The sequence below is a fragment of the Kitasatospora sp. NPDC015120 genome, from assembly GCF_043080305.1.
Classification (GTDB): domain Bacteria; phylum Actinomycetota; class Actinomycetes; order Streptomycetales; family Streptomycetaceae; genus Kitasatospora.
In genome coordinates this window covers 481,032-538,176 of the sequence record NZ_JBIBVJ010000004.1, presented here as the reverse complement: position 1 = coordinate 538,176, position 57,145 = coordinate 481,032, and the positions used below count along the sequence as shown (strand labels likewise).

50 protein-coding genes (2 of these 50 only partly in view) are annotated in these 57,145 nt (G+C 73.7%); 14 read left to right on the top strand and 36 right to left on the bottom strand.

From position 1 onward, the window contains the following. Together ACF1AK_RS14070 and ACF1AK_RS14065 are read left to right on the top strand one after the other, a co-directional pair. Positions 1-69: the final stretch of a transglycosylase family protein gene (locus ACF1AK_RS14070; RefSeq protein WP_391499037.1), read on the top strand. The gene continues 1,209 nt to the left of window position 1, outside the view; the window shows 69 of its 1,278 coding nt (coding positions 1,210-1,278); the start codon falls outside the window, past its left edge; the stop codon is at positions 67-69. 148 nt (positions 70-217) lie between these two features. Next, positions 218-418, top strand: a complete 201-nt coding sequence (locus ACF1AK_RS14065; RefSeq protein WP_380298127.1) for a hypothetical protein — start codon at positions 218-220, stop codon at positions 416-418. Between the two features lie 57 nt (positions 419-475). Here the strand turns inward: ACF1AK_RS14065 and ACF1AK_RS14060 are convergent, their stop codons facing one another. The 7 genes from ACF1AK_RS14060 to ACF1AK_RS14030 form a co-directional block, all read right to left on the bottom strand. Continuing rightward, positions 476-1,495: a LacI family DNA-binding transcriptional regulator gene (locus ACF1AK_RS14060; RefSeq protein ID WP_391499036.1), complete on the bottom strand. Its 1,020-nt coding sequence runs from the start codon at positions 1,493-1,495 to the stop codon at positions 476-478. Positions 1,496-1,520: 25 nt separating this feature from the next. Then, positions 1,521-3,227 carry a glycoside hydrolase family 13 protein gene (locus tag ACF1AK_RS14055; RefSeq protein WP_391499035.1) on the bottom strand — a complete coding sequence of 569 codons (1,707 nt, stop codon included), beginning with the start codon at positions 3,225-3,227 and terminating at the stop codon, positions 1,521-1,523. 61 nt (positions 3,228-3,288) lie between these two features. After that, entirely contained in the window at positions 3,289-4,200 is a 912-nt protein-coding gene (locus ACF1AK_RS14050) for a sugar ABC transporter permease (RefSeq protein ID WP_391499034.1), read from the bottom strand. A gap of 37 nt (positions 4,201-4,237) precedes the next feature. After that, positions 4,238-5,239: a carbohydrate ABC transporter permease gene (locus tag ACF1AK_RS14045; protein WP_391499033.1), complete on the bottom strand. Its 1,002-nt coding sequence runs from the start codon at positions 5,237-5,239 to the stop codon at positions 4,238-4,240. Between the two features lie 110 nt (positions 5,240-5,349). Then, complete coding sequence (locus ACF1AK_RS14040; RefSeq protein WP_391499032.1) at positions 5,350-6,627, bottom strand: extracellular solute-binding protein; 1,278 nt, start codon at positions 6,625-6,627, stop codon at positions 5,350-5,352. A gap of 308 nt (positions 6,628-6,935) precedes the next feature. Further along, a complete protein-coding gene (locus ACF1AK_RS14035) occupies positions 6,936-8,021 on the bottom strand; it encodes an aldose epimerase family protein (protein ID WP_391499031.1) in 1,086 nt (361 codons plus the stop codon). A gap of 213 nt (positions 8,022-8,234) precedes the next feature. Further along, positions 8,235-11,279, bottom strand: coding sequence for an ATP-binding protein (locus ACF1AK_RS14030; RefSeq protein WP_391499030.1), 3,045 nt, complete (start codon positions 11,277-11,279; stop codon positions 8,235-8,237). 294 nt (positions 11,280-11,573) lie between these two features. Between ACF1AK_RS14030 and ACF1AK_RS14025 the strand changes: the two genes are divergently transcribed. The 3 genes from ACF1AK_RS14025 (at position 11,574) to ACF1AK_RS14015 (ending at position 14,839) form a co-directional block, all read left to right on the top strand. Then, positions 11,574-12,521 (top strand): terpene cyclase, encoded by a 948-nt coding sequence (locus ACF1AK_RS14025; RefSeq protein WP_391499029.1) that lies wholly within the window; start codon positions 11,574-11,576, stop codon positions 12,519-12,521. A gap of 238 nt (positions 12,522-12,759) precedes the next feature. Further along, on the top strand, positions 12,760-14,283 hold the full coding sequence (locus ACF1AK_RS14020) for an aldehyde dehydrogenase family protein (protein WP_391499028.1): 1,524 nt from the start codon (positions 12,760-12,762) through the stop codon (positions 14,281-14,283). Positions 14,284-14,515: 232 nt separating this feature from the next. Further along, positions 14,516-14,839, top strand: a complete 324-nt coding sequence (locus ACF1AK_RS14015) for a nuclear transport factor 2 family protein (RefSeq protein ID WP_391499027.1) — start codon at positions 14,516-14,518, stop codon at positions 14,837-14,839. A 44-nt stretch (positions 14,840-14,883) separates the two neighbouring features. Here ACF1AK_RS14015 and ACF1AK_RS14010 read toward each other — a convergent pair whose 3' ends face one another. Continuing rightward, positions 14,884-16,104, bottom strand: coding sequence for a serine hydrolase domain-containing protein (locus tag ACF1AK_RS14010; protein WP_391499026.1), 1,221 nt, complete (start codon positions 16,102-16,104; stop codon positions 14,884-14,886). Positions 16,105-16,165: 61 nt separating this feature from the next. Between ACF1AK_RS14010 and ACF1AK_RS14005 the strand changes: the two genes are divergently transcribed. The 4 genes from ACF1AK_RS14005 to ACF1AK_RS13990 all read left to right on the top strand — a co-directional run bounded on the left by ACF1AK_RS14005 (position 16,166) and on the right by ACF1AK_RS13990 (position 22,245). Next, on the top strand, positions 16,166-16,702 hold the full coding sequence (locus tag ACF1AK_RS14005) for an NUDIX hydrolase (protein ID WP_391499025.1): 537 nt from the start codon (positions 16,166-16,168) through the stop codon (positions 16,700-16,702). A gap of 106 nt (positions 16,703-16,808) precedes the next feature. Then, positions 16,809-17,585, top strand: coding sequence for a TetR/AcrR family transcriptional regulator (locus ACF1AK_RS14000; protein WP_391499069.1), 777 nt, complete (start codon positions 16,809-16,811; stop codon positions 17,583-17,585). Positions 17,586-17,719: 134 nt separating this feature from the next. Continuing rightward, positions 17,720-19,657 carry a hypothetical protein gene (locus tag ACF1AK_RS13995; protein WP_391499024.1) on the top strand — a complete coding sequence of 646 codons (1,938 nt, stop codon included), beginning with the start codon at positions 17,720-17,722 and terminating at the stop codon, positions 19,655-19,657. A 296-nt stretch (positions 19,658-19,953) separates the two neighbouring features. Further along, positions 19,954-22,245 (top strand): glycosyl hydrolase family 18 protein, encoded by a 2,292-nt coding sequence (locus ACF1AK_RS13990; RefSeq protein ID WP_391499023.1) that lies wholly within the window; start codon positions 19,954-19,956, stop codon positions 22,243-22,245. An 87-nt stretch (positions 22,246-22,332) separates the two neighbouring features. On the opposite strand, the gene ACF1AK_RS13985 is transcribed toward ACF1AK_RS13990, so the two are convergent. From ACF1AK_RS13985 to ACF1AK_RS13935, 11 genes are all read right to left on the bottom strand, one after another. Further along, positions 22,333-23,040 carry a spermidine synthase gene (locus ACF1AK_RS13985; protein ID WP_391499022.1) on the bottom strand — a complete coding sequence of 236 codons (708 nt, stop codon included), beginning with the start codon at positions 23,038-23,040 and terminating at the stop codon, positions 22,333-22,335. Between the two features lie 105 nt (positions 23,041-23,145). Next, on the bottom strand, positions 23,146-24,204 hold the full coding sequence (locus tag ACF1AK_RS13980) for a YeiH family protein (RefSeq protein WP_391499021.1): 1,059 nt from the start codon (positions 24,202-24,204) through the stop codon (positions 23,146-23,148). Positions 24,205-24,211: 7 nt separating this feature from the next. Then, entirely contained in the window at positions 24,212-24,778 is a 567-nt protein-coding gene (locus ACF1AK_RS13975; protein WP_391499020.1) for a cysteine dioxygenase, read from the bottom strand. A gap of 86 nt (positions 24,779-24,864) precedes the next feature. Further along, positions 24,865-25,770, bottom strand: a complete 906-nt coding sequence (locus ACF1AK_RS13970) for a LysR family transcriptional regulator (protein WP_391499019.1) — start codon at positions 25,768-25,770, stop codon at positions 24,865-24,867. A gap of 209 nt (positions 25,771-25,979) precedes the next feature. Next, positions 25,980-26,849: an amino acid ABC transporter permease gene (locus tag ACF1AK_RS13965; protein ID WP_391499018.1), complete on the bottom strand. Its 870-nt coding sequence runs from the start codon at positions 26,847-26,849 to the stop codon at positions 25,980-25,982. Next, the gene (locus ACF1AK_RS13960) at positions 26,846-27,490 is read right to left on the bottom strand and encodes an amino acid ABC transporter permease (RefSeq protein ID WP_391499017.1); all 645 of its coding nucleotides are present in this window, start codon (positions 27,488-27,490) and stop codon (positions 26,846-26,848) included. The genes ACF1AK_RS13965 and ACF1AK_RS13960 overlap by 4 nt, the downstream gene beginning before the upstream one ends. Positions 27,491-27,504: 14 nt before the next feature. Continuing rightward, a complete protein-coding gene (locus tag ACF1AK_RS13955; RefSeq protein WP_391499016.1) occupies positions 27,505-28,404 on the bottom strand; it encodes a glutamate ABC transporter substrate-binding protein in 900 nt (299 codons plus the stop codon). A gap of 10 nt (positions 28,405-28,414) precedes the next feature. After that, positions 28,415-29,143, bottom strand: a complete 729-nt coding sequence (locus tag ACF1AK_RS13950) for an amino acid ABC transporter ATP-binding protein (protein ID WP_380297217.1) — start codon at positions 29,141-29,143, stop codon at positions 28,415-28,417. Positions 29,144-29,193: 50 nt separating this feature from the next. Next, on the bottom strand, positions 29,194-29,436 hold the full coding sequence (locus tag ACF1AK_RS13945; protein WP_380297205.1) for a lipopolysaccharide assembly protein LapA domain-containing protein: 243 nt from the start codon (positions 29,434-29,436) through the stop codon (positions 29,194-29,196). 176 nt (positions 29,437-29,612) lie between these two features. Beyond that, positions 29,613-31,385 carry an ABC transporter ATP-binding protein gene (locus ACF1AK_RS13940; RefSeq protein WP_391499015.1) on the bottom strand — a complete coding sequence of 591 codons (1,773 nt, stop codon included), beginning with the start codon at positions 31,383-31,385 and terminating at the stop codon, positions 29,613-29,615. Next, entirely contained in the window at positions 31,382-33,241 is a 1,860-nt protein-coding gene (locus ACF1AK_RS13935) for an ABC transporter transmembrane domain-containing protein (protein ID WP_391499014.1), read from the bottom strand. The genes ACF1AK_RS13940 and ACF1AK_RS13935 overlap by 4 nt, the downstream gene beginning before the upstream one ends. A 267-nt stretch (positions 33,242-33,508) precedes the next feature. Between ACF1AK_RS13935 and ACF1AK_RS13930 the strand changes: the two genes are divergently transcribed. Then, positions 33,509-34,372, top strand: a complete 864-nt coding sequence (locus tag ACF1AK_RS13930) for an aldo/keto reductase (RefSeq protein ID WP_391499013.1) — start codon at positions 33,509-33,511, stop codon at positions 34,370-34,372. Between the two features lie 187 nt (positions 34,373-34,559). On the opposite strand, the gene ACF1AK_RS13925 is transcribed toward ACF1AK_RS13930, so the two are convergent. Then, the gene (locus ACF1AK_RS13925; RefSeq protein WP_350756300.1) at positions 34,560-35,426 is read right to left on the bottom strand and encodes a MarR family transcriptional regulator; all 867 of its coding nucleotides are present in this window, start codon (positions 35,424-35,426) and stop codon (positions 34,560-34,562) included. Between the two features lie 572 nt (positions 35,427-35,998). Between ACF1AK_RS13925 and fabG the strand changes: the two genes are divergently transcribed. Then, the gene (fabG, locus tag ACF1AK_RS13920) at positions 35,999-36,766 is read left to right on the top strand and encodes a 3-oxoacyl-ACP reductase FabG (protein ID WP_391499012.1); all 768 of its coding nucleotides are present in this window, start codon (positions 35,999-36,001) and stop codon (positions 36,764-36,766) included. A gap of 232 nt (positions 36,767-36,998) precedes the next feature. Continuing rightward, positions 36,999-37,883 (top strand): phosphatase PAP2 family protein, encoded by an 885-nt coding sequence (locus ACF1AK_RS13915; protein WP_391499011.1) that lies wholly within the window; start codon positions 36,999-37,001, stop codon positions 37,881-37,883. On the opposite strand, the gene ACF1AK_RS13910 is transcribed toward ACF1AK_RS13915, so the two are convergent. Then, positions 37,834-38,022 carry an I78 family peptidase inhibitor gene (locus ACF1AK_RS13910; protein WP_093859462.1) on the bottom strand — a complete coding sequence of 63 codons (189 nt, stop codon included), beginning with the start codon at positions 38,020-38,022 and terminating at the stop codon, positions 37,834-37,836. The genes ACF1AK_RS13915 and ACF1AK_RS13910 overlap by 50 nt on opposite strands. A gap of 102 nt (positions 38,023-38,124) precedes the next feature. Here ACF1AK_RS13910 and ACF1AK_RS13905 point away from each other — a divergent pair, with 102 nt between their 5' ends. Further along, on the top strand, positions 38,125-38,397 hold the full coding sequence (locus tag ACF1AK_RS13905; RefSeq protein ID WP_391499010.1) for a DUF6343 family protein: 273 nt from the start codon (positions 38,125-38,127) through the stop codon (positions 38,395-38,397). A 72-nt stretch (positions 38,398-38,469) separates the two neighbouring features. Here the strand turns inward: ACF1AK_RS13905 and ACF1AK_RS13900 are convergent, their stop codons facing one another. The 15 genes from ACF1AK_RS13900 to ACF1AK_RS13830 all read right to left on the bottom strand — a co-directional run bounded on the left by ACF1AK_RS13900 (position 38,470) and on the right by ACF1AK_RS13830 (position 56,483). Further along, the gene (locus ACF1AK_RS13900) at positions 38,470-39,975 is read right to left on the bottom strand and encodes an aspartate aminotransferase family protein (protein ID WP_391499009.1); all 1,506 of its coding nucleotides are present in this window, start codon (positions 39,973-39,975) and stop codon (positions 38,470-38,472) included. Next, complete coding sequence (dxs, locus tag ACF1AK_RS13895) at positions 39,965-41,902, bottom strand: 1-deoxy-D-xylulose-5-phosphate synthase (RefSeq protein ID WP_391499008.1); 1,938 nt, start codon at positions 41,900-41,902, stop codon at positions 39,965-39,967. Before dxs ends, ACF1AK_RS13900 begins: the two co-directional genes overlap by 11 nt. A 133-nt stretch (positions 41,903-42,035) precedes the next feature. After that, a complete protein-coding gene (gene hpnH / locus ACF1AK_RS13890; RefSeq protein ID WP_391499007.1) occupies positions 42,036-43,061 on the bottom strand; it encodes an adenosyl-hopene transferase HpnH in 1,026 nt (341 codons plus the stop codon). A gap of 2 nt (positions 43,062-43,063) precedes the next feature. Then, positions 43,064-43,756 (bottom strand): 1-hydroxy-2-methyl-2-butenyl 4-diphosphate reductase, encoded by a 693-nt coding sequence (locus ACF1AK_RS13885; protein ID WP_391499006.1) that lies wholly within the window; start codon positions 43,754-43,756, stop codon positions 43,064-43,066. Next, entirely contained in the window at positions 43,753-45,843 is a 2,091-nt protein-coding gene (shc, locus tag ACF1AK_RS13880) for a squalene--hopene cyclase (RefSeq protein ID WP_391499005.1), read from the bottom strand. The genes ACF1AK_RS13885 and shc overlap by 4 nt, the downstream gene beginning before the upstream one ends. A gap of 7 nt (positions 45,844-45,850) precedes the next feature. Beyond that, entirely contained in the window at positions 45,851-46,939 is a 1,089-nt protein-coding gene (locus ACF1AK_RS13875) for a polyprenyl synthetase family protein (protein WP_391499004.1), read from the bottom strand. Positions 46,940-47,109: 170 nt separating this feature from the next. Then, positions 47,110-48,546 (bottom strand): hydroxysqualene dehydroxylase HpnE, encoded by a 1,437-nt coding sequence (gene hpnE, locus ACF1AK_RS13870; RefSeq protein ID WP_391499003.1) that lies wholly within the window; start codon positions 48,544-48,546, stop codon positions 47,110-47,112. A gap of 166 nt (positions 48,547-48,712) precedes the next feature. After that, positions 48,713-49,570 carry a presqualene diphosphate synthase HpnD gene (gene hpnD / locus ACF1AK_RS13865; RefSeq protein WP_391499068.1) on the bottom strand — a complete coding sequence of 286 codons (858 nt, stop codon included), beginning with the start codon at positions 49,568-49,570 and terminating at the stop codon, positions 48,713-48,715. Positions 49,571-49,611: 41 nt separating this feature from the next. After that, a complete protein-coding gene (hpnC, locus tag ACF1AK_RS13860) occupies positions 49,612-50,586 on the bottom strand; it encodes a squalene synthase HpnC (RefSeq protein WP_391499002.1) in 975 nt (324 codons plus the stop codon). 343 nt (positions 50,587-50,929) lie between these two features. Then, positions 50,930-51,733 (bottom strand): ABC transporter ATP-binding protein, encoded by an 804-nt coding sequence (locus ACF1AK_RS13855; RefSeq protein ID WP_391499067.1) that lies wholly within the window; start codon positions 51,731-51,733, stop codon positions 50,930-50,932. Between the two features lie 34 nt (positions 51,734-51,767). Next, positions 51,768-52,694: an ABC transporter permease gene (locus ACF1AK_RS13850; RefSeq protein ID WP_391499001.1), complete on the bottom strand. Its 927-nt coding sequence runs from the start codon at positions 52,692-52,694 to the stop codon at positions 51,768-51,770. 160 nt (positions 52,695-52,854) lie between these two features. Next, on the bottom strand, positions 52,855-53,700 hold the full coding sequence (locus ACF1AK_RS13845; protein ID WP_391499066.1) for a glycosyltransferase family 2 protein: 846 nt from the start codon (positions 53,698-53,700) through the stop codon (positions 52,855-52,857). Between the two features lie 137 nt (positions 53,701-53,837). Continuing rightward, positions 53,838-54,575, bottom strand: a complete 738-nt coding sequence (locus ACF1AK_RS13840) for a CDP-alcohol phosphatidyltransferase family protein (RefSeq protein WP_391499065.1) — start codon at positions 54,573-54,575, stop codon at positions 53,838-53,840. A gap of 91 nt (positions 54,576-54,666) precedes the next feature. Beyond that, the gene (locus tag ACF1AK_RS13835) at positions 54,667-55,740 is read right to left on the bottom strand and encodes an iron-containing alcohol dehydrogenase family protein (RefSeq protein WP_391499000.1); all 1,074 of its coding nucleotides are present in this window, start codon (positions 55,738-55,740) and stop codon (positions 54,667-54,669) included. Next, positions 55,728-56,483, bottom strand: a complete 756-nt coding sequence (locus tag ACF1AK_RS13830) for a sugar phosphate nucleotidyltransferase (RefSeq protein WP_380293205.1) — start codon at positions 56,481-56,483, stop codon at positions 55,728-55,730. The genes ACF1AK_RS13835 and ACF1AK_RS13830 overlap by 13 nt, the downstream gene beginning before the upstream one ends. 363 nt (positions 56,484-56,846) lie before the next feature. Between ACF1AK_RS13830 and idi the strand changes: the two genes are divergently transcribed. After that, positions 56,847-57,145 carry the 5' end (the start) of an isopentenyl-diphosphate Delta-isomerase gene (gene idi, locus ACF1AK_RS13825; protein WP_391498999.1) on the top strand. 421 nt of this gene lie beyond the right edge of the window, so only the first 299 of its 720 coding nucleotides appear in the window; its start codon is at positions 56,847-56,849; its stop codon lies off the right edge, out of view.

Sequence of the window (57,145 nt, the reverse complement as noted above, 5' to 3'; positions counted from 1 at the left end):
AACCCGAGCTCGGGCGTGCGCGTCCAGACGGTCGCCAACTGGGCCCCGGACTTCGCCGGCCGGGTCTGATCCCCTCGCGCCGCCGCCCCCGGGGAGAGTCCGGTCGCTCCTCCCCGGGGGCGGCGGCGTGCCCGCACGGGGCCGGACGCCGGACGGCCATGGTCAAACCGGGGTCGCGACGGGCATGCTGCTGCCCTGCACCCGAGAAGGAGTCACCATGGCCCAGGTCACCGTCTCGCTCGACGCCAACCTCGCGATCGACGTGATGATGCTCTCCGGCACCAAGAGCCCGCAGGACGCCGTCGAACTGATCCTCCGCGACTACCTGGAGCGGGGCCGGCGCACCGAGACCCGCACCGGTGACGCCGCCGACGGCCACCGGGTCACCCAGGACCGCCCGACCGTCCAGGAGGGCTGAGCGGGAACGCCGCGGGGCCCGGGAGCAGTGCGCTCCCGGGCCCCGCGGCGTCGGGCCTCAGCGCGCCCGGGCGCCGGTCGAGCCGCGCATCACCAGCTCCGGCCGGAACATGAACTCCCCGCGCTGCGCGGCGTTCCCGCCGACCTCCTCCAGCAGCGCGTCCACCGCCGCGGTGGCCATCGCCTCCACCGGCTGGCGGACGGTGGTCAGCGGCGGCTCGGTGAAGGCGATCAGCGGCGAGTCGTCGAAGCCGACCACCGAGACGTCCTGCGGCACCGCCAGGCCCCGCTGGCGGACCGCACGGATCGCGCCGAGCGCCATCATGTCGCTGCCGCAGACGATCGCCGTGCAGCCCTTGTCGAGCAGCGCCCCGGCCGCCGCGTGCCCGCCCTCGACGCTGAACAGCGTGTGGTGGACCAGCTCCCCGGCCTCCTGCGCGCCGAGCCCCAGCACCTCCCGCACGGCCGCGGTGAAACCCTCGATCTTGCGCAGCACCGGCACGTAGCGCCGCTGGCCGACGGCCAGGCCGATCCGCTCGTGGCCGAGTCCGGCCAGGTGCTGGACGGCCATCCACATCGCGGCCCGGTCGTCCGGCGAGATGAACGGCGCGTCGATGCGCTCGCTGTAGCCGTTGATCAGCACGAACGGCACCCCGCGCCCGGCCAGCCGGGTGTACCGGTCGTGGTCGGCGGTGGAGTCGGCGTGCAGGCCGGAGACGAAGACGATGCCCGCCACGCCCCGGTCGACCAGCATCTCGACGAGTTCGTCCTCGGTGGAGCCGCCCGGGGTCTGGGTGCAGAGCACCGGGGTGAAGCCGTGCCGGCTCAGCACCTGCTCGATCACCTGGGCCAGTGCCGGGAAGATCGGGTTGCTCAGCTCCGGGGTGACCAGTCCGATCAGCCCGGCGCTGCGCCGGCGCAGCCGGGTCGGCCGCTCGTAGCCGAGCACGTCCAGGGCCGCCAGCACGGTCTGCCGGGTGGTGGCCGAGACGTTGGCCTTGCCGTTGAGCACGCGGGAGACGGTGGCTTCGCTGACCCCCGCCTGCGCCGCGATGTCTGAGAGTCGCGCCGTAGTCACGGTCCCAGAGCCTATTGCAACCACGTCAGACCGCCCACCAGTCGGTGCTGTCGGCGGCGAGCACCGCCTCGCCGTCCGTCACGTCCGGGCCGGCGCCGGCGGAGGTGAGCAGCAGCCGGCCGGGGGCCGGTATCCGGACCGGGGCGCCGGTGGTGTTGACGGTGCAGACGAAGGAGCCGCGGCGGAACGCCAGGGTGCCCTCGGGGGCGGGGAGCCACTGGACGTCGGTGCCGGCGCCGAGGTCGGGGTGCGCCTTGCGGACGGCCAGTGCCGAGCGGTAGAGCTCCAGGGTGGAGGTCGGGTCGCCGGTCTGCGCCTCGACGCTGAGGGCGGCCCATTCGGCGGGCTGCGGCAGCCAGGACGGTCCGCCGGCGGTGGGGCCGAAGCCGTAGGGGGCCTCGGTGCCGGACCACGGGATCGGGACGCGGCAGCCGTCGCGGTAGCCGTCCTGGCCGGCCTTGCGGAAGTACGACGGGTCCTGGCGGACCTCGTCGGGCAGGTCGGTGACGTCCGGCAGGCCGAGCTCCTCGCCCTGGTAGACGTAGGCGGAGCCGGGCAGGGCGAGCATCAGCAGGGTGGCAGCGCGGGCGCGGCGCAGGCCGAGTCCGCGGTCGCCGGGGGTGCGGATCTGGGTGCCCAGGCCCGGCGGGTTGGCGAACCGGGTGGCGTGCCGGGTGACGTCGTGGTTGGAGAGCACCCAGGTGGTGGGGGCGTCGACGGGGCGCATCGAGTCGAGCGAGAGGTCGATCACGGCGCGCAGGTCGGCGGCGTCCCAGGAGGTGCCGAGGTACTGGAAGTTGAAGGCCTGGTGCAGTTCGTCGGGGCGCACGTAGTTGGCGGTGCGCTGGACGGTCGGGGTCCAGGCCTCGGCGACGCCGATCCGCTGTCCCGGGTACTCGTCGAGGATCCTGCGCCAGGAGCGGTAGATGGCGTGCACGCCGTCCTGGTCGAAGAAGGGCATGACGTCGTTGCCGAGCAGCCTGAGCTGGTCGGCGCCGCCGAGGTCGGGCAGGCCGGGGGCCTTGACCAGGCCGTGGGCGACATCGATGCGGAAGCCGTCGACGCCCATGTCCAGCCAGAAGCGCAGGATGGAGCGGAACTCGTCGGCGACGGCCGGGCTGTCCCAGTTGAAGTCGGGCTGCTCGGGGGCGAACAGGTGCAGGTACCAGTCGCCGGGGGTGCCGTCCGGGTTCCTGGTGCGGGTCCAGGCCGGGCCGCCGAAGATGGACTCCCAGTCGTTGGGCGGCAGTTCGCCGTGGGCGCCCTTGCCGGGGCGGAAGTGGTAGCGCTCGCGCAGCGGGGAGCCGGGGCCCTCGCGCAGGGCGCGCTTGAACCACTCGTGCTGGTCGGAGGAGTGGTTGGGGACGAGGTCCACGATGATCCGCAGGCCCAGCCGGTGGGCGTCGCGGATCAGCGTGTCGGCGTCCAGCAGGGTGCCGAACACCGGGTCCACGGCCCGGTAGTCGGCGACGTCGTAGCCGGCGTCGGCCTGCGGGGAGGCGTAGAACGGCGAGAGCCAGACGGCGTCCACGCCGAGGTCGCGCAGGTAGGGCAGGCGGCTGCGGATGCCGGGCAGGTCGCCCATGCCGTCGCCGTTGGAGTCGGCGAAGCTGCGCGGGTACACCTGGTAGATGACCGCGTCCCGCCACCAGCCTCTGTCCGCGGCGGCACTGCCCTCGTGAGCGGTGGCGTCGTCGGCGGGCCGGGGGGTGTCGGCCAGGTTCTGGGTCATGGACGGTATCCCTTGGGGAGTGTGGCGGGCGGAGCGGTCGGGCCTCGGCGCGGGAGGCCGGTCAGGACTTCGAGGCGCCGGCGGTCAGGCCGGTCACCAGGTGGCGCTGCACCAGGTAGAAGAGGGCCGAGGAGGGGATCGCGATCAGCACGGCGGTCGCGGCCATCAGGTTCCACTGGGCGTCGTGCTCGCTGACGAAGGTCTGGAGTCCGACGGCGAGGGTGTACTTGTCGGAGCTGAGCATGAAGGTGGAGGCGAAGGCGACCTCGGCCCAGGCGGTGAGGAAGGAGTAGAACGCGGCGACCGCCAGGCCCGGGCGGGCGAGCGGCAGCACCAGCCGCCAGAAGGTGCCGAACGGGGTGAGCCCGTCGACCCGGCCGGCCTCGTCGATCTCCACCGGGACGGTGTCGAAGTAGCCCTTCATCAGCCAGGCGCAGTAGGGCACGGTGGTGGTCGAGTAGACCAGGACCAGGCCGAGGTAGCTGTCCAGCAGGCCGAGCTGGGACAGGATCGTGTACATCGGCACGATCAGCACCGCGATCGGGAACATCTGGGTGACCAGCAGCGACCACATGAGCGGCCGGTGGCCGGGGAAGCGCATCCGGGAGACGGCGTAGCCGGTGGAGGCGGCGATCAGCACGCCGAAGACGGTGGTGACGCCGGAGACCAGGAAGGCGTTGCCGAACCAGGTGAAGAAGTCGGTGTCGAACAGCACCGTCGCGTAGTTCGAGAGGGTCAGCTTGCCGAGGATCTCGCCGGGGTGCAGGTAGTCGGTCTTGTCCGGGCCGAACGAGACGTAGAGGATCCACGTCACCGGGAACAGCGCGATCAGGCTGGCCAGGATCAGCGCGCCGTGCATCAGGGTCGTGGCGAGCGGGCCGGTCCCGCCGCGGGGGCGGACCTTGGCCGGCCGGGCGGCGGGGGCCGCGGACCGGGCGGCGAGGGGGGTGGGCCGGTCGGTGGTGGTGCTCATCGGGGTGCCTCCTTCGTGGTCGCGTGGTGGGCCGGGGTCAGCCGTTCGCCCGCTCGTTGCGGGCGAGCCAGCGGCGGTAGAAGGCGGTGAAGACGATCAGGATGGAGAGCAGGATGACGCCGTAGGCGGCGGACTGCGCGTAGTCCCGGGGCTGCTGGCCGAAGCCGAGCCGGTAGGCCCAGGTGACCAGCAGCTGGGCGTCGGGGGCGCCGTTGCCGAACAGCAGGAAGATGACGGCGAACTGGTTGAACGTCCAGATGATGCCGAGCAGGACGACGGTCGAGGAGACGGTGCGCAGGCCGGGCAGGGTGACGTGGCGGAACCGTTGCCAGGCGGTGGCGCCGTCCATCTCGGCGGCCTCGTACAGCTCGGCGGGGATCGACTGGAGGCCGCCGAGCAGCGAGATCATCATGAACGGCACGCCGACCCAGGTGTTGACCATGACGGCGGCGGCCTTCTGCGCGGTCGGGTCGTCCAGCCAGCCGGGTTCGGGCAGGTGCAGCGCGGCGAGCAGGCCGTTGACGGCGCCGCCGTCGGCGAGCATCAGCCGCCAGGAGAAGACGGTGACGAAGGTGGGCACGGCCCAGGGCAGGATGAGCAGCATCCGGTAGACGGCGCGCCCGCGCAGCTTCTGGTTGAGCAGCAGGGCCAGGCCGAGGCCGATGGTGTAGTGGAGGCCGACGCAGAGCGCGGTCCAGGCGATGGTCCAGACGAAGTGCGACCAGAAGCGGTCGTAGGAGCCGGGGCCCCACAGGATGTCGGCGTAGTTGTCGAAGCCGACGAAGTGGTGGCTCGCCGGGATCTCGTTGGCGCCGATCCTGCGGGCGACGTTGAGGCTGTTGGCGTCGGTGAGGGTGAGCCAGAAGCCCTCGGCGAGCGGGTAGAGCACCAGGACGCCGAGCACGAGCACGACCGGCGCGATCATCGCGTAGGCGTACCAGTGCCTGGCGTACGAGCGCTTGACGCGTTCCATCAGGCCCGGACGCGGCTCGCGCTGCCGGCTGCCCTTGCCGGTGACGCCCTGCACGGCGACTGACATTGTTCGACACCTTCTCGGGGGAGGTCCGCCGCCTCGCTTCGGCGACTGCTGTGACGGGTCCGGCCGTCCGGTCCGCCGGGGGAACGGCGGACCGGACGGCTGGGGAGGGACTACTTGGCGAAGCCCGGGAGGAGCTTGGCGTAGTCCGTGGCGACGGTGTTCAGGCCGTCCTGGGTCGCGGTGCCCTGGACGATCTTGCCGAGGTTGGTGCCCAGCGAGGCGAACAGCGAGCTGTACTCGGGCAGTTCGGGGCGCGGCTCGGCGCTCGACAGGACCGCCTGGAAGCCGGCGATGCCGGGGTCGGCCTTGACCTCGGGGGTGAAGGCGTCCTCGCGGGTCGGCAGGGTGGAGTTCTTCTGCGCGATGAAGGCCTGGCTCTCGGCCGAGGTCATGAAGGCGGCGAACTTCTCGGCGGCGGCCTTGTGGGCCTTGTCGGCACCGGCGTAGACGGAGATGTTGTGGCCGCCGGTCGGGGCGCCGCCCTTGCCGGCGGAGCCGCCCGGGACCGGGGCGATGCCGAGGTTGGCCTTGTCGGCGAAGGCGGAGCCCTTGTAGATGTTGGTGATCTCCCAGGGGCCCTGGACGATCGCCGCGACCTTGCCGCTGGTGAAGGCGTCCATCATGTGCGCGTAGGCGTCGGTGGTGACGTCGGCCTTGGCGGTGCCGGGCGCGGTGAACAGGGACTTGTAGGTCTCGATCGCCTTGACGGCCTGCGGCCCGGCGACGGTGATCCTCCTGCCCTTGGGGTCGACGGTGTCGGTGCCCTCGCCGAACAGGAACGGCATGGCGTAGTAGCCGTCGGCGGCCTTCAGCCAGAAGCCGTCGACGCCGGCCTTCTCCTTGACCGCGGCGGCGGCGGTCTTGAGCTCGTCCCAGGTGGTGGGGGCGGCGGTGATGCCGGCCTTGGCGAAGAGCTCCTTGTTGTAGAGCAGGCCGAGGGTGTCGGTGACCAGCGGCACGCCGTAGAGCTTGCCCTCGTAGCCGGCCTGCTGGATCAGGCTGGGCCGGAACTTGGCGGTGTCGGCGGCGGCCGGGGTGCCGTCCAGCGGCTCCAGGTAGCCGGCCTTGGCGAACGCGGCGGTCCAGCCGACCTCGGAGCGGAACACGTCCGGAGCGCCCTTGGCGCCCATCGCGGTCTGGAGCTTGTTCTGCGCCTGGTCGAAGGGCACGTTGACGAAGTCGACCTTGATGTCCGGGTTGGCGGCCTCGAACTTCTTGACGAGCTCCTGGTAGTTCGGCGCCTCGTTGGTGGCGTTCGAGGTGTCCCAGTAGGTGAGGGTGACCGGCCCGTCGGCCTTGCCGTCGGAGCTGGAGCCGCTGCTGCCACAGGCAGCCATCGAGACCGCGAGGGCCACAACGAGGGCAGAGGCCGCGATGCCACGCCGCATGAGAACTCCTTGGAGGGTGGGGGTGCCCGGAATGACCGGAGACAGGCGCATAATGGCTGCCTTGCCTCGCGCCGACCGCACCGTTGCTGCCGCCGGGCCCGGGAGGAAGTTAACAGCGGGGCAACAGTCGCGGAAAGCCCTTGCAGAAAGTTTCTGCAAGAAACGGCGATCGTTACATCCACGTGTCCTCGGCGTGGCCGAACGGTCGTCAATGACCGGCACTTCGCCATATTTTGTCCGGTTCGCCCCGGTCGGCCGTCGCCGCCGGGGCCCACCCTCCGTGGTGAAAGGCTCTTGCAGCGCCCCCGTCAGCCGGTGGTTCCGAGCCGCAGCACGGTGGTCGAACGGAACTCCTCGCCCGGGCGCAGCTCGGTGCTCGGGAAGGCCGGGTGGTGCGGGGAGTCCGGGAAGTGCTGGGTCTCCAGCGCGATCCCCGCGAACGGCCCGTACGGCACCCCGCGCGCGCCGGTGACCCGGCCCTGGAAGGTGTTGGCGGTGTAGACCTGGATGCCGGGCTCGGTGGTCAGCACCTCCAGGGTGCGGCCGCTGGACGGGTCCTCCAGCAGTGCCGCCCGGGCCGGGGTGCCGTCCGCCGGACGCGGCCGCAGCACCCAGTTGTGGTCGTACCCGCCGGGTCCGGTCAGCTGCGGGTGGGCGTCGTGCAGCGCCTTGCCGACCGGCCGGGCGGTGGTGAAGTCGAACGGCGTCCCGGTCACCGGCTCGATCCGGCCGTAGGGGATCTGCCGCTCGTCGGCGGGGGTGTAGCCGTCGGCGTCCAGGGTGAGAAGGTGGCCGAGGACGTCCCCGGAGCCCTCGCCCGCCAGGTTGACGTACGCGTGGTTGGTGAGGTTGACCACGGTCGGCGCGGTGGTCACCGCCCGGTAGCGGATCGCCAGCTCGCCGCCCGGGTCGAGGGTGTAGTCGACGGTGACGTCCAGGGCGCCCGGGAAGCCCTGGTCGCCGTCGGGGCTGTGCAGCGCGAGCCGGACGCCGCCGGGCACCTCCTCGGCCGTCCAGATCCGGTGCGCGAAGCCGTCGGGGCCGCCGTGCAGGGTGACCCCGCCGCCGGTCGGGGCGAGCTGGTGCTCCTCGCCGTCGACGGTGATGCTGCTGCCGGCGATCCGGTTGGCGTACCGGCCGACCACGGTGCCGTAGTGGCGGGCCGGGCCGAGGATGTCGGCGAGCCGGTCGGTGGAGAGCAGCACCTGGGCGGGGCGGCCGTCGCGGTCGGGGGCGACCAGGGTGTGCAGGGTGGCGCCGAGGGTGAGCACGCTCGCCTCGTACGCTCCGGCGCGCAACGTCCACCGCTCGATCGCGGCGCCCGCGCCCGAGGGTTCGAAGGGCTCGCGCCGCACGCTGGTGGTCTGCGGCCCGTTCGCCGGGGGCGTCGCCATGGCCTGCTCCTCACTGGCGGGCCACGGGAGCGCGCCCGCCCTTTCGCCGGGGTGCCGGGCCCCGTATGGGCCCGGGTCGGCGTCAGCCTAGTCAGCGGGGACGGCGCGGGGGCGCTCATCGCCTGCCCGCGCGCCGTCCGGTGCGCCGTGCGCTGCGGCCGGGACGACGGCCGGGCGTGTCGGCCGTGGGGCCCGCCCGGCCGCCGGGGCCGGTCAGCGGCCGGCGCCGAACCCGCCCTCGTCCCCGTGCGCTCCGCCCCGCCGGTCCACCGGGTCGGAGCCGTCGCGCTGGGCGGGCGGCAGGCCGAGCGCCGCGGCCAGGCCGTCGGGGCCGCTGCCCGCCTTGCGGTAGACGGCGGCCAGCCGGCGGTTGACCAGGTTGAGCGGGAGGGCCAGGTGGTCGGCGATGCGCTGCGGCGGGATGCCCCGCACGGCCAGCTCGGCGACGTCCCACTCCGGCTGGCTGAGCGTCTCGCGCACGTCGCCGAGCCGGTTGGGCCGCAGGCCGTAGTTGGCCAGCTCGCGCCGGGCCCGGTCGACCAGACCGTCGGCCGCGCAGTGCTGGGCGAGCTCGATGCCCTGGTAGAGGTGCTCCTGGGCGTCCTCCAGCCGGCCGACCCGGCGCAGCGCGGCTCCGAGGTCGACCAGGGCGACGGCGTGCTCGTAGCCCGCCGGCGACTGGCCGAGGTGGGTGACCGCCCGCTCCAGCAGCTCGACCGCCTGCTGGCCGTCCTCGATCTGGGCATGGAGCCGCAGCGCGGTGCCGATCGCCGAGGCGGTGCCGAACCGCTCCGCGTCGACGACCGAGCGGCGGGCGTACGCGCGGGCCCGCTCCGGCTCGTCCGCGGCGAGCGCGATGGCCAGGTGTCCGGCCCAGGGCGCCCAGACCGTGTTGTGCCAGCCCCGGACGTCCAGCTGGGTGCCGGCCTCGGTGAGCGCGGCGGCCGCGCCGGCGGGCCGTCCGACGGCGAGCAGCAGCTTGCCGTACAGCGAGGCGGCGTCGGGCAGCACCATCGCGGTGGCGTGGTACGGCGGGTGGAAGCCGAACTCCAGGGCGAGTTCCCAGGCCTCCTGGCTGCGGCCGCGGGCGATCAGGGTGTCGATCAGCACGCCGACCGCGTCCCAGGCGAGCGGCAGCTTGGCGCTGATCCGCTCGGACAGCCGCAGCGCCCGGCGCAGGAAGTCCTCGGCCTCGGCGAGCAGGCCGCGCCGGAACCGGGCCAGTCCCATCAGGAAGTAGGCGAAGCCCCGGTGGGCGCCGCTCCAGCCCGCCACCTCGAACTGGACGATGGCGTCCGAGAAGAGCCGCTCGGCCTGGGCGATGCGGTCGTTGTAGGTGTAGGACAGGCCGAGCGTGGCGGGCAGTTCGAAGCCCCAGGTGTTGTCGGTCCAGCCGAGGCCCTTGGGCAGCCGGCCGTTGTCCAGCACGTCGTCGGCGTGCCGCAGCACCTCGGCCGAGGGTTCGCCGCGCAGGGTGAGGTCCCAGGCCCGCAGCGCCAGGACCGCCCGGTCGGCCGCCTCGCGCCCGGTGAGGCTGTCGCACAGCGCGCCGAGCCGGGCGGAGCGGGCCGGCCCGTCCTCCTCGGACTTGCGGTAGGCGTGCCACATGAAGGACGCGGCCTCCAGCCGCAGCCGGCCCGCCGGATCCCCGACGGTGCGCTCCGCCTCGTCCTGGCAGACCAGCGCGGCCTGGCGCAGCTCGCCGCTGTGCGCGAGCACTTCGGAGAGCCGGAAGGTGGCGTCGACCCGCAGCGAGGGGCGCAGCGGTCCCTCGTCCGGGTCGAGCGCGAGCTTCAGCTGGTTGACGGTGGCGACGGGGTCGGTGAGCAGGGCGGAACAGCCCAGCTCGTACAGCACCTCGGCGCGGTCCTGGTCGTCCGGCGGTTCGGCGAGCGCGCGGTGCAGACAGCGCTGGGCGGCCTCGGGCGCGCCGATCAGCAGGTGTTCGGAGGCGGCCCGGCGCAGTTTGCGCACGGTGCGGTCGTCGCCCTCGCCCGCGAAGGTCTCCACCAGGTGGCGGGAGGCGGCGAGCAGGCCGAGCCCGGCGTTCTCGATCTCGGCGGCGGCCACGCCGTGCATGCCGGTGCGGGTGGCTTCGGGCATGGTGTTGTAGATCGAGCTGGCGATCAGCGGGTGGACGAATTCGAGGTTGCCGTTGGGGGTCTTGGTGAGGACGCGCTGCTTGCGCAGTTCCTTGATGGACTCGCGGGCGCCCTCGGCGCTCTGGGCGGAGATCCGGGTGGCGAGTTCGGGCTGGATGTCGGTGCCGAGCATCGCGGCGGCCCAGGCGAAGCGCAGGGTGGCGGCGCCGAGCCGGTCCAGCCAGGACTTGAGGGTCATCCCGGTGGCGTCGACGGCGAGTTCGCGCAGTTGCTGGGAGTTCTCCTCGACCGGCTCCAGCTCCTGGTCGCGGACCTGGTCGAGGAGGGCGACGACCTCGAAGGGGTTGCCGTTGACGACGTTCCAGAACTCGTAGCAGAAGGCGTCCTCGGCCTGGTCGCCGAGTTCGGCGCGGATCATGTCGGTGACCGCGACCAGGGAGAGCCGGCTCAGCTCGTGCCGGCGGGTGGCCAGCGCGGTGACCGCGCGCTGGTGCTCCTGGGACTCCTGCTGCCAGTCGGCGGTGTCGTCGCGGTAGGCGAAGACCAGCAGGACGGGCAGCTCGCGCGCCCGGACGGCGAACTGCGCCAGCCAGCCGAGCGATTCGGGGTCGGACCAGTGCAGGTCGTCGACGATCATCACCAGCGGGGCGCGCCGCGGGGCGAGCTGGGTGAGGACGAAGTCGAGGCCGTCGCGCACGCCCTGCGGGTCGAGGCGGCGGGCGCCCTTCCTGGGCTGCTTGAGGCCCATCGCGGGGCCGACGACCTCTTCCCAGGTACCCATCACCTGGCTGAACTCGCCCGGTTCCAGGCTGCCGAGCACCGGCTGGAGGAGCTGGCGCAGGACGTGGTAGGGCTCCTTGAACTGGCGTTCGCCGCCGCGGGCGAACAGCACGGTCGCGCCGGGGCGCAGTTTGGCGATCCGGCGGACCTCGTGCAGCAGGCTGGTCTTGCCGATGCCGGGCCGGCCGGAGAAGGTGAGCAGCTCGCCGATCTCGGTGCCGCCGGCCGCGAAGTCGCGGCAGAGCTTGTCCACCGCGGCCTCGGCGGAGCGGAGTTCGGAGTCGCGGTCGCGCAGCCTGATGCGATGGGGGGCGCCTTCGGCCTCCCGCGCGCCGGGCTTCGCCTCCGCCCGGAATTCCCTGTCCCGCTCGGTCACCGTCGTGCCTCCGCCTCGCCGATCCCTGCTCGTGGAGCCGAGGTTAGCGCCGCAGGGGGCCTGGTGGAGTGTATTCACGCAGGCGAGGGGCGAGTTGAAGGGTTTGGAAGACCTGCCGAGGGCAATTGCCGTATATCCCTAACGTCGGATCATTGCATCAGATACTCTACGCCCCGCATGCCAAGTTGATCATGCCATGACCATACTTACCTTGCCGGCAGCGCCACCCCAACTCCCCCGCCGACGCCCGCATTACCCCTCAGCACCCCCACCCTTCGCAGCTCCGGGAGTCCGATGTCTGACGACACCTCACTTCAGATTCCGTTCCCGCACCGTCGCAGCGACCACGGGCCGTACGCCACCGAACTGCACCGCGCCTGGCTGACCCGCCATCCGCTGCTGCCCGACCCGGCCCACCCGTCCTACGCCCACTGGGACGTGGTGGACCTCGCCGCGCTCGGCTACCCCGACGCCGGACCCGACGAACTGGCGCTCGCCGCCGACCTCATGGGCTTCTACTTCCTCTTCGACGACCAGTTCGACGGCCCGCTCGGCCGCCGCCCCGCCGAGGTGGCGCCGATCTGCGACCGGCTGGTGGCCGTCCTGCACGGAGCGTCGCCCGACCGCGGCTCGCCCGTGGAGACCGCTTTCGCCGACCTGTGGGAGCGCAGCGTCCAGGGCATGCCGGCGCGCTGGCAGGCGCGGGCCGCCTACAACTGGGAGTACTACCTCGCCTCCCACCCCGCCGAGGCGGCCGGGCGGATCAGCCCCAACCCGCCGGACCGGGCCGGGTACCAGGTGCTGCGGCGCGGCACCGCCGCGATGGAGACCATCTTCGACATGATCGAGCGGCTCGGCCACTTCGAGGTGCCACCGGCCGTGCTGCACCATCCGGTGCTGCGTCAGCTGCGCCAGCTCGCCGCCGACATCCCCTCGCTGACCAACGACGTGCGCTCGTTCCCGCTGGAGGCGCCGCGCGGCGACGTCAACAACCTGGTGATGATCGTGCGCCGGGAGCGGGACTGCTCGGCCGAGGAGGCGTGCGCCGTGGTGATGGCCGAGGCGCAGCTGATGGTCGAGCGCTCCCGGGAGCTGTACGAGGGACTGCCCGAGGTCCACCGGGAGCTCGGCCTGGCCCGGGTCGAGCGGATCGTCGCCCAGCGCTACGCCGACGGGCTGGTCACCTGGCTGGCCGGCTACCTGAGCTGGGAACGCCGCACCGGCCGCTACCAGCGGGCCTGACCCGGCCCGCCCGGGGCCGGGGGGAGCGCGCCACCCTGCGTCGACCGGGGCCGCACGGACCGTAGCCGAACCGGCCGCTCGCCGGTTAGGGTGCAACCCGGCGGACGCCCCGGCACGGGGCGCCCGACCCGCGTGTGTGTCCGTACCCTCCGCCGGGCCGCCCCCTGCGCGGCCCGGCGCACCGCTCCGGCCCGCGTGGCCGGAGCGGTGCCCCGACAGCGCGAGGAGGCACCAGAGCATGCCGGTCTACCAGCCCCCCGGGCAGCCCGGATCCATCGTCGGCTACCGCCCCCGTTACGAGCACTGGATCGGCGGCCGGTGGACGCCGCCGGTCCTCGGCCGCTACTTCGAGAACCCCAGCCCGGTCACCGGCGAGGTCTTCACCGAGGTCGCCCGCGGCACCGCCGAGGACATCGAGGCCGCGCTGGACGCCGCCCACGCCGCCGCCCCGGCCTGGGGCCGCACCCCGCCCGCCGAGCGCGCCCAGGTGCTGCTGCGGATCGCCGACCGGATCGAGCAGAACCTCGAAGCCCTCGCCGTCGCGGAGAGCTGGGAGAACGGCAAGCCGGTGCGCGAGACGCTGGGCGCCGACCTGCCGCTGGCCGTCGACCAGCTGCGCTACTTCGCCGGCGCGCTGCGCGCCCAGGAGGGCGGCGTCTCGCAGCTGGACGAGGACACCGTGGCCTACCACTTCCACGAGCCGCTGGGCGTGGTCGGCCAGATCATCCCGTGGAACTTCCCGATCCTGATGGCGGTCTGGAAGCTCGCCCCGGCGCTGGCGGCCGGCAACGCGGTCGTGCTCAAGCCCGCCGAGCAGACCCCGGCCTCCGTGCTGCTGCTGGCCGAACTGACCGCCGACCTGCTGCCGCCGGGCGTGCTCAACGTCGTCAACGGCTTCGGCCTGGAGGCCGGGCGCCCGCTCGCCTCCAGCGACCGGATCCGCAAGATCGCCTTCACCGGCGAGACCACCACCGGCCGGCTGATCGCGCAGTACGCGAGCGGCAACCTCATCCCGGTCTCGCTGGAGCTCGGCGGCAAGAGCCCCAACCTGTTCTTCGCCGACGTCGCGGCCGAACAGGACGCCTTCTACGACAAGACCGTCGAGGGCTTCGCGATGTTCGCCCTCAACCAGGGCGAGGTCTGCACCTGCCCCAGCCGGGCCCTGATCGAGTCCTCGGTGTACGACCGGCTGCTCGCCGACGGCCTGGACCGGGTGCGCGCGATGCGCCAGGGCAACCCGCTGGACACCGAGACCCAGATCGGCGCCCAGGCCAGCGAGGAGCAGCTGCGCAAGGTCCTCTCCTACGTCGAGATCGGCCAGGCCGAGGGCGCCAAGGTGCTCGCCGGCGGCGAGCGGGCCGACCTGGGCGGCGCGCTGTCCGGCGGCTACTACGTCACGCCGACGGTCTTCGAGGGCGTCAACGGGATGCGGATCTTCCAGGAGGAGATCTTCGGCCCCGTCGTCGCGGTGACCCGCTTCGAGGACTTCGACGACGCGGTCACGCTCGCCAACGACACCCTCTACGGACTCGGCGCCGGCGTCTGGACCCGCAACGGCACCACCGCCTACCGGGCGGGCCGCGCCATCCAGGCCGGCCGGGTCTGGACCAACTGCTACCACGCCTACCCGGCGCACGCCGCGTTCGGCGGGTACAAGAACTCCGGCATCGGCCGGGAGGGCCACAAGGCCGTCCTGGAGCACTACCAGCAGACCAAGAACCTGCTCGTCAGCTACTCCCCGCAGGCCACCGGCCTGTTCTAGGCACCGCCGCACGACCCCGGAACGCGGGGCGGGAAGCCGGGCCGGCCGGCTTCCCGCCCCGTACGCCACTCCCCGTGGCCCGGTCGGGGACCCCAGGGGGGTGAATCGCCCGTAGCGGGATCCAAGCACAGTCGGCCCCCGGAAATCCCCGACTCGCCGCCGACATGCGCGGCGCGTGCCCGCCGAGGTCCTAAACAGGAGTCCCGACCCGCTTCGACTCCTGGGAGACCGGATGACCATCGCCCCCGCCAGACTCTCCGACCCGACCGTGCGCGCCGCCGTCACCGCGATCAACGCCGGCGACCGGCAGGCCTTCGTCGACCTGCTCGCCCCGGACGCGACCATGTCCGACGACGGCTCCGAGCGCGACCTCCAGGACTGGATCGACCGGGAGATCTTCACCGTCCACGGCCACATGGAGGTCCGCTCCGAGTCCGACGGCGGCCGGGCCCTGGTCGCCGACTACCGCAACGAGACCTGGGGCGAGATGCGCACCGCCTGGCGGTTCACCGTCGAGGACGGCCGGATCAGCCACTTCGCGACCGGCCAGGCCTGACCCGGCCGCGCCCGGGCCCGCGCCCGGCCCGGCCCGGCCCCCGCTCAGGCCGCCCCCAGGCACTCCCGCACCGCCCGGATCAGCGCGCGGGAGCGGATGTCCCCGGTGACGCCGGGCTGCATGCCGTTGGTGACATAGCCGAAGCCGATCCCGAGCTCCGGGTCGGCGAAGCCCAGCGAGCCGCCCCGGCCCGGGTGGCCGAAGCTCGCCGGCGAGGCCATCGGCGACGTCGGGCCGTGCCGGAAGAAGCCCAGCCCGAAGGTGGAACCGACGATCAGCACCCGGTCCGGGCCGCTGACCACCGGCCCGACCGCGCGGGCCAGCATCCCGGGCCCGAGCAGCGGCGGCAGCTCCCCGCCGCCGCTGCCGTGCCGGTCGGCCGCGCCGATCAGCGCCGCGTAGAACCGGGCCACCGAGCGCGCCGTGCCGATCCCGCCCGCGCCGGGGATCTCCGCCGCCTGCACCGCCGGGTCGTTGAGGTCCACCCCGGGCCGCACCGAGGCGAACGCCCGGGCGGTCAGCGAGGACGGGTCCTGGTAGGCGTCCCGCACGGACTGCTTGGGGCGCAGCCGCAGCCCGCTCGGGCCGGTCCGGGCGGCCGCCGGCGCGGGCAGGTCGACCAGCCGGCCCACCCGGGGCGCGGCACCGGCCGGCAGGCCGATCCACAGGTCGAGGCCGAGCGGACGGGCGATCTCCTCGGCGAAGTACTGGCCGACGGTGCGCCCGCTCACCCGGCGCACCACCTCGCCGACCAGCCAGCCGAAGGTGTACGGGTGGTAGCCGTGCGCCGTGCCGGGCTCCCAGGCGGGCGCCTGGGCGGCCACCGCGGCCGCCGCCCGCTCCCAGGTGAGCACGTCCTCCAGGCGCAGCGGCACGTCCAGCGCCGGCACCCCGGCCTGGTGCGACAGAAGCCAGCTCACCGGCACCCCGCCCTTGCCGGCCGCCCCGAACTCCGGCCAGTAGGAGACCACCGGGGCGTCCAGGTCGAGCTGCCCGCGCTCGGCGAGCAGCAGCGCGGTGGTCGCGGTCAGGCCCTTGGTGACCGAGCGCAGCACCTGCGCGGTGTCCGCCGTCCAGGGCACGGCCGGCTCGGGCCGCCCGCCGACCTCCGGCCGGGCGTCGCCGCCCCAGAGGTCCACCACCTTGCGGCCGCGCACGTACAGCGCGAAGGCCGCGCCGAGCTCCCCGTACTCGCGGAAGTTGCGTGCGAAGGCCTCCCGCACCGGTTCGAAGCCCCCGGCCGTCTCGCCCCAGATCTCCACCACCGCGCGTGCCGTCCCTCGTCCGTCCGTCCGTGAATCGCCCGGAAACCCTAACCTGTCGGTCATGAGCGAGCCTGCGCAGAGCGATCCCGCCGATGAGCTGCTGGACGTCGTCGACGAGCACGACCGGGTCACCGGGACCGCACCGCGCGGGGAGGTGTACCGGCTCGGGCTGACCCACCGGTGCGTCTTCGTCCTGGTCCGCGACCCGGCCGGGCGGATCTTCGTGCACCGGCGCACCGACACCAAACTGTTCGCCCCGGGCGCGCACGACATGTTCGTCGGCGGCGTGGTGGGCGCCGGGGAGACCTACGAGCGGGCCGCCGTCCGGGAGGCGGAGGAGGAACTGGGCGTCACCGGGATCGCCCCGCGCCCGCTGTTCCGCTTCCTGTACCGCGGCGACGGCCTCGCCTGGTGGTCCGACGTGCACGAGGCCGAGTGGGACGGCCCGGTCCGCCCGCAGGAGTCCGAGGTGGCCTGGCACGCCTGGCTCACCCCGGCCGAGCTGGCCGCCCGGCTGGAGCGCGACGTCTTCGTCCCCGACGGGCGGGAGGCCTACCGCCGCTACGTGGAGCACCGGCGGAGCCGAGCGGGCGGATAGGGTGACGCGCATGGCATCCCGCACGCCGTCGGCCCCCTCCCCCGCGTCCGCGCCCGCCCCCGGGCGCGGCGGACGCCCGGAGCCCGCCGGCCGTCCGCGCCGGCGGCTGAGCGTGGACGAGCGGCGCGAGCAGCTGATCGCGGTGGCGCTGGAGCTGTTCAGCCACCGCCCGCCGGAGGAGGTGTCGATCGACGACATCGCCGCCGCCGCGGGTGCCTCCCGGCCGCTGGTCTACCACTACTTCCCGGGCAAGCAGGCGATCTACGAGGAGTCGCTGCGCCGGGCCGGCCGGGAGCTGGCGGCCCGGTTCGAGGAGCCGGCCGAGGGCCCGCTCTCCGAACGGCTGTACCGGGTGATGGGCCGTTACCTGGACTTCGTGCAGAGCCACGGCCCCGGCTTCGCGGCGCTGCTGCGCGGCGGTTCGGTGACGGCCAGCACCAACACCTCGGCGGTGATCGACGAGGTCCGCCAGGCGGCACACGACCAGATCCTCGGCCACCTGGCGCTGCCCTCCCCCAGCCCGGGGCTGCGGCTGACCGTCCGGGCCTGGATCGCCAACGCCGAGATCACCTCGCTGGAGTGGCTGGCCGACCGCTCGGTGCCGCTGGAGGACCTCCAGCTGCACCTGGTGCAGGAGTTCGTGGCGGCGCTCACCCTGACCGCCGCCCGGGAGCCCGCGCTGGCCGCCGAGCTGGCCGGCTTCTTCGCCGACGAACGCCCGGACGGCCCGACCGGGCGGCTGGTGCGCGACCTGGCGGGCCTGCTGGCCGTCCCCGGCCTGGCCGGCGCCCTCACCGCCCTCACCGCCCCGGCCGCCGCCCCCGGCCCCGCCGCGGGAGGGGCCGGGCAGGCCGGGCGGGCCGGGGCTCCGGACGCGGGCTGACGCCGGGCGGCCGGTTCTGCCCCGTCGGCGCCCTCTGATAGGAATGTGCACGGACCTGACGGCCCGCCGGTCATCCCCGGGCCGCGGTCCAGGGACCAGCGAACGCACAGCGAACGGAGCGGGGGGCTCAACAGGTGACCCAGGACGGCCAGTTCAGCGCGGAGGCCAGCCCCTTCGCAGCCGCGGAGCGGGTCTCCGCGACCCTCGGCAGCCTCACCGACGCGCTCCTCGGCGCCCGGACCTCGCGCCACCCCGCGGCCGCGCTGACCGTGCTGCGGGCGGGCGCCCACCCGGCGGCCGACGCCCTGTTCCACCTGCCGCTGGCGCCCAACGGCCCGGTGCACACCGCCGTCGACCGGCTCGGCACCGTGGTCACGGCCGGCACCGCCCGCCCGGGCACCGGCGCCGCGCTGGCCCCGCTGGTGGGCGGCGCGCTGCTGGCCCGCTACGGCACCGCCGGCCCGGTCCGCGGCGCGGCGGCCGGCTCCACCGGGGCGCCCACCGCCGAGCACCTCGGCCTGCCGGTGACCGGCGAGCCCGCCGACCCCAAGCTCCGCCCCGCCTTCGCCGCGCCGCTGGCCGCGCTGGCCGACGGCCGGCAGACCCGTCAACCGGTCGAACTGCCCACCGGCGCGGGCGCCGAGGTGCGCCTGGTCGTCCCGCCGGGCTTCCATGCGCTCACCTCGCCGGACGGCCCGCCCGGGGTCTCCGCCCGGACGGTCCGCACCGGCCCGGTGGACGGCATCCCGGCCGGAGCCGGGGTCGCCCCGGCCACCGCCGCGGCCGCCGCCGGGCTGACCGCGCACCTGGCCGAGACCGCCGAGGAGCTGTTCAGCGGCGCCGGCCCGGCCGAGCGCCGCGACTTCGCGCTGATCGCCGCCGCCCTGACGGACACCGTCACCGCGTCCGGCACCGTGTACGCGGGCCTCGGCGCCTTCCACCTGGACGGCCGGCCGACCGACGCCACCCTGGTCGTCTCGCTGGCCCGCCACCCGCTGCCGATCACCGGGCTCGCCACCGAGCTGGCCACCGTGCGCCGGCACGCCGAGGTCTGGACGGTGCTGCTGCCCGCCGGACCGGCCGCCGTCCTGGTCGAGGCCCGCAGCGTCCCGGTGCCGGGCCCGCTGGCCGCCGACGGGACGCGCCGCTGGGCGGTCACCTCGGTGGTGGAGGCGTTCGTCCCGCTGCCGGACGGCGTCTCGGTGCTCTGCGTGCAGCTGACCACCGCCCAGCCGCAGGACTGGGAGCTGTACACGGACGTCTTCGCCGAGCTGCTGAAGAGCGTGCAGTTCGGCTGGGACGGCGTGCCCGCCACCCCGCCCGCCGCCGCGCCGGCCACCACCGCGCCCGCGCCCGTGCCCGTGCCCTCCACCATCGCGCCCGCCCCGGCCGCCGTGCCCGTGCCCGTCCCGGCCGAGCCCGTCGCGCCCCCGGCGCCGCCCGCGCCACCGGCACCCCCCGGGCCGCCGGTGGCCGAGGAGCACGCCACGCCGGTGCGCGTCCCGCCGGCCGGCTTCAACCCCTTCGCGCCCGTCGCCGACCCGACCCCGGCCCAGCCGATCCTGGTGCCCGACGACGCCGCCGGGCCGCCCGCCCCGCCCAAGGGCACTCCGGTGACGGTCCCGCCGCCGGACTTCGACCCCTTCGGCATCCTCGGCACCCCCGCCGCCGAACCGGCGGCCCCGCAGGCCCCCGAACCGCCCAAGGGGACCCCCGTGGCGGTGCCCCCGCCGGACTTCGACCCCTTCGGCATCCTCGGCACCCCGGCCGCCGAACCGCTGCCGGCCCCCGCCGCCCAGCCCGCCGCCGCCCCGGCCACCGACCCGTTCGGCACGGTGACCGCCGCCGACCTGCCCGGCGACCCGTTCGGCACCACCCTCCCGGCGCCCCGGCCCGCGGCCGTCCCGCCGCCGCCCAGCACCCCGCCGGCCGTCCCCGCCACCGCCGGCCCCGCCAAGGGCACTCCGGTGATGGTCCCGCCGCCGGACTTCGACCCCTTCGCCCCGCAGCCCGAGGACACCCCGGCCCCGCCGCCGCCCGCCGCCGCCCCGGAGCACGACCCCTTCGGTTGAGGGCCGCCGTCCGCGGCCCCGCCACCCCCCGACCGCCCCGGCGACGCCCGTCGCCGGGGCGGTCGCCGTCTGCCGCCCGGTCATGTCCACGATCCACAAGTGGTACAGACCTATTGCCAGTTCTCCATCGGCTCCCTACCCTCGGCACAGGATCCTCCGTGGCACCCCGACGGCCCGAGGACCGGTTCCGCGCCGCCCCCATGGCCCGGAGCGCGCCGCTCCACGCACCTGACACCTCCCCACGGGTTACGGGGGGTCCGGGCCTGCCCCGGGACCCCAGGACAGGAGCCACATCCATGCACAAACGTCGGATCAGCCTGCCGCTGCTCGCGGCCGGCACCCTGCTCGTCCCCCTGCTCGGTGCCGCCCTGCCCGCCACCCTGGCCCACGCCGCCGCCGGGCCGGCCGCGCAGGCGGCCGCCGGGTCCCTGACCGCGAGCCTGACCAAGGGCAGCGACTGGGGCAGCGGCTACGAGGGCAGCTACACCATCACCAACGGCACCAGTGCCGCGGTCAACGGCTGGACCCTGGAGTTCGACCTGCCCAGCGGCAACACCGTCGCGGGCCTGTGGAACGCCTCCTACACCACCTCGGCCTCCCACGTCACGGTGAAGAACCCCGGCTGGGCCTCGACCCTGCCGGCCGGCGGCACCTACAACGTCGGCTTCAACATCGCCTACTCGGGCAGCTACCAGCCGCTGGCGAACTGCAAGCTGAACGGCAAGCCGTGCGACGGCAGCGGTGACGACCTGACCCCGCCGACCGTTCCGGGCGCCCTGAAGTCCGGCACCGTCACCCAGACCACCGCGGCGCTCTCCTGGACGGCGAGCACCGACAACGTCGGCGTCACCGGGTACGACGTGTACCGGGACGGCACGAAGGTGGCCACCACCGACGGCGCCACCACCGCCGTCACCGTGCAGGGCCTGACCGGCGGCACCACCTACCAGTTCACCGTCCAGGCCTTCGACGCGGCGGGCAACCGCTCCGCGGCGGCCGGCCCGGTGAGCGTCACCACCCCGCCGCCGATCGAGGACAAGGAGGCGCCGACCACGCCGGGCACCCCGGCCGTCACCGGCTCGGACTCCAGCTCGGTCTCGCTGAGCTGGACGGCCAGCACCGACAACGTCGGCGTCACCGCCTACGACATCACCGCGAGCAACGGCGTGGTGACCACCGTCACCAGCCCCTCCGGCACCGTCGGCGGCCTCGCCCCGGACACCGAGTACACCTTCACCGTGAAGGCCCGCGACGCGGCCGGCAACGTCTCCCCGGCCTCCGGCGCGGTGACCGCCCGCACCAAGAAGGGCGGCACCGGCGGCGCGCTGAAGATCGGCTACTTCACCCAGTGGAGCATCTACGCCCGCGGCTACAGCGTGAAGCAGCTCGACACCTCGGGCTCGGCCGGCCGGCTCTCGGTGATCAACTACGCCTTCGCCAACATCCACCCGAGCACCAAGCAGTGCTTCATCACCAACAAGGCGGCCGGGCCGGACAACGACCCGAACGCGGGCGACGGCGCCGGTGACGCCTGGGCCGACTTCGGCAAGGGCTGGGACGCCGGCAACTCGGTGGCCGGCACCACCGACACCTGGGACCAGAAGCTGGCCGGCAACTTCAACCAGCTGAAGCAACTCAAGGCCAAGTACCCCAACCTCAAGATCCAGATCTCCCTGGGCGGCTGGTCCTACAGCAAGTGGTTCTCCGACGCGGCGGCCACCGACGCCTCCCGCAAGGCGCTGGTCAGCTCCTGCATCGACATGTACATCAAGGGCAACCTGCCGGTGATCGACGGCCGCGGCGGCGCGGGCAGCGCGGCCGGCATCTTCGACGGCATCGACCTCGACTGGGAGTGGCCGAACTCCGACGGGCACACCGGGAACATCTTCCGGCCCGCCGACAAGGCCAACTACACCCTGCTGGCCCAGGAGTTCCGCCGCCAGCTGGACGCCCTCGGCGCCACCACCAACAAGCACTACACGCTGAGCGCCTTCCTCCCGGCCGACCCGGCGAAGGTCACCGCGGGCATCGACATCCCGGGCCTGTTCGGCGCCTTCGACTTCGCCACCATCCAGGGCTACGACTACCACGGCGGCTGGGAGATGGTCACCAACCAGCAGTCCGGCATCAAGGTCGCCGCCGGTGACCCGAACCCGCCGGCCCGCCAGTTCAGCTCCGAGGTCGCGATCGCCGCGTACGTCGACGGCGGCGCCCCCAAGAGCAAGCTCACCCTCGGCATCCCGTTCTACGGGCGCGGCTGGACGGGCGTGCCGCGCGGCACCACCAACGGCCTCTTCCAGACCGCGACGGGCCCCGGCCCGGGCACCTACGAGGCGGGCTTCGAGGACTACAAGAAGCTCAAGGAGATGGCCACCAGCGGCGGTTACACCGTCTACCGGGACCCGGTGGCCGGCCACGCCTACATCTACAACGGGACCGTCTTCTACACCTACGACGACCCGACCGAGATCGCCCGCAAGACCGCCTGGATCAAGTCCCAGGGGCTGGCCGGCGCGATGGTCTGGGCCTTCGACGGCGACACCCCGAACGGCGAGCTGATGGCCGCGGTGGACAACGGCCTGAAGTAACGGCCTGAGGCGACGCCCCGGAGCAACCGCCCCGGGGCAACCGCCCGGAAACGGCCCCGCTGCTCCGCCACCTGGCCCGTCACGCGCTCACCGCGCGCGGCGGGCCAGGTGCACGACGTCCGGCACCCCGCGGGCCACCGCGACCTCCCGCGTCGTCACGTCCGTGAAGCCGGCCGCCCGCAGCGCCTCCTCGAAGGCCCCGGACGGCCGGGCGCTCCACACCGCCAGCACCCCGCCCGGCTCAAGACGACGCCGCAGCCGCTCCAGCCCGTCCGGGCCGTACAGCCCGGCGTTGGCGTCGGTGACCGTCCAGTCCGGCCCGTTGTCGATGTCCAGGCAGAGCGCGTGGTAGCGGGCGCCGTCGGCGCCGGCCAGGTACTCCAGCAGATCGGTGTGCAGCACCTCCACCCGCGGATCGTCCAGCGCGCCGCCCGAGAAGGCCGCCAGCGGGCCGTCGCGGTGCCACTCGATGATCGCGCCCTCGCGCTCCACCACGGCGATCCGCCCCCAGCGCGGCTCGGCCGCCGCGTGGGCGAGCGAGAAGCCGACGCCGAGCCCGCCGATCAGCACGGAGGGCCCCGCGGGCGCGGCGGTCCGCTCCAGTGCGTCCAGCGCCGCCCCGACCAGCAGCCGCTCCGAGCGGCCGTCGGCGGTGTCCATCAGGAAGCAGCCGTTGGCGATGATCTCGTAGGTGGCACCCCGCCGCCGCAGCGCCACCTCCCCGTAGGGGCCCTCGCGGCGGTCGAGCATGACGACGGCCGCGGAGCCGTCCCGGGCGGGCAGTGCGGTCGACATGCGGTGGCTTCCTCCGCGGTGCTCGGGAACACGGGTGCAGGGGTGGTCCGGCCGGCCGGACCACCCGCCCGACAATAGTCCAGCCCCTGCCCGGCCGCCCGCCGTTTACCGGGTGGCCAGCACCCCGGCGTAGGAGACCCCGGCGACCATCACCCAGGAGCCGAGCCCGAGCAGCGCGATCCGGCCGCCGGTGCGCACCAGGGTCGGCAGGTGGACGGCGCTGCCGAGCCCGAACAGCGCGGCCGCGAGCAGCAGTTCCTGGGCGTCCCCGGCGAGCACGAGGGCCCGCTCGGGCAGGACCCCGGTGGTGCGCAGCACGATCATGGCCAGGAAGCCGGCGACGAACAGCGGCACCAGCGGCGGCCGGCGGCCGGCCGTCGGCGTGGTGCCGGCGCGCCGGTGCGAGCGCCGTGCGGCCACCGCGACCCCGGCGACCAGCGGTGCGAGCAGGACCACCCGCATCAGCTTGACCAGCACCGCTTCGCGCAGTGCGCCCGCCCCGCCGCTCTGCGCGGTGGCGACCACCTGGCCGACGTCGTGCACACTGGCGCCGACCCACCGGCCGAAGCCGTCCGGGTCCAGGCCGAGCGGGTGCTGGAGCAGCGGCAGCACGCCGATGGCCAGGGTGCCGCAGAGGGTGACCAGGGCGACCGAGGCGGCGACGTCCTCCTCCTCGCTGCCGGCGGCCTGGCTGACCGCGCCGATCGCGGAGGCGCCGCAGATCGAGTAGCCGGTGGCGACCAGCAGCGGCTGGTCGCCGGGCAGGCCGAGCCGGCGCCCGAGCCAGAGGGTGCCGGTGAAGGTGGCGGCGACCACGGCGAGCACCATCGCGACGGTCGCCCAGCCGAGGCCGAGCACGTCGTCGAGGCTGAGTTTGAGGCCGAGCAGCACGATGCCCAGGCGCATCAGCCGTTTGCCGGCGGTGGAGAGCCCGGGCCGGGCGGCGCCGCGCACCAGCGGCCGCAGGCCGGGCAGGTGGGCGGCGGCGACGCCGAGCACCACGGCGGCGGTGAGCCCGGGCACGGCCGGGACGGCGCGGTGGACGGCGAGCGCGGCGGCGACGCCGAGCGCGGCGAGCAGCAGGCCGGGGGCGTTACCGCCGAGCGGGGGCAGGGTGCGGGTGCGCGCCGGCCGGACCGCGCGCTCCCGGAGGGTCAGTGCCATCGGGGGTTCACCGCTGTTCGGCGGCGGGCAGCCGGTAGACCCGCCGGATGCTGGTGCCGAGCCGGGCGACGTCGGCGCCGTACACGTGGATGGAGATGGCGGTGGTGGCGCAGGCGTTGCGCACCAGGTGGATGTCGCCGGGCGGGGCGAAGGCGGAGACGGTGCCGGCCGGGCCGACCACGTGCTCGGTCTCGACGAGGTGGGCGGTGCGGCCGTCGGAGACCAGCCGGTAGCGGGTCTCGCTCTCCTGTCCCTGGTGGACGCCGGCCACGCACCAGGAGACGTGGTCGTGGACCGGGGTCCGCTGGCCGGGCAGCCAGACCAGGGCGACGACGGAGAAGGAGCCGTCGCTCTCGGCGTGCAGGACGTGCTGGCGGTAGCGCTCGGGGTCGCCCTCGCGCTGGTCGGCGGTGAGCAGTTCGCCGTCGCCGAGGTGCGGGGCGAGCCGTTCGCCGACCAGGTAGGCGGTGAGTTCGGGGGGCAGGCCGCGGTCCACGACCGCGCGGATCTCGCCGACGAGGGCGGTCATGCACTCGGTGAGCCGGCCGCCGCCGACCGTGGCAGACGTCGTCATGGGAGCAGGTTCGCCGCCGCCGACCCATCACGTCCAAGGAGGGTTCTTTCGCTCTTCCCCCATCACCGCTTATCGATGAGCGGCGCTCAGCAGCCCACCCGCGCCGCGGCGGCCTGCCGCAGGTGGTCCAGGACGAGCGCGGTCGCCGGAATCCGCCGGTGCTCGCGGAGCACGTACGCGCTGACCTCGCGCCGCAGGTGCGGTTCGACGGCCCGGCCGGTGACCTTGCGGTGGCACATGAAGGAGAGCACCAGGGCGGGCATCAGCGCGATCCCGACCCCGGCGGCCACCAGGCTCTGCACGGCGAGGTTGTCGTCGGTGGAGAACACGATGTCCGGGGCGAAGCCCTCTTCGGCGCAGACCTGCAGCAGGTTGGCCCGGCAGCGCGGGCAGCCGGCGATCCAGCGCTCGCCGTCGAGGTCGGCCAGCCGGACGGCGTGCCGGCGCCCGAGGGGGTGGCCGACCGGCAGCAGCACGGTCAGCAGGTCCTCCATCAGCGGGATCTCGTCCAGCCCCTCCGGCACCGCGGCGGGCGCTCCCGGGTAGCGGAAGGCGAGCGCGATGTCGCACTCCCCGCGCAGCAGCCGCTGCACCGAGTCCGGCGGTTCGGCCTCCAGGAGTTCGACCCGCACCCCGGGGTGCTCGGCGAGCAGCCTGGCCATGGTCTCCGGTATCAGGGTGGCGTTGGCGCTGGGGAAGGCGCAGACCCGGACGCGTCCGGCGCGCAGCCGGCCGAGCGCGGCCAGGTGCTGCTGGGCGGCGGAGAGGCTGCCGAGGATCTGCTCGGCGTGCCGGGCGAGGGCCTCGCCGGCCTCGGTGAGCCGCAGCCCGCGCCCGGCCCGGGTGAACAGCGGCAGGCCGACGGTGCGTTCCAGGGCCTTCATCTGCTGGGTGATGGCGGGCTGGGTGTAGCCGAGTTCGCGGGCGGCCGCCGAGTAGGAGCCGGCCCGCACGACCTCGTGGAAGGTCCTGATGTGCCGTGAGTCGAACACCGGCTCCACTGTCCCTCCGCCCGGCCGTCGTGTCGCTGTCCGTCGTGCCCCATGGGTGGTGCCCCGCGGGTCGTGCACGCCGTTCCCCGTGCACGCCGGTTCGTCGTGCACGCCCGGAAATCATAAGCAGAGTTTGGAGGTACCGAGCCAGACCCCGGCTGCACCTATGGTTCACCGCTGAACCGGCCGTCCCCGTGGGCCCCGTGCGGTCACGTCCGGGCGGACGGCGGGACGCCCATCGACACCTCGGCCGGCGCCACCGGGGCGCCGCCGCGCGTGCTCGGGCTGCGCCGGCTGCGCCGCTCGACCCAGTGGGCGAACCAGGAGAGCAGCAGGCACATGCCGATGTAGACCGGCGCGATCACCATGACCACCGGGATGAACGGCAGGTCGTAGTCGAGGTTGGTGGCGATCAGCTTGCCGGCGTGCAGGAACTCCTCGTAGGTGATCAGGAAGCCCAGCGAGGTGTCCTTGAGCGCCACCACCAGCTGGCTGATGATCGCCGGCAGCATCGCCCGCGCGGCCTGCGGCACCAGCACGCACGCCATCACCTGGGACTTGCGCATGCCGAGCGCGCAGGCGGCCTCCCACTGGCCCTTGGGCACCGCCAGCACCCCGGCCCGGAAGACCTCGGCGAGCACCGAGCCGTTGTAGAGCACCAGCCCGGCCACCAGTGCCCAGAGCGGGGCGGCCTTGAGGGCGACGAAGATGAAGAAGATCATCACCAGCACGGGCATGGCCCGGAAGAACTCCACCACGAGGGTGGACGCCCAGCGCACCACCCGGTGGTCGGACAGCCGCCCCACCGCGAGCAGCGCGCCGAACGGCAGGGCGAGGAGCACCGTCCAGCCGAAGGCCTTGAGGGTGTTGGCGAGCCCGCTCAGCAGCAGGTCCTGGACGCCCTGGTACTGGAAGGCGGTCCACTTGGCCGCGGTGAACTGGTGGGTGTGGAAGAGCATGTAGACGATCCAGCCGAGCAGCGCGGCGATCGCCAGCAGCGCGATCCCGCCGTACAGCCGGTGCCGGGCGAGCGCCTTCGGGCCGGGGACGTCGTAGAGCGCCGAGGATTCCGCCGTCATCGTGACACCGCCAGTCGTCGTTCCAGGAGGTTGAACACGGCGCTGACGGCCAGGGTGATGATCAGGTAGCCCACGGCGATCCAGACGAAGGTCCACACGATGCTGTAGCCCAGCTCGTTGATGGTCCGGTAGGTGCCGAGCAGTTCGGTGACGCTGAACGAGCCGGCGATCGCCGTGTTCTTCGCCAGGGCGATCATCACACTGCCGAGCGGGGCCACCACCGAGCGGTACGCCTGCGGCAGCACCACCAGCCCCATCGTCTGGCCGAAGGTCATGCCCAGGCTGCGCGCCGCCTCGCCCTGCCCGACCGGCACGGTGTTGACGCCCGAGCGCATGGCCTCGCAGACGAACGCGGAGGTGTAGCAGCCGAGCGCGAGCACCGCGAAGGTGAAGAACGGCAGGGTGATGTCGAACCGCGGCAGGCCCAGCACCACGATGAAGAACAGCAGGGTCAGCGGGGTGTTGCGCAACAGGGTCACCCAGGTGGTGCCGAACGCGCGCAGCGGGCGCACCGGCGAGACCCGGAAGCTCGCCATCAGCACCCCGAGCGCCAGCGCCAGCACGGCGCTCACCGCGAACAGCGAGAGGGTGCCGAGGAAGCCGTCCCAGTAGGTCGACCAGTTGTCGGTCAGCGTCTTCACAGCCCGGCCCTTCCTCAGTACCGGTCGATCGGCGGCGGGGCGGGCGCGGGCACCCCGGACAGGCCGAGGGTCGCGTCGTAGGCCTTCTTCCAGTCGCCGTTCTGCTCGTGGTGCGCCAGCGCGTCGTTGAGCGCGCCGCGCAGCACGGTGTCGTTCTTCGGCGTGCCGATCCCGTACGGCTCCTGGGAGAACGGCTGTCCGACCACCTTGAGCTCGTCCGGCACCTTGGCCGCGTAGCCCATGAGGATGGTGTTGTCCGTGGTGACGGTGTCCACCTGGGAGGTGATCAGGTTGTCCACGCAGGCCGAGTAGGTGTCGTAGCCGATCAGGTGCGCCTTCGGGTACTGCTTCTGGATCCGCTGGTACGGGGTGGAGCCGGCCGCCGAGCAGACCTTCCTGCCGTCCAGGTCCTGCGGCCCGGTGATGTCCTTGTTGTTCCGGCGCACCAGCAGCGACTGCCCGGCCAGGAAGTACGGCCCGGCGAAGCCGACCAGCTTCTTGCGGTTGTCGTTGATGGTGTAGGTGCCGACGTAGTAGTCGACCTGGCCGTTCTGCAGCGCGGTCTCGCGGTTGGCGGAGGCGATGGTCCTGAACTCGATCCGGTCCGGGCCGAAGCCGAGGTCGGCGGCGAGCATCTTGGCGATCTCGATGTCGAAGCCGGAGTACTCCCCGGTGGCCGGGTTCTTCTGGCCCAGGTAGGGCTGGTCCTCCTTGGCACCGACCACCAGGTGCCCGCGGCCGCGGGCGGCGTCCAGGGTCGGCGAGCCGCTCACCGGCGCGCCGGCGGCCACCTGGTAGGTGGGCAGGGCGCTGGGCTGCGGCCCCTTGGGGGGCGGGGTGCCGGGCTTGCCGCAGCCGGAGAGCAGGAGGGCCGGCAGCAGGGCCGCGGCCGCGAGGGGCACGATCTTCTTCACGGGCCGGGCCTCAGTGCTTCAGGATCTTGGAGAGGAAGTCCCGGGCCCGTTCGCTCTCCGGGGCGCCGAAGAACTCCTCCGGGGCGCGGTCCTCGACGATCCGTCCGTCGGCCATGAAGACCACCCGGTTGGCGGAGGCCCGGGCGAAGCCCATCTCATGGGTGACGACGACCATCGTCATGCCCTCGTGCGCCAGCCGGCGCATCACGTCCAGCACCTCGTTGATCATCTCGGGGTCGAGCGCCGAGGTCGGCTCGTCGAAGAGCAGCGCCTTGGGGTCCATCGCCAGCGCCCGGGCGATCGCGACGCGCTGCTGCTGGCCGCCGGAGAGCTGGGCCGGGTACTTGTCCGCCTGCGCGGCCAGCCCGACCCGCTCCAGCAGCGCCCGGGACTTGGCGTCCGCCTCCGCCCTGGAGCGTCCGCGCACCTTCACCTGCGCCAGCGAGACGTTCTGCAGCACCGTCTTGTGGGCGAACAGGTTGAAGGACTGGAACACCATCCCGACCTCGGCGCGCAGCCGGGCCAGCCCCTTGCCCTCCTCGGGCAGGGGCCGGCCGTCGATCAGGATGGAGCCCGACTCCACCGGTTCCAGCCGGTTGATGGCCCGGCAGAGCGTGGACTTCCCGGAGCCGGAGGGGCCGATCACCACCACGACCTCGCCCCGGCCGACGGTCAGCTCGATGTCCTGCAGCACGTGCAGGGCGCCGAAGTGCTTGTTGACGCCGCGTAACTCGATCAGCGGCGTGAAGCCGCCGGTCCCGGGTGCGGCGGGTGGCTCGGCCGCGGCGGTCACTTCCCGCGCCGCCCCTTCAGCAGCCAGCCGAGCGCCACGCCGGCGATCAGCGTGGCGAGCAGGGCGATCCAGAGCGGAGCGGTCACGGTGAACACCCAGAACTGGATCTTCACCTTGTCGAGGTTGGCGAACAGGAACCAGACCGCGAGGACGACGATGACGCCGATCCCGATGTAGCGGGTGGGAATCCCACCGATCTCACTGCGCCTGGTACCCGAGGAGTCCGAAATCTTGGTCACCCGAACATTCTGAGGCCGAATGAGGGCATTTGCCCGGATACGCGGCCGGGGGTGTCCCACACGGGGCGATTTCGCCCCGCGCGGGTTCACCCTTCGTCACCGTCCGTCGGCCCCTGCCAGGTCTCGTCGGCGTTCGTCAGTGATCACCGGTGTTCCTCGGTGTGCGTCGGTGTTCCTCAGGGTTCGTCCCGCCAGGAGCGCCAGAGCGCCGCGTACGGGCCGCCCGCCGCCACCAGCTCGGGATGGCTGCCGTACTCGCTGATCCGCCCGCCCTCGACCACCGCGATCACGTCCGCGTCGTGGGCGGTGTGCAGCCGGTGCGCGATGGCGATCACCGTCCGGCCCTCCAGCACCCGGGCGAGCGAACGCTCCAGGTGCCGGGCGGCCCTCGGGTCCAGCAACGAGGTGGCCTCGTCCAGCACGAGGGTGTGCGGATCGGCCAGCACCAGCCGGGCCAGCGCCAGCTGCTGGGCCTGCGGCGGGGTCAGGGCGGTGCCGCCGGAGCCGACCTCGGTGTCCAGCCCGGCCGGCAGCCCGTCCACCCAGCCCCCGGCGTCCACCGCGTCCAGGGCCCGGCGCAGCTCGGCGTCGTCGGCGCCCGGCGCGGCCAGCCGCAGGTTGTCGCGCAGCGTCCCGACGAAGACGTGGTGTTCCTGATTGACCAGCGCGACCTCGGCACGCACCCGCTCGGCCGGCATCCGCGACAGCGCCGCCCCGCCGAGGGTCACGCTGCCCCGACCGGGCGCATAGATCCCGGCCAGCAGCCGGCCCAGGGTGGACTTACCCGCCCCGGACGGCCCGACCAGCGCCACCCGGCTGCCGGGCGCGACGTCCAGGCTGATGCCGTGCAGCACGTCGGCGCCCTCCCGGTAGCCGAAGCCCACGTCCCGCGCCTCGACCCGCCGCCCGCTCGGGCGCACCCCGTCCTCGCCCTCCGCCCGCGGCACCTCGTGCACCCCGACCAGCCGGGCCAGCGAGGCCTCGCCGATCTGCAGTTCGTCGCACCAGCGCAGGATCCGGTCGACCGGCGACACCAGGGCCTGGGCGTAGAGCACCCCGGTGGTCAGCTGACCCACGGTGACCGAGCCCCGCAGGGCGAGCAGCCCGCCGAGCACCAGCGGACCGAGCACGGCCAGGGTGTACGCCACGTCGATGGTCGGGAACCAGAGCGAGCGCAGCCAGAGGGTGTACCGCTCCCAGGCGATCCACTGCGCCAGCTTGCGGTCGGTCAGCCGCAGCCGCCGCCCGCCCAGCCGCAGCGCCTCGACCGTCCGTCCGGCGTCGACCGTCTCGGCCAGGACGGAGTTCGCCGCCGCGTACCCCGCCGACTCCTTGTGGTAGGACTGCGGGGCGCGCCGGAAGTACCAGCGGGAGGAGGCCAGCAGCAGCGGCAGGCCGATCAGCGAGGTGAGGGCGAGCAGCGGCGACGTGACCACCAGCGCGCCGAACACCAGCACCAGCGAGACGACCGCCACGGCCAGCTCCGGCACCGCCTCGCGCACCGACTTGTCCAGCCGGTCGATGTCGGTGGTGCCCCGGGAGACCAGGTCCCCCGTCCCGGCCCGCTCCAGGACGCCGGTCGGCAGCGCCACCGAGCGGACCAGGAAGTCCTCCCGCAGGTCGGCCAGCACCCGTTCGCCGAGCACCGCGCCGCGCAGCCGCGACCCCCAGGTGAAGGCGGACTGCACCGCGAGCGCGAGCAGGTACCACGCCACGGCGACCGTGATGGCGGACTCCGTGGTGCCGGTGGCGAGCGACTCGACGAGCGTGCCGAGCACCCAGGGGCCGACCAGGCCGGCCACCGTGGCCACCGCGTGCAGCCCGACCACCGCCGAGAAGGCCCCGCGGTGACGCCGGGCCAGGACCCGCAGATAGCCGCGCACGGCGGCCGGGGAGCCGACCGGCAGGGTGGTGGCCGGTCCCTGCTCGTGGTGGACGGGGGGCTTCATGCCTCACTCCTCGGCTCGGTCCGGGTGGTGGCGGCCCGCGCCGCCCGGTCCCCCGCCGGTACCGGTTCCTCGGCGCGGGTGACCACCGCGCGGTAGGCCGGCTCACCGCGCATCAGCTCACGGTGCACGCCGCACGCGGCCACCCGGCCGTCCCGGATCAGCACCACCCGGTCCGCCCGGTCGAGCAGCAGCGGGCTGGTGGCGAAGACCACCGTGGTGCGCCCCTCGCGGTTCTTCCGCAGCCCGGCGGCGATCCGGGACTCGGTGTGCGCGTCGACCGCGCTGGTCGGCTCGTCCAGCACGAGCACCGGCGGGTCGGCGAGCAGCGAACGGGCCAGCGCCAGCCGCTGCCGCTGGCCGCCCGACAGCGACCGCCCCCGCTCGGTGATCTCCGCCGCCATCACGTCCCGCGCGTCGGCTGCCGCTGCCGGTGCCGGTTCCGTGGCGCCCTGCGGGCCCGCCGGCCGCGAGCCGTCCGCCAGGGCGTCGAGGACGTCCTGCGCGCGGGCGGCGGCGAGCGCCTCCCACGGGTCGACCCGGCCGGAGGCGGGGATGTCGAACAGCGCCGCCAGGGTGCCGGAGAGCAGCACCGGTTCCTTGTCGTGCACCAGCACGGCGGCCCGCGCCTCGGCCCGCGGGACGGCGTCCAGCTCGGTGCCGCCGAGCCGCACGGAGGGCTCCGGGCGCGCGTCGTCGTCCACCGGGACGTGCCCGCCGAGCCGTTCGGCGAGCGCGCCGGCGAAGTCCGGGTCGCCGCAGACCACGGCGGTCAGTTCACCGGCCCGGGCGGTCAGCCCGGTTGCGGGGTCGAACAGGTCGGAGCGCGCCGGGTCGGCGAGCGAGCCGGTCCCGGTGCCCTCCGTCCGGGCCAGTGCGAGCACCCGCACGGCGCGCCCGGCGGAGACCCGGGCCACGCTCCAGGCGTGTGCCGCCTCGCCGAGGACCCGCAGCGGCGCGGCGAGGAACACGGTGGCGCCGTAGACCGCCACCAGGGTGCCGGCCGAGAGCCGCCCGTCGGCCGCGAGGCGGGCGCCGTACCAGGTGACGCCGACCACGAAGAGCCCGGGCAGCAGCACCTGCTGGGCGTGCATCAGGGACCAGATCCGGGCCGAGCGGACGGCCGCGCCGCGGACCTTCTGGGACGCCGCCCGGTAGCGGTCGAGGAAGAGCTCCTCGCCGCCGATGCCGCGCAGCACCCGCAGCCCGGCCACCGTGTCGGCGGCGAGCTCGGTGGCCCTGCCGCCGAGGGCGCGCTGCTCGGTGTAGCGGCGTTCGAGCGGTCCGAGCAGCGGCCAGACCGCGGCGGCGAGCACGGGCACCCCGAGCAGGACCGCCAGCCCGAGCACCGGTTCGACGGCCAGCACCGCGACGCCGACCGCCAGCCAGACGGCGACCGACCCGCGCACCCGGGCGACGAGTTCGACGTACCAGCCGATCTTCTCGACGTCCCCGCTGCCGACCGCGACGATCTCGCCGGTGGCGATCCGCCGGGACAGCCCGGAGCCGAGGTCGGAGGCCTGCCGGGCGACCAGCTGGCGGACCTGGCTGACGGCGTGGATCCAGTTCCAGACCGCCTGACGGTGCAGCAGCACGGTGGCGAGCGCGGAGAGCGCGACCAGGGCGAGGGCGAGCCCGCCGGCCCGCCACAGGGCGCCGGCGTCGCCGTCGACGACGGCCTGGACGCCGAGGCCGACCAGCACCGGAAGGGCGGCCTGGGAGCCCATCTCCAGCAGCGACCAGCAGGTGGCGAGCACCTGGCCGCGCCGCTGGCCGCGTTGGAGCCAGCGCAGGAAGGCGAGCGGGGAGGAGAGGTCGGGGAGGCCGGGATCGGCCAGGGGGAGGGTTTTGAGCGGCATGACGCTCCGTTGCGGGGCGGTGCGGGCGGAGGGTGCGGAGGACGGCCGGTAGGGTCACGGCCGTGGGTCGTCAGGAGGTCATGGCAGTGAGCGTGCCAACTCGGATGTGACCTGCGCAACAGGTTTTCCCGGCACCCGGCCGACGTCGTAGTGTTATGCGCGCGCCGGTAGGAAGCGTCAGAAAATTTTCCCGGACGGGGAACATTTCCGGCCACCGCACCGGTTGCCCATCGGAACGACACGCGACCAGGAGAGGGCACCCCTTCCGTGAGCACCATCCCCACTGTCACGCTGAACGACGGCACCCGGATCCCGCAGCTCGGCTTCGGGGTCTGGCAGGTGCCGGACGCGGAGGCCACCGCCGCCGTCCGTGCCGCGATCGAGGCCGGCTACCGCTCGATCGACACCGCCGCGATCTACGAGAACGAGTCCGGCACCGGCAAGGCGATCGCCGAGGCCCTGGCCGGCGGTGTCGCCCGCGAGGACCTCTACATCACCACCAAGCTGTGGAACTCCGGCACCCGCGACTGGTCCGGCGAGCAGGGCCGTGACGCGGTGCTGCGCGAGTTCGACGCCTCGCTGGACCGGCTCGGCCTGGACTACCTCGACCTCTACCTCATCCACTGGCCGCGCCCGATGCACGGCAGCTACCTCAACGTCTGGAAGGCGCTGGAGCAGCTGAAGGCCGACGGCCGGGTGCGCTCGGTCGGCGTCTCCAACTTCGGCACCGAGCAGCTCGCCCGGATCGCCGAGGAGTCCTCGCTCCTCCCGGCGCTCAACCAGGTCGAGCTGCACCCGTACTTCCCGCAGGAGGAGCTGCGCGCCTTCCACGCGCGGCACGGCATCGCCACCGAGGCGTGGAGCCCGCTCGGCCAGGGCAAGGAGCTGCTCTCCGAGCCGGAGCTGGCCCGGATCGCCGCCAAGCACGGCCGCACCGTCGCCCAGGTGGTGCTCCGCTGGCACCTGCAGAACGGCGTCATCGCGATCCCGAAGTCGGTCACCCCGTCGCGGATCAAGGAGAACCTGGACGTCACCGGCTTCGAGCTGGACGCCGAGGACCTCGCCGCGATCGCCGGTGTCGCCACCGGCACCCGGATCGGCCCGGACCCGCAGGAGTTCGACTGGAACTGACCGGACCGGCGGCCCCGGCCGCCTGACCGCACGTCAACGGTGAAGGCCGCCCTCCCCGTGCGGGGAGGGCGGCCTTCACCGTGTTGACCCCGCGACGGCCGTCACCGGCCGCGAGAGCCGCCACCGGCCCGGGCGGAGCCGGTGGCACATTGATGAATCGTTTTGGCTGACGGTCGCGACGTTCCGGCTAGAGCCGGGCCGCCTTGGCGATCAGCGCGAGCGCGGCCTCGTGCTCCTCCTCCTCCAGCGGCGCCAGCAGCAGCTGCTGGACCTGGGCGACGCCCGCGGCCGAGCGGTGCAACAGGTCCTGTCCCGCCGGTGAGAGCGAGAGCAGGTTGCGCCGTCCGTCCGAGGGGTCGCGCCGGCGCTGGACCAGGCCGCGCCGGACCAGCCGGCTGACCATCTCGGCCATCGTGGCCTTGTCCAGCGAGGCCAGCTCGCCCACCGTGCGCTGGTCGGCGCCCGGCTCCAGTTCGAGGGCGTCCAGCACCGCGTACTGCGGCGCCGTCAGCTCCGAACCGACGTGCTCCGACCAGAGCTTGGTGTGCACCTGCTGGCTCACCCGGATCAGGTAGCCGATCGCCCGCTGGGCGTCCAGCATCGGCCGCGCGTCCGTGAGGACGGCGACCTGGGCCGGCTCCAGTCTGGCTATCTTGGCCATCACCCGGACGATCTCCAGCTGCTCCTCCGGAGTGAGCGGCTCGAAGAGCGTGCGCTGCACGCGGACCACTCCGCCGGTGGCCTCGCGGACAGCCTGGGCGCCGCTCTGCGAGAGAGCGAGCAACTTGCGCCGGCCGTCGGCCGGGTCTCGGCGCCGCAGCACCAGGCCGCGCCGGACCAGCCGGGCGACCATCTCGGCCATCGTGGCCTTGTCGAGCGAGGCACGCTCGCCGACCGTGCGCTGGTCAGCGCCCGGTTCGAGGGCGAGAACCAGCAGGACCGCGAACTGCGGAGCCGTGAGATCGGCTCCGACGTGTTCGGACCACAGACGGGTGTGGACCTGCTGTGCAACGCGGATGAGGTGTCCGGGCGACTGCTGCAGTCGCGCGGACACGCGGGTCGTCGGGATCTCCCCCAGCACCATGTATCCGTCCCGATGTCACACCCGGTGTGTGTGGGACACCCGGGTGGGGCAGTAACGGCGAGTGGGCGTCCCGCTGTTCGGGAGGGCGCTCCAGCCGTGCAGCCGGTGGCTGCTGGCGGACACTATACAAACGGCGGGCCCTCGCTGGCAGGCAGGGGCGGATAGTAGACGCAGGTTCGGCAACATTGGCATATTTACGCGCCGCGCCGACCCGCCGGTAACCCGTTCGCAGGAGAAAGCCGACCGGTCGGTCCTTACCCACCGTCACCTGCGCCTTCACCCTGGCCGAGCCCCCTACCCGCCGGTAGGGTGTGGCCACCGGGACGGACGTGACCTCCGGAGCAGCCCCCCGGCTGCCGGTTCCCCCCGAGTGCTTCCTGGGAGTTTCCTGGGTTCCCCGGCCGGGGTCCGGACGGCCGGCGGTCCGGCTCCGGAGCGCGACCGGCCCCGGACCGCGGCCGCACCGGCGGGCTGCAACACCTCTCCACCTGCAACTGACCTGCAACAACGCCCGATTGTTTCCGAGAGAGACGAGACCGAGCATGACCGAGCAGACCACCACCCCCCGGGTCGCCGTCGTCACCGGCGCCGCGCGCGGACTGGGCGCGGCCACCGCCGTGCGCCTGGCCGCCGACGGCTACGCCGTGGCCGTCCTCGACCTGGAGGAGTCGGCCGGCCGGGAGACCGTCGAGCGGATCACCGCCGCCGGCGGCCGCGCGCTGGCCGTCGGCGCCGACGTCTCGGACGCCGGCCAGGTCCAGGCCGCCGTCGAGCGGATCGCCGGCGAGCTCGGCGCCCCGGTGGTCCTCGTCAACAACGCGGGCGTGCTGCGCGACAACCTGATCTTCAAGATGACCGAATCGGATTGGGACACGGTCATGAACGTGCACCTGCGCGGCGCGTTCCTGATGACCCGGGCGGTCCAGAAGTACATGGTGGACGCCGGTTTCGGACGCATCGTCAACCTGTCCTCCTCGTCCGCCCAGGGCAACCGCGGCCAGGCCAACTACTCCGCCGCCAAGGCCGGTCTGCAGGGCTTCACCAAGACCCTGGCCATCGAGCTCGGCAAGTTCGGCATCACCGCCAACGCGGTCGCCCCCGGCTTCATCGCCACCGACATGACGGCCGCCACCGCCGCCCGGGTCGGCATGGACTTCGAGGACTTCAAGGCCGCCGCCGCCACCCGGATCCCGGTCCAGCGGGTCGGGGTGCCGGAGGACGTCGCCCACGCCATCTCGTTCTTCGCCTCCGAGGGCGCCGGCTTCGTCTCCGGACAGGTGGTCTACGTGGCGGGCGGCCCCCTCGACTGAGGCACCGGACCTACACAGGGTTACCACGGGGTGGGAACCGGCGCGGCCGGTCTCCCGCCCCGTTCTTTTTGCCCGAACTTGGGGAAAAGCACACGAACCCCTTACGGACATTCGATCCGAAAACGTCTATTGATCGTCCTGAAACGGACCTTCGGCGATCGGAGAACGGCTTTGCCGGGGAATTCCGAATGGAACCGGGAATCACGCTGCGTTGCTGGGTAGGGTCACCGCCGTGCCAGCGCCGAGTGAACCGCCGGAGCACCCGACCACCCGCCGCGACCACCCGCGCGCCGGCCCCGGCGGGCCCGCCCGGCCGCCGCTGGGCCGGCGCCAGGCCGCGCTGCTGGGGCTGGCCGCGCTCGGCTACCTGCTGGTCGCCGCGGCCGTCCTGCTCGACACCTCACTGGTCGACCTGGACTGGAGGATACGGCTGTACCGGCCCTACGAGCACTGGCCCGGCCTGCAACCGCTGCTGGACAACTGGGTGGTGGCCGGCCAGCGCGGACCCTCCGCGCTCGCGGCGTTCACCTGGCTCGGCTGGCGCGCCCGCCGGCTGGGCCGGATCCGGCCCCTGCTGGTGATGGGCACCGCCCTGCTGCTGCTCAACCTCACCGTCGGCGGGGTCAAGATCGTCACCGGCCGGCTCGGCCCGCACTACGCCCGGTACGTCGGCTCGCCCGAGCTCTTCTCCGGCGGCACCATCTTCCCGTCCGGCCACACCGCGAACGCCGTGGTCACCTGGGGCGTGCTGGCCTACCTGGCGGTGCGCTGGCGGCGCACCGGCGCCCTGCTCGCGGGCGCCACCGCCTGGTCGGTCGGCCTCACCACCGTCTACCTGGGCACCCACTGGGCCACCGACGTGCTGGCCGGCTGGGCCGCCGGACTGCTCGTCCTGCTCTCGCTCCCGCTGCTGGAGCCCCTGGTGCTCGCCGCCGAACGCCGGCTCGCCCGGCACCGGGGAGCACGACGGCGCCGGGCCGAGCGGCGGGCGGCCGGACGGCGCCGGGCCGAGCGGCGGGCAGGCGGGCAGCAGGCGGCCGGGCAGCGGGCGGCCGGGCGCCGGGGAGCTATCCCTCCCAGCTGCGCACCACCAACCCGTCGCGCACCGCGAGGTTGAGCCGGCCCTCCCGGTGGTCCATGGTCATCGCCGCCCCCTGGGGCAGTACCCGTACCGAGGCCCAGCCGTGCCGGCGCGCCAGCTCCTCGGCCCGTTCGACCCGCAGCCCCGCGTAGCCCTCCGCGTCCGTGTCCGTCATCGCCCCTCCCCGGCTCGCCCAGACGTACGCTGGAATCGTAGACCGACCGCACCGTGGACCGGCCCGACGCGACGGGCCGGGGGAACCGGGAGGTGACCGCGGATGCCCGCCACCACCCCGCGGCGGTGGCGCAGCGGCTCCGAGCCCGCCACCGCCCGCAGCGACCTCAAGCTGCGCTACCTGCTCTCGCTGACCTTCACCCCGCTGTTCGCGCTGGCCACCGCGGCCTTCGCGGTCTGGGCCGCCAACGCCCCCGCGTTCGGCGCGCCGAGCCGCGGCACCCTCACCGGCTTCGCCGTGGCCTGCGGGATCCTCACCCTGTTCGCCGTCGTCGATCTCGTCATCGTCGTCCGGCGCCGCCGGACCGAGCTCTGACGCGGTGTCTCCCGCGGGGTGGGAAGCCGGCGCCCGGCCTCCCACCCCGCGCACGCTCCGCGCGCCGGGCTCTCAGCGGTTGCCGACCGCCTGCTTCACCAGCGTCCGCCCGAAGTCCCACATCAGGCCGCTCCCCCGGTGGGCGTCCTCCATCACCTCGGTGAAGGCCGTGATGAAGCGGTCGACGTCCCGCTCGGTGATGATCAGCGGCGGGATCAGCTTGATCACCTCCAGGTGGTCGCCGGACACCTGGGTGAGGATCCGGTGGCGCTGGAGCAGGGGGACGACCACCATCTGGGCGAAGAGCCCCTTGCGGGCCGCCTGGAGCGCGGTCCAGCCGGTCCGCAGCTTCAGCGACTTCGGCCGGCCGAACTCGATGCCGATCATCAGCCCGCGCCCGCGCACCTCGGCGAGCAGCTCGTAACGGTCGACCAGCTCGGTCAGCCGCTCGCGGAAGTGGTCGCCCACCTTGCGGGCGTTCTCCACCACCCGCTCGTCCCGGATGACCTCCAGGGTCGCCAGGCCCGCCGCCATCGCCTGCGCGTTGGAGCCGAAGCTGGCCGAGTGCACCAGCACCCGGTCCATCGAGGAGTACACCTTCTCGAAGATCCAGCCCTTGCCGAGGGTCGCCCCGACGGGGACGTAGCCGCCGGACAGCGCCTTGGCCGCGCAGACCAGGTCCGGTAGCACGCCGTCCTCGTGCTGGTAGGCGAAGAAGTCGCCGGTGCGTCCGATGCCGGTCTGCACCTCGTCGCAGATCAGCAGCGCCTTGTGGTCGTGCAGCAGCTCCTGGGCGGCGCGCAGCCAGCCGGGCGGGGCGGCCTGCACGCCCTTGCCCTGGATCGGCTCGACGATCAGCGCGGCGACGTCGCCGCGCTTGAGCTCCTTGGCCAGGGCGGTGAGGTCGCCGAGCGGGATCGCGGTGTCCGGCAGCAGCGGGTCGAAGCCCTTGCGGAACCCGCTCTCGCCGTTCACCGAGAGCGAGCCGGTGGTCAGCCCGTGGAAGGCGTGGTCCGCGTAGAGGATCCGCTTGCGGCCGGTGGCGTACCGGGCGAACTTCAGCGCCGTCTCCACCGCCTCGGTGCCGCTGTTGCCGAAGAACACCCGGTCGAGCCCGGGCGCGTGGGAGAGCAGGCGCTCGGCGAGCAGGCCGGGCAGCGGCGAGCAGTCGAAGCGGACCAGGTCCGGCAGGTCGAGGTCCATCACCTGCTGGACGGCCGAGCGGACCACCGGGTGGTGGCGGCCGAGCGCGAAGATGCCGAAGCCGGCCAGCATGTCGAGGTACTCGTTGCCCTCGGCGTCGTAGAAGTACTGCCCCTGGGCTCGTTCGTAGTACTTGTCGAAGCCGATCGTGTGCAGCATCCGGGTGAGCTGCGGGTTCAGGTAGCGGCTCTGCAACGCGTACCGCTCGCCCCCGCGCTCGGCGAGCAGGGCGGCCAGGTCGAAGCGCGGCCCGGCCTGCCCCGCGCCGCCGGACCGGCCGGCGCGGTCGGCGCGGTCGGGGAGGTCGGCACGGTCGGCGGGCGCGGAGGGGCCGGTGCGGTCGAGGCGGTCGGTGCGGTCGGGGTCAGCCGGCATGGTGCTGGTTCGCTCCTCGGTTCGGAAGTCCCCGGTCCGGTCGTCCCCGGTCCGGGAGCAGGTGCTTGGCGAAGGCGGCGGTCTGGGCGGCGACCCCGGTGCCGGTCAGCCCGGCCTCCTCCAGGATCTCGCCGCGCGCGGCGTGCCCGAGGAACTCCTGCGGCAGGCCCAGCACCCGCACCGGGACGTCCACGTCCGCGTCCCGCAGCGCCTGGGCGACGGCCGCCCCGACGCCGCCGGCCCGGCCGTTGTCCTCGACGGTGACCACCAGCCGGTGTCCGGCGGCGAGGGCCGGCAACGCGGGGTCGACCGGCTTGACCCAGCGCGGGTCGACGACGGTCGCGGTGAACCCCTCGGCGAGCAGCAGCCGGGCCGCGTCCAGCGCGGCGCCGGCCATGCTGCCGACGGCGACCAGCAGGATCTCCGGCAGCTCCCCGGTGCGCAGCAGGACGTCCACGCCGCCGATCCGCTCGACGGCGGGCACGGCCGGGCCGACGGTGCCCTTGGGGAAGCGGACCACGGTCGGGGCGTCCTCGACCTCGACGGCCTCGCGCAGCTGGGCGCGCAGCTGGTCGGCGTCGCGCGGGGCGGCGAGCCGCAGGCCGGGGACGACCTGGAGGATGGACATGTCCCACATGCCGTTGTGCGAGGCGCCGTCGTTGCCGGTGACGCCGGAGCGGTCGAGCACGAAGGTGACGCCCAGCCTGTGCAGGGCGACGTCCATCAGCACCTGGTCGAAGGCGCGGTTGAGGAAGGTCGCGTACACCGCCACCACCGGGTGCAGGCCGCCGGTGGCCAGGCCGGCCGCGCTGGCGACGGCGTGCTGCTCGGCGATGCCGACGTCGAAGGTCCGCCCGGGGTGGGCCTTGGCGAAGCCGGCCAGGCCGACCGGCTGGAGCATCGCCGCGGTGATGGCCACCACGTCCGGCCGCTCGGCGCCGAGGGCGAGCAGTTCCTCGCCGAACACCGAGGTCCAGGAGACGCCCTCGGCGGGCGAGATCGGCAGGCAGGTGTAGGGGTCGATCGGGTTGACGGCGTGGAAGCGGTCGGCCTCGTCCTGTTCGGCGGGCCGGTAGCCGCGGCCCTTGACGGTGAGGCAGTGCACGATGACCGGGCCGCCGAATCCGCGCGCCTTGGTGAGCGCGGACTCCAGGGCGGTGAGGTCGTGGCCGTCGATCGGGCCGAGGTACTTGAGGCCGAGGTCCTCGAACATGCCCTGCGGGGCGAAGGCGTCCTTGAAGCCCTTCTTGGCGCCGTGCAGCGCGCCGAAGATCGGCTGGCCGACCACGGGGGTGCGCTGGAGCGCGTCCTTGCCCCAGGACAGGAAGCGCTCGTAGCCCTGGGTGGTGCGCAGCGCGGCCAGGTGGTTGGCCAGGCCGCCGATGGTGGGCGAGTAGGAGCGCTCGTTGTCGTTGACGACGATGACCAGCGGCCGGTCCTTGGCGGCGGCGATGTTGTTGAGCGCCTCCCAGGCGAGGCCGCCGGTGAGGGCGCCGTCGCCGATCACGGCCACCACCTGGTCGTCGCTGCCGCGCAGCTGGTTGGCCTTGGCCAGGCCGTCGGCGTAGGAGAGCGCGGTGGAGGCGTGCGAGTTCTCGACGAGGTCGTGCTCGGACTCGGCGCGGGACGGGTAGCCCGACAGGCCGCCCCTGCTGCGCAGCCGGGAGAAGTCCTGGCGGCCGGTGAGCAGTTTGTGGACGTAGCTCTGGTGGCCGGTGTCCCAGACGATCCGGTCGCGCGGGGAGTCGAAGACCCGGTGCAGGGCGATGGTCAGTTCGACGACGCCGAGGTTGGGCCCGAGGTGGCCGCCGGTGCGGGTGACGGCGTCGATCAGAAAGTCGCGGATCTCGTCGGCGAGCCGGGGCAGCTCGGCGGCCGGGAGGGTCCGCAGGTCCGCCGGGGATCTGACGCTGGAGAGCAGTGACATGGCTTTCACCTCACGACGGAGCGGTGCGGTGGTGCCCCGCCGTGGCCGCGCCGCGCGGGGTGGTCCGGCCCGGGTCGGCGGCCGGGGTCGGACGGGGGCGGGCGGCGGGGTGCGCCGCCCGCCGGCGGGTGCGTCAGCGGCTCCGGCTGGAGCCGACGGTCTCGGTGATCGCCCGCAGGGACTCCTTGAGGGAGCCCATGGTGGCGAGGACGGCGGTCGGCTCGTAGCCGCAGTGCGCCATGCAGTTCTCGCAGCGGGCGTCCTTGCCGCGGCCGTACTTGTCCCAGTCGGTCTTCTCGATCAGCTCGCGGTAGGTCGGCACGTAGCCGTCGGCCATCAGGTAGCAGGGCCGCTGCCAGCCGAACAGCGAGTAGTTGGGGATGCCCCAGGCGGTGCACTCGAAGTCGACCCGGCCCTCCAGGAAGTCCAGGAAGAGCGGGCTGTGGTTGAGCCGCCAGCGCCGCCGGTTGCCGCCGGCGAAGGTCTTGCGGAACAGCTCGCGGGTCTGGTCGACGCCGAGGAAGTGCTCCTGGTCGGGTGCCTTCTCGTAGGCGAACGCCGGGGAGATCATCATCTCGTCGACCTTGAGGTCGTCGTTGAGGTAGTCGAGCACGTCGATGATGGTCTGCGGGGTGTCGGTGTTGAAGAAGGTGGAGTTGGTGGTCACCCGGAAGCCGCGCCGCTTGGCCTCCTTGATCGCCTCCACCGCCTCGTCGAAGGTGCCCTCCTTGGCCACCGAGGCGTCGTGCCGCTCGCGCAGCCCGTCGATGTGCACGGTGAAGGTGAAGTACGGCGAGGGCTTGAACTTGTCCAGCTTCTTGCGCAGCAGCAGCGCGTTGGTGCAGAGGAACACGTACTTGCGGCGCTCGACCAGCTGCCGGACGATCTCGTCGATCTGCGGATGCATCAGCGGCTCGCCGCCGGCGATCGAGACCATCGGGGCGCCCGACTCCAGCACCGCGCCGACCGCCTGGGCGACCGGCATCCGCTGCTTCAGCACGCCCGCCGGGTGCTGGATCTTGCCGCACCCCTCGCAGGCCAGGTTGCAGGCGAAGAGCGGTTCCAGTTCGACGATCAGCGGGAATTTGTCGCGTCGCTTCAGCTTCTGCTGCATGAGGTAGGTGCCGACCCGCACGGTCTGGCGCAGCGGCATGGCCATGGCTAGCTCGCCTCCTGGGGGAGCGTCGAGGATGTGGGGTGGTTCAGGGCGGCGGGCGCGGGGCGGCCGCGCGGCCGGTCGTTGCGCAGGTGCCAGTCGACCAGGGCGGGCACCGTGGAGCGCAGCGTCCGCCAGGCGCGGACGCCGGCCGGCAGGGTGCCCGGGCGCAGCAGCTCGCGTTCGGGCGTGTCGACCACGACCCGCAGGACGGCCGCGGGCAGGCCCGGGCGCAGCTCGTGCAGGGCCGCCAGTACGGCGGCGGCCTCCATGTCGACGGCGAGCGCGCCCTGGAGGTGCAGGGCGCGCCGCTCCAGGCCGCGCACCACGTGGTCGGCGGTGTGGTGCACGCCGGTGTGCGCGGTCAGGCCGCGCACGGTGAGGGCCCGGGTGAGCGCCGGGCCGGAGTCGACGGCGAAGTGGTTGCCCTCGGCATCGCGCACGCCGTCGGCAACGATCACGTCACCGGGTGTTATTCCCGGCGCGACGGCGGCGCCGAAGCCGGCCACCACGACGGCGCCGTAGCCGCCCGGGGCGGCGGTGAGCAGCCTTCTGACGGCGAGTGAGGCCCGCCGCCGGCCGACGCCGGTGCGCACCACGACGGGCGGGCCGCCCGACCCGCCGCGCCAGTCCCCTCCGCGCAGGGCCCAGACCTCGGGGCCGAGCGCGCAGAGGACCAGCAGCGGGGAAGCGTTCACCGGGACGCCCCGATCGCCGCCGCGCCGCCGGCCGGGCGTCCGGTGGCGGGGCTGCCGTGCAGGTAGCGGCCGAGCGCGGTGACCGGGAACACCAGCCGGTAGAGGTGGTAGTTGATGGAGAAGTCCCACGGGAACCCGGTGCCGGTGAACTGGGGTTCGTCCCAGGTGCCCTCGGGCAGCTGGGTGCGCACCAGCCAGTCCACGCCGCGCTCCACCGCCGGGTTGGCCCGGCCGTCGGGGCCCTCGCCGGCCGCGAGCAGCGCCATCAGCGCCCAGGCGGTCTGCGAGGCGGTGGAGTCGCCGCGCCCGGCCCACCGTGCCGGGTCGTCGTAGGAGCGCATGTCCTCGCCCCAGCCGCCGTCGGCGTTCTGCCGGTCCTCCAGCCAGCGCACGGCCCGGCGGACCGCCGGGTGCTCCGCCGGGACGCCGGCCGCGACCAGGGCGGGCAGCACCGAGCCGGTGCCGTAGATGTAGTTGGTGCCCCAGCGGCCGAACCAGGAGCCGTCCGCCTCCTGGTTGCGCAGCAGCCACTCGACGCCGCGCCGGGTGCGCGGGTCGTGCGCCCGGCCGACCTCGGCGAGCATCTCCACGACGTGCGCGGTGACGTCCGCGGACGGCGGGTCGACGACCTCGCCGAAGTCGCAGAACGGCAGCTTGTTCGGCAGGGTGCTGGTGTTGTCGACGTCGAAGGCGCCCCAGGCGCCGTTCTTGGACTGCATGCCGAGGTTCCACCGCACGGCGCGGTCGACGGAGCCGGCCACCTTGGCCGGGTCCGGGTGGGCCACCCGGCGCAGCGCGAGCACCACCTCGGCGGTGTCGTCGATGTCCGGGTAGGTGTCGTTCTCGAACTCGAACGCCCAGCCTCCGGGGGCGAGCGAGGGGCGCTGGACGGACCAGTCGCCGCGTTTGGTGATCTCCTCGCCGAGCATCCAGTCGACGGCGGAGACCAGCGCCGGGTGGTCGGCCGGCAGCCCGGCGTCGACCAGGGCGATGGTGGCCAGGCAGGTGTCCCAGACCGGGGACTGGCAGGCCTCCAGCCAGCGCCGGCCGTCGGGGGTGTGCACGGTGAAGCGGTCGAAGGAGGCGAGCCCGGCCCGCATCACGGGGTGGTCGAGCTCGTAGCCCTCCAGGTGCAGGGCGATCAGGGAGTAGACGGCGGGCGGCTGGATCCCGCCCCAGCAGCCGTCGGCCTCCTGGCGCTCGACGATCCAGCGGCAGGCCTGGGAGAGCGCGAGGCGGCGCAGTGGGCGCAGGGCGCGCCGGTGGTAGGCGTGCAGGACCTTGTCGAGGCGTTCGAACAGGCCGTCCCAGCTGGTGACCGGGGCGAGCGGCCGGGTGGGGTACGGGTCGTCCGGGTCGGTGTGCAGCTCGGTGAGCGGGAAGGGGGCCGGACGCACCGGGCGGTGCGCGGAGACGATGGTCAGCGGGACGATGGTCTGGCGGGCCCAGCAGCCGAAGGCGTAGATGTTCAGCGGGAGCCACTTCGGCAGGAACATGATCTCCGGCGGCATCTCCGGCAGCCGGTCCCAGGGCCACCAGCCGAAGAGCGCCAGCCAGATCCGGGTGAACACCCGGGCGGCGGCGATGCCGCCGGCGGAGCGGATCCAGCGGGCGGCGGCCAGCATGTGCGGGGCGTTGGGGTCGTCGCCCGCGAGCTTCAGGGCGACGTAGGCCTCGACGGTGGTGGAGAGCTCCGCCGGGCCGCCGTGGAAGGTGGACCAGGTGCCGTCCTCGCGCTGCTGGGAGCGGATCCACTCGGCGGTGGCCTTGGTCTGTTCCTCGGTGCGGATCCCGAGGAACTGCCGGAGCAGTAAGTCCTCGGCGTCCATGGTGACGTTGGTTTCGAGGTCGCCCTTCCACCAGCCCTCGGAGCTCTGCAGGGAGAGCAGGTGCGTGGTGGCGCGGCTCAGCGCCTCCTCGGCGGAGGCGGCCCCGTCCTGTTGCTCGGTCCGGCCGGCCGGGGCGTCCGGGGCGGATCCTTCGGGCTGCCACCGCCCGGCGCTCAGCAGCGCCGGGGGGAGGCCGCCCACCGCGACCGGCTCGGAATCGTACTCAGGGTCGAGCCGGCCGTCCGCGGTTGCTGTCAACGTAACGTCACCTCTCTCGTACCACCACGAATTCGGCGAGTGCGACGAAGTGCTGGCGCACCACGTCGGCCATGGGCACCTCGTCCAGGGCGGCGAGGGCAGTCGTGTGCTGGCGGCGGGCTTCCTCCTGGGTCCAGGCGCGGCCGCCGGCCTTCTCGATCAGCAGGGCGCGCGCGGCCAGTTCGGTCTCGCTCTCCTCGCCGCGTCCCTTGGGGTCGGCGAGCTGTTCGGCCAGTTCGCGGGAGGCCTGGCCGCCCTCGGCGAGGGCGGCGGCGACCGGCAGGGACTTCTTGCGCTGGCGCAGGTCGCCCCAGTGCGGCTTGCCGGTGACCTCGGTGGCGCCCCAGATGCCGAGCAGGTCGTCCACGGCCTGGAAGGCCAGGCCGAGGTGCTCGCCGAAGCGCTGGAGGGAGTCGGAGGCCCGGTCGTCGGCGCCGGCCAGGACGGCGCCCAGCGCGGAGGCGGCGGAGAGCAGGGCCGCGGTCTTGCCGCCCTCCATCTCCAGGCACTCGGCGACGGTGACGGTGTCCCGCTGCTCGAAGGCGACGTCCATGGCCTGGCCGTCGATCAGCCGGCGGCTGGCGGTGGTGAGCAGGCGCACGGCCCGTGCGGCGTCGGTGGCGCTCGCGCCGCCGGTGGAGGCGGCGTCGAGCAGCACCTCCGTACCGAGCGTCGCCAGCGCGTCACCGACCAGGATCGCCTGGGCCGGGCCGAAGACCGTCCAGGCGGTGGCCCGGTGGCGCCGGGTCTCGTCACCGTCCATCAGATCATCATGGAGCAGGGAGAAGTTGTGCACCAGTTCAACAGCGACCCCGCCGGGCACGCCCGCCTCCGCCGGCGCTCCGGCGGCCTGGGCCGACAGCAGCGCCAGGGCCGGCCGGACGGCCTTGCCGCCGTCCCCGGCGGCCGGCGTGCCGTCCCGGTCGATCCAGCCGAAGTGGTAGGCCGCGACGGTGTCCATGGGTGCCGCCAGACGGGCGACGGCGGCCCTCAGCGGCGGGGTGCAGAGCGCGCGGGTGCGGTTGAGCAGCTCCGGCACCGAGACCGGTTCGGCATGCGCCGTACCTCCGACGGCCCTGCCGATGCGTGACTCCACGTACGTTCCCTCTCCCTGGTGGTGCCTGGCCGCGTGGGACGGCCGGACGCTGGCGGTGGTGGTGCGGCCGGTGCGGCCGCGGCCGGCGAGGACGCTCCCGCCGCCGGGACCGAACGGGTGAACGCCGGCTCTCGCGGGCTCGCCGCGGTCCCCGGCAAGCGGGGCGCCGGTCACCGCGGCCACCTCCCGTCGCCGCGGTCCGACGGCCGGGGCCGGCCGGCGGCGGCGAGCACCGCGTCGACCGCGGCGTGACCGCTGCGCACGGCCCCCTCCATCGTGGCGGGCCAGCCGGTCGCCGTCCACGCGCCGGCCAGCACCAGGCCGGGGACGGCGGTGCGCGGGCCGGGCCGCAGCGCGGCCGTGCCCGGGGCCGGGTCGAAGGTGGCGGTGCGCTCCCGGGTGACGAAGAAGTCCAGCACTCCGGCCCCGCCCGCGGCGGGCAGCAGCCGGGCCAGCTCCGGCAGGTAGCGGCGGCGCAGCTCGGCCACCGGCAGGTCGATCTCGTCCTGCACGGCGGACTGCGACAGCGCCAGGTACTGGGCGCCGGGGTGGGCCGCACCGAGCGCGGTGCCGGCCAGGCCGGAGTGCGCGGTGCGGTCGAAGACCCACTGGACGGGCGAGCCGAGCGCGGCGAAGAACGGCTTGCGCAGCACCCGGCGGTCGTAGATCACGTGGACGTTGAGGATCGGCGCGGTGCCGAGGCCGGCCAGCCGGTCCTGGTCCGCGATCGCGTCCGGCGGCAGCAGGGCCGCCGCGGTGTCCTGGGCGCCGGCCAGCACCACGGTGTCGGCGGCGAGCGGCTCGCCGACGCCCTCCAGCCGGACGGCGTGCTGCGGGACGGCCGGCTTGAGCTCGCTCACCCGGGCGCGCAGCAGCACCTTCACGCCCGCGCGTTCCAGCTCGGCGAGCGCCCGGTCGTGGTGGATCGCGCCGAGCGGGACGGTGGCCGCGCCGATGTCGCTGGCGCCCGGGTCGGAGAGCAGCCCGGTCTTGAACACCATGGCGGCGAGCGCCAGCGACACCTGGTCGGCCCGGGCGTTCAGGGTGGCCACGCCGACGAGGTCCCACAGCGCGGCGAGGGTGCGCTCGTTCTGGCCCTGGCGGCGCAGCCAGTCGCCGAAGGAGACCGCGTCCAGCGCCGGGTCGGCGAGGTCGAGCCGGCGCAGCGCCAGGGCGCCGCGGACCACCCTGGCCCGGTCGGCCGGGCCCAGGTGCGGGTAGCGGGCCAGGCTGCCGGCCAGGTGCAGCGGCACCGGCAGGGCGGCGCGCTCCAGCCGGCCGAGGGTGCGCACCGGCGCGTCGGCGGGCCCGGAGACGGCCAGCACGGGCACCTCCAGGCGGTCCTGGAGGTGCACCAGCCGGTTGGCGCCGAGCCGGTCCAGCAGGCCCCGGTAGGCGGTGCAGCAGCGCAGGTGGACGTGCTGGCCGTTGTCGACGGTCAGCTCGCCGCGCTGGAAGGAGAAGGCCAGGCCGCCCAGCCGGGGACGGCCCTCGGCGAGGGTCACCCGGTGGCCCGCCTCGGCCAGCCGCAGGGCGGCGGTGATGCCCGCGAGGCCACCGCCGACCACGACGGCGGCCGGGCGCGCGGCGTCGGCTCGCCCGGTCATCGGCTCTCCCCCTCGCGTCCCGCGCCCGGTCCGGTCATGGCCGGAGCGCCCGTGGTCAATGCGCTCGGACCCGGGACCACTGCGGTCGGATCCGGCACGGCCTTCAACAGGGCTCTACCCAGAAGTGATTCCCCGCTGACACAGCGTGACAGAACTGTGGTAAGAATCAAGAACGCCCCCCGGCGAGCCCGGAAAGCGCCACGTACGCCTTCTCCCAGCCCGGCAGCGACACCCGGCCGCGCAGCACCGACTCCGGGTCGGCGGCCATCCGGGCGAGCAGCCGGTGGTAGATGCCCGCCATCGCGGCGGTGCAGGCCCGGCTGCGGCGGTCCAGCATCGGCAGCAGCCGCAGGCCCTCCTCGAAGGCCGCCTGGGCGCGGGCCGCCTCGAAGGCGATCAGGCCGGTGAAGTCGGCGCCGACCGGCGGCCGGGGCCGGGCGAACCCCTCCTGGCAGCCGAACCGGACGAGGTCCTCGGTCGGCAGGTAGGTGCGGCCGTTCAGGGCGTCCTCGCGCAGGTCGCGCAGGATGTTGGTGAGCTGGAGCGCCAGGCCGAGGGTGTCGGCGTAGCGCGCGCCGCGCTCGGGGTCGTCGCAGCCGTACACGCCGAGCGACAGCCGCCCGATCGCCCCGGCCACGCACCGGCAGTAGACCTTGAGCTCCTCGTACGTCTGGTACTCGGCGCCCTTGAGGTCCATCTCGACCCCGTCGATCAGCTCGTCGAAGCCGCCGAGCGGGATCGGGAAGCGCCGGGCCGCGTCCGCCAGCGCGACCTTGACGGGGTCGGTGTCGTCCTCCGCGACGGAGCCGGCCCGGATCTCGTCCAGCAGCTCGCGGGTGCGCAGCAGGGCCTCGGCCTTGCGGTCGTCCGGGAGGTCGCCGTCGCCGATGTCGTCCACCCGGCGGGCGAGCGCGTACAGGGCCGACATGGCCAGCCGCTTCGGCTCCGGCAGCAGCCTGATGCCGTAGCTGAAGTTGCGGGCCTGCAGCCCGGTCACTGCCTCGCAGTACCGGTACGCCGCCATGACCGGCGCCGACGCCAGTGGTGATGCCGCCACTCGGGCGTTCACCTTCCCTTCGCGAAGATGGCCGCCGCCTTCGCTGCGAGGCGGCGCTTGTCCGGCTTCGCCTGCTGGGCGAGCACGTCGTACCCGGCGTCCTCGACGGCCGCCAGGGCCGCGTAGCCGCCCGCGGTGAATCCCGCCAGGAGCAGTCGAAGCCTCCCCCGAACCGTACCTACCAATGGCGCACCGCGGTCGAGCAGGGTGCGGGCACGGTCCGCCTGGAAGGCGATCAGGCGGCGCACGGCGGGACCGGCGCTCGGCGCGGCGAGGTCCTCCTCGGTGACGCCGAACCGCCGGAGGTCCTCGGCGGGCAGGTAGATCCGGCCCCGGGCGAGGTCCTCGGCGACGTCCTGGAGGTGCTCGACGATCTGCAGGGCGGTGCAGACGGCGTCGGACATCGCGATCCGCTCGGGGGTGGAGACGCCGGCGATGGCCAGCACCAGACGGCCGACCGGGTCGGCGGAGAGCGTGCAGTAGCCGCGGAGGTCCTCGTAGGTGGCGTAGCGGTCGGTCGTCTGGTCGACCCGGTTGGCCCGGATCAGCCGGCGGAACGGCTCGGGGGTGAGGCCGTGGCGGTCGACCAGCGGGACCAGCGGGCGCATCAGCGGGTGGCGGGGGGCCTCGGCCCCGGCGGGGGCGAGGGCCGTCTCGAAGACCCGGTCGAGGTCGCGCTCCAGGCCGTCCAGCAGGGCGAGCCGGAAGGCGGTCTCCTCGGCGCCGGGCCGGTGCGGTCCGGCGGGAGCGGTCCCGTCCGCGGGGGCGTCCGCGGGGGCCGGGGGCGGGGCGGGCACGCCGAGCAGTGCGGCGGTGCCGGCCGGGTCGGCGAGGTCGCCGTCCCCGGCGTCGTCGACCAGCCGGGCGAAGCCGTAGACCGTCATGAGGTCGTCGCGCCACGCGGAGGGCAGGAAGAACGGGGCGACCGGGAAGTTCTCCGCGTCCGCCTTGGCGAGGGTCGCCGCTCCCGCGGGACCTTCCACCGGACGACCGCCTCCGGGCGGGGACTCACTGTTGGGCTGGGCCGAAGCCGACACTGCTGTCACTCCCCCGTTCTACACCGCTCCGGTGACGGGCCCGAGTCGGACACGCGTCCGATCACGGGAGTCACGTCCGGCACACCACCCCCGCGCTTACAGCCTGACACCAACGGCCGCGCCGGAGAAGGGCGCCTCACCCGGCGCACGGGGCGCTCACCCGGGCGGCGGCGGGCCACCCGGGGCACGACGGGGCGGGCCGGGGGGCGCACGAACGACGGCGGGGCCGGTCCCGGACGTCCTCCGGTCACCGGCCCCGCCGTGCGGTCCCTGGTGGTCCTGCGCGCCGCTACGGCCGCTCGCCGCGCTCGTAGCGGCGGACGACCTCCTCGGTCGGCCCGTCCATGACGAGCTCGCCGGCCTCGATCCAGATGGTCCGCTCGCAGGTCTCGCGGATCGACGCGTTGTCGTGGCTGACCAGGAAGACCGTACCGGCCTCCTCGCGCAGCTCCGTGATCCGCTTCTTGCTGCGCTTCTGGAAGGCCTGGTCGCCGGTGGCGAGCGCCTCGTCGATGAGCAGCACGTCGTGGGTCTTGGCCGCGGCGATCGCGAAGCGCAGGCGGGCGCCCATGCCGGAGGAGTAGGTGCGCATCGGCAGGGAGATGAAGTCGCCCTTCTCGTTGATGCCCGAGAAGTCGACGATGTCCTGGTAGCGGCGCTTCACGTCGGTCGGCGACATGCCCATGGCGAGGCAGCCGAGGACGACGTTGCGCTCACCCGTCAGCTCGTTCATCAGCGCGGCGTTGACGCCGAGCAGCGAGGGCTGGCCGTTGGTGTAGATCCCGCCCTTCTCGGTCGGCAGCAGGCCCGCGATGGCCGCCAGCATGGTCGACTTGCCGGAGCCGTTGGAGCCGATCAGGCCGATCGCCTCGCCCTTGTAGGCGGTGAAGCTGACGCCCTTCACCGCGTGCACCTCGCGGACGCCGGAGGCGCGCTTGCGGCTGATGATCCGGCTGAGCGCCGAGGTGGCGCTGCCCTTGCCGGAGCCGGCGCCGTGCACCCGGTAGACGATGTGCACGTCGTCCACGACCACGGTGGGCTCGCGGGCGACGTCCGCGTCGAACAGCTTGCGGCGCGGGGCGGCGTCCTTCAGGCCCTTGGTCAGATCGGTCCCTCGCACATCGGTGTCAGCCACGGCCGTACTCCTCCTCAGCCTTCCAGAAGAAGACGTATCCGATGACCAGCATGCCCACACCCCAGGCGATCCCGTACTTCCACTGGTGCGGCGGGAACTCCAGGAACTGCTGCTGGTGCTTGTTGTAGATGATCGGCGCGAGCGCGTGGCGGACCAGGTCGATGTAGACGGAGGCCGGGTTGAGCTCCATCACCTTCTGCCAGAACTCCGGCCACTCCTTGATCTTGTCGGAGATGCTGTACATCACACCGGACAGGAACAGCCAGGCGCGCATCGCGAACGGGATCAGCTGGGAGATGTCGCTGGTCTTGGCACCGATCCGGGCGAAGATCAGGGCGACACCGGTGTTGAACATCGACTGCAGCACCAGCGCCGGGACCACCAGGATCCAGGTCCGGCCGGGCTCGATGCCGTTCAGCAGCACCACGGCGAACAGCACGACCATCGAGATCAGCAGCTGCTGGAGCTGGATCACGGTGAAGGCGACCGGCAGCGAGGCGCGCGGGAAGTGCAGCGCCCGGATCAGCCCGAGGTTGTCCGAGATCGCCCGGGTGCCGGACTGCACGGCGTTCTGGGTGAACTGGAAGATGAAGACACCGATGCAGAGCCAGGCGACGTAGTACGGGTTGTCGTCCTTGTTGCTCAGGATCTCGCCGAAGACCAGGTAGAACACCGCGCAGTTCAGCAGCGGCGTCACGACCTGCCAGATCTGGCCGAGCTTGGCGTCGGTGTACTGGGCCACCAGGCGCGCGGTGGCGAAGGCCCAGATGAAGTGACGGCGGGCCCAGAGCTGCTTGGTGTAGGCGAACAGGCCGGGCCGTCTGCCGCTGACCGTCAGACCGTACTTGTCCGCAAGCTGCTTGGGGGTCAGGCCCGCGTCCGCCCCCCTCGGGGCTGAGAGGCTGACGGGTTCACTCACTGTCGACACATTCGTCCTTCGCGCGGGATCGTCGGGCGGGCCGGCCGGCGGGGGCCGCCGGCCTTGCGCCGAGGGGGATCCACTCGGATATCGGGGGGAGTGCGGCCGGTGTGTGGCCACCGGCCGTGGCGACCGTCCTACCGTACGGTCGCCTGGCGGATCAGATGACCGGCGGCCGGCCCAGCCGGGTCAGGCGCCACACGGTACGCCATCGCATGGGCCGCCGCGCACCGCAGGGTTCGCGCCAGCCCGCCTTGAACCCGCCCAGCCAGGCCTTCAGCGCCTCCGGGGAGGGGCGGCGGGCCAGCGTGAGCAGGAACCAGGTTCCCAGGTAAAGAGGCACCAACAGGGCCGGAAGGTTCCGCCTCGCGAGCCAAACCCTGTTCCGGGCCACGTTGTGGAAGTACGTGGCGTGCCGGGCGGGCGAGGTGGTGGGGTGGTGGAGCACCACGTCGGCCCGGTAGTCGATGGCCCAGCCGGCGTCCAGCGCGCGCCAGGCGAGGTCGGTCTCCTCGTGCGCGTAGAAGAACTCGGCGGGCAGCTGCCCGGCGTTCTCGAACACGGCGCAGCGCACCGCGCTCGCGCCGCCCAGGAAGGTCGTCACCCGGGAGGAGCGCAGCGGGTCGCTGGCGCGCAGCCGGGGCACGTGGCGGCGCTGGGTGACGCCGGTGTCCGGGTCGGCGATCCGGAAGCTCACGATGCCGAGCTCCGGGTCGCCGGCGAAGGCCTCGCGCAGCAGCCGGGCCGCGTCGGTGCCGGGGAGCCGGCCGTCGTCGTCCAGGAACAGCACCGCGTCGACGTCCCGGCCGTTGGGGCCGAACAGCTCGATGCCGGCGTTGCGCCCGCCCGGGATGCCGAGGTTCTCGGGCAGCTCGACGGTGCGCACGCCCTCGGGGAGCGGGGGCATCGGGGCGCCGTTGGCGACCACGGCCAGCTCGACGGGCGGGCCCTGCTGGGCGCGGACCGACTCGATCAGCGCGGTCAGCTCGGCCGGGCGGTTGCCCATGGTGATGATCACAGCGCCGAGCCGGAAGGCGTCGGCGCCGGCGGCGCTGGTCGGCACGGTGCTCCCCGTCGTCTCGGTCCTCTTCACGGCGCTCCCCTCCACGGCGCTCCCCTCCACGGCGCTCCCCTCCACCCGGCTCACCGGAGCCTGCTCGACAGGACGATGCTCAGCAGGTGCAGCACGGTCTGCAGCATGGCGATCGAGGCCAGCACGACCACCGCGATCCGGGTGAAGAACAGACCGCCGTGGGCGAGGTCGGCGACGCCCGCCGCCAGGATGAACAGCGAGGCCTCGACCGCGCCGACCAGCCGGTGGAACTTGAGGAGCGAGGCCGCCCGGCGGGCCCTGGCGACACCGGCCGAACGCGGCACCGAGGCGCTGTCCTCGACGGCCGTCATGCCGCTGCGGGCGCGGGCGACGTCGACCAGGTCGGTCTCCGACTTGATCAGGATCGCGCCGAGCGCGGCCAGGGTGCCGAGGAACGCCCACTCCCAGTGCGCGGCGCCCCCCTCGCGGTGCAGCAGGTCGGTGGCGCGCAGGCCGAGGCCGGTCAGCAGGGCCGCCTCGGACATGTAGTGGCCGACCCGGTCCAGGTAGACGCCGGTCAGCGAGGTCTGCCGGCGCCAGCGCGCCACCTCGCCGTCCACGCAGTCCAGCAGCAGGTACACCTGGATCAGCAGGGCCGCCAGCACGGCGCCCGCGATCCCCGGGACGACCAGCGCGGCGCCGGCCAGGATGCCGGTCAGCATCATCAGGTACGTCAGGCCGTTGGGCGTGATCGCCGTCACGGTGGACAGCACCCGGGTGATCCGCAGCGAGATCTTCCGCATGTAGAGTCGGCCGGCCCAGTGCTCGGCGCTCCGGCGCTGGAGCATGCCCTCCGGGTGGATCACCGCGCGCAGTTCCTCGATCGAGGGCCGGCGGGTCAGGTCGACCGGCGGCGGAGCGGCCTCCGCGGCGGAGCGGTCAGCTGTTGACGGCTTGGACATAGTCGGCGTACGCGTCCCTGATTGCGGAAGGGGAGAGGTCGAGGTGCTCAAGGATGGTGAAGCGGCCCGGCCGGGTGTTCGGAGCGTAGTGCACCGCCTTGGTGAACTCCGCCTCGGTGAAGCCGATCTGAGCGGCGGTCACCGGCAGCCCGTGGTGCGCCAGACGCTCCACGATCAGGCCGGTCAGCTCGCGCTCGCCCCGCAGGAAGCTGGCGAAGGCGGCCCCGAGGCCGACCTGCTCGCCGTGCTGGGCGGACCGCTTGGGGTACAGCACGTCCAGGGCATGGGAGATCTCGTGGCAGGCGCCCGACGAGGGCCGGGTGCTGCCCGCGATGTTCATCGCGATGCCGGACAGTACCAGTGCCTCCGCGAGGGCCGTGAGGAAGCCCCGGTCCTGGAGGTTGCCCGGGTGGCGCAGCAGGTTCTCGCCGGCCGAGCGGGCCATCGCGACGGCCAGGCCGTCCACCGGCTCGCCGGTCTCGGCGTGCGACAGCTCCCAGTCGGCGCAGGCCGAGATGTTGGAGACGATGTCGCCGATGCCGGCCGCGACGAAGCGCGGCGGGGCGCCCAGGATCACGTCCAGGTCGATCACGATGCCGATCGGGCTGGGCACCCCGTAGGAGCCGCGCCCGCCGACGTTGTCGAGGGTGGAGACGGGCGAGCAGATGCCGTCGTGGGCCAGGTTGGTGGGGACGGAGACCAGCGGCAGGCCGATCCGCGCGGCGGCGTACTTGGCCACGTCGATGATCTTGCCGCCGCCCAGGGCGACGACGGTGTCGTAGTGGCCGCCGTGCACGCCGCCGCGGATCTCGTCCGCCAGCCGGACGGCGCTGTCGAGGCTGCCGTCCTCGACGCTGTACCAGTCGGCGCCGGGCAGCGCCGGCTCCAGCCGGGCGCGCAGCAGCGAGCCCGAGCCGTTGCTGATCGCCACCGCGATCCGGCCGGAGGCGGACAGCCGCTGGTCGGCGAGGATGCCGCCGAGCGCGTCCAGCGCGCCCGGGCGGATCTCCACGAAGACCGGCGACGGGACCAGCCGGGTCAGTACTGGCACGCGATCTCCCGCGCCTTCGCCAGGTCGTCGTGGTTGTCGACCTCGACCCAGGAGACCTCGCCGATCGGCTGGACGTCGATCCGCAGGCCGCGGTCGACCATCTCCTGGTAGCCGTCCTCGTAGTACAGCTGCGGGTCGCGCTCGTAGGTGGCGCGCAGCGCGTCGGCGAGGTCGGCCGCGGCGGAGGGGTTGATCACGGTGACGCCGATGTACTCGCCGGTGGCCTCGGACGGGTCCATCAGCTTGGTGATGCGGCGCATGCCGGCGGTGGGGTGGACGACCACCTTCATCTCCTCGTCGGCGAGCCGCTTCACCGTGTCGAGGGCGAGCAGGATGCCGGGCTCGCGCCCCTCGGCGGCCAGCCGGGCGTTGCCCTCCAGCATGGTGCGCTGGACCGAGACCGGGTGGACGGTGTCGCCGTTGGCGAGCAGCAGGCCCTCGGTGAAGAGGTCACGGGCGCACCAGAGGGAGTAGGCGTTGTTCCACTCCTCGGCCTTGTCGTTCTCGACCAGGGTCAGCTTCACCCCGTACGTGCGCTCCAGGGCGTCCTTGCGCTCCTCGACCGCCTCCTTGCGGTAGCCGACGACGATCGCCGCCTCGCGCAGGCCGACCTCGGCGAAGTTGCCGAGGGTGAGGTCCAGGACGGTCCGCTCGCCGTCGACCGGCACCAGCGCCTTGGGCAGGGTGTCGGTGTACGGGCGCAGTCGGCGGCCGGCGCCGGCTGCGAGAACGAGGCCGATCATGCGGGGTCTCCTGATCCGTCGTGCGGTGCGCGGCCGCGCGCGGCTACCGGGAGTCTCCGGGTGACCGGCGATGGCGCGCCGGGGCCGCCGAGATGCGGCCGCGGTGTCCTATGTGATGGTAGGCGACCACGGCGACCAGCCCGAACGCGGCCGGAGCGTCGAACACAGATCGAACACATCTCGAACAGACCTGCGAGCGCGGCGCCCGTCCCCGGCCACCGGAGGCCGCCATCGCGCCGGGTTGTGCGTGGGACCTCTGCGCGGTGCCACCCGTACGGCAGACTGGGGCGCGACGCCACCGGTGCGAGCCGTGGTTGCTCCTCGTGCTCCCGACGTGCTCCCGAAGCTGCCGAAAGAGGCCTCATGCCCCAGAGCCTGCCGACCGACCGCCCGACCCACCTCGACCCGCAGGCCGGTCCCGGCACCGACGCCGGTCCGGACGCCGGTGCGGACGCCGGGCTCGCCAACGCGCTCGACACCGGGGTGGACACCGGCCTCGACGTCGAGACCGACGTGGACACCGCCGCGCGGTCCGCCGGCGCGCCGCAGGAGATCCTGCTGGAGCTGGTGGACGACGAGGGCGTCACCATCGGCACCGGCGAGAAGCTCTGGGCCCACCAGCAGCCCGGCCGGCTGCACCGGGCGTTCTCGGTGTTCCTCTT

Bases quoted from the DNA above. Each gene is read 5' to 3' on its own strand.
- ACF1AK_RS14065 (WP_380298127.1), top strand. From the start codon at position 218: ATGGCCCAGGTCACCGTCTCGCTCGACGCCAACCTCGCGATCGACGTG.
- ACF1AK_RS14055 (WP_391499035.1), bottom strand. From the start codon at position 3,227: ATGACCCAGAACCTGGCCGACACCCCCCGGCCCGCCGACGACGCCACC.
- ACF1AK_RS14050 (WP_391499034.1), bottom strand. From the start codon at position 4,200: ATGAGCACCACCACCGACCGGCCCACCCCCCTCGCCGCCCGGTCCGCG.
- ACF1AK_RS14045 (WP_391499033.1), bottom strand. From the start codon at position 5,239: ATGTCAGTCGCCGTGCAGGGCGTCACCGGCAAGGGCAGCCGGCAGCGC.
- ACF1AK_RS14040 (WP_391499032.1), bottom strand. From the start codon at position 6,627: ATGCGGCGTGGCATCGCGGCCTCTGCCCTCGTTGTGGCCCTCGCGGTC.
- ACF1AK_RS14035 (WP_391499031.1), bottom strand. From the start codon at position 8,021: ATGGCGACGCCCCCGGCGAACGGGCCGCAGACCACCAGCGTGCGGCGC.
- ACF1AK_RS14025 (WP_391499029.1), top strand. From the start codon at position 11,574: ATGTCTGACGACACCTCACTTCAGATTCCGTTCCCGCACCGTCGCAGC.
- ACF1AK_RS14020 (WP_391499028.1), top strand. From the start codon at position 12,760: ATGCCGGTCTACCAGCCCCCCGGGCAGCCCGGATCCATCGTCGGCTAC.
- ACF1AK_RS14015 (WP_391499027.1), top strand. From the start codon at position 14,516: ATGACCATCGCCCCCGCCAGACTCTCCGACCCGACCGTGCGCGCCGCC.
- ACF1AK_RS14005 (WP_391499025.1), top strand. From the start codon at position 16,166: ATGAGCGAGCCTGCGCAGAGCGATCCCGCCGATGAGCTGCTGGACGTC.
- ACF1AK_RS13990 (WP_391499023.1), top strand. From the start codon at position 19,954: ATGCACAAACGTCGGATCAGCCTGCCGCTGCTCGCGGCCGGCACCCTG.
- ACF1AK_RS13985 (WP_391499022.1), bottom strand. From the start codon at position 23,040: ATGTCGACCGCACTGCCCGCCCGGGACGGCTCCGCGGCCGTCGTCATG.
- ACF1AK_RS13980 (WP_391499021.1), bottom strand. From the start codon at position 24,204: ATGGCACTGACCCTCCGGGAGCGCGCGGTCCGGCCGGCGCGCACCCGC.
- ACF1AK_RS13975 (WP_391499020.1), bottom strand. From the start codon at position 24,778: ATGACGACGTCTGCCACGGTCGGCGGCGGCCGGCTCACCGAGTGCATG.
- ACF1AK_RS13965 (WP_391499018.1), bottom strand. From the start codon at position 26,849: ATGACGGCGGAATCCTCGGCGCTCTACGACGTCCCCGGCCCGAAGGCG.
- ACF1AK_RS13940 (WP_391499015.1), bottom strand. From the start codon at position 31,385: ATGAAGCCCCCCGTCCACCACGAGCAGGGACCGGCCACCACCCTGCCG.
- ACF1AK_RS13935 (WP_391499014.1), bottom strand. From the start codon at position 33,241: ATGCCGCTCAAAACCCTCCCCCTGGCCGATCCCGGCCTCCCCGACCTC.
- fabG (WP_391499012.1), top strand. From the start codon at position 35,999: ATGACCGAGCAGACCACCACCCCCCGGGTCGCCGTCGTCACCGGCGCC.
- ACF1AK_RS13910 (WP_093859462.1), bottom strand. From the start codon at position 38,022: ATGACGGACACGGACGCGGAGGGCTACGCGGGGCTGCGGGTCGAACGG.
- ACF1AK_RS13905 (WP_391499010.1), top strand. From the start codon at position 38,125: ATGCCCGCCACCACCCCGCGGCGGTGGCGCAGCGGCTCCGAGCCCGCC.
- ACF1AK_RS13900 (WP_391499009.1), bottom strand. From the start codon at position 39,975: ATGCCGGCTGACCCCGACCGCACCGACCGCCTCGACCGCACCGGCCCC.
- dxs (WP_391499008.1), bottom strand. From the start codon at position 41,902: ATGTCACTGCTCTCCAGCGTCAGATCCCCGGCGGACCTGCGGACCCTC.
- hpnH (WP_391499007.1), bottom strand. From the start codon at position 43,061: ATGGCCATGCCGCTGCGCCAGACCGTGCGGGTCGGCACCTACCTCATG.
- hpnE (WP_391499003.1), bottom strand. From the start codon at position 48,546: ATGACCGGGCGAGCCGACGCCGCGCGCCCGGCCGCCGTCGTGGTCGGC.
- hpnD (WP_391499068.1), bottom strand. From the start codon at position 49,570: ATGGCGGCGTACCGGTACTGCGAGGCAGTGACCGGGCTGCAGGCCCGC.
- ACF1AK_RS13845 (WP_391499066.1), bottom strand. From the start codon at position 53,700: ATGGGCAACCGCCCGGCCGAGCTGACCGCGCTGATCGAGTCGGTCCGC.
- ACF1AK_RS13840 (WP_391499065.1), bottom strand. From the start codon at position 54,575: ATGCTCCAGCGCCGGAGCGCCGAGCACTGGGCCGGCCGACTCTACATG.
- ACF1AK_RS13830 (WP_380293205.1), bottom strand. From the start codon at position 56,483: ATGATCGGCCTCGTTCTCGCAGCCGGCGCCGGCCGCCGACTGCGCCCG.